This is a genomic window from Nocardioides salarius, assembly GCF_016907435.1.
Taxonomy (GTDB): Bacteria; Actinomycetota; Actinomycetes; order Propionibacteriales; family Nocardioidaceae; genus Nocardioides; species Nocardioides salarius.
Genome location: NZ_JAFBBZ010000001.1, coordinates 3327646 through 3385061, shown reverse-complemented (window position 1 = coordinate 3385061; position 57416 = coordinate 3327646). Strand labels below are relative to the sequence as shown.

At 73.5% G+C, this 57416-nt stretch carries 51 protein-coding genes (2 of these 51 only partly in view); 17 read left to right on the top strand and 34 right to left on the bottom strand.

The genetic code is table 11. The annotated features are described in order from the left end of the window. Both JOE61_RS22595 and JOE61_RS16245 read right to left on the bottom strand, forming a co-directional pair. Window positions 1-1234, bottom strand: the 5' portion of a protein-coding gene (locus JOE61_RS22595) for a glycosyltransferase family 4 protein (RefSeq protein ID WP_193667192.1). Its footprint begins 5 nt before the window's first position; 1234 of the gene's 1239 nt are visible here — the first part of the coding sequence; it begins with the start codon at window positions 1232-1234; its stop codon lies beyond the left edge, outside the window. Continuing rightward, a complete protein-coding gene (locus JOE61_RS16245; protein WP_193667191.1) occupies window positions 1231-2550 on the bottom strand; it encodes a nucleotide sugar dehydrogenase in 1320 nt (439 codons plus the stop codon). Before JOE61_RS16245 ends, JOE61_RS22595 begins: the two co-directional genes overlap by 4 nt. A gap of 351 nt (window positions 2551-2901) precedes the next feature. Between JOE61_RS16245 and JOE61_RS16240 the strand changes: the two genes are divergently transcribed. Next, a complete protein-coding gene (locus JOE61_RS16240; RefSeq protein ID WP_193667190.1) occupies window positions 2902-3678 on the top strand; it encodes an AfsR/SARP family transcriptional regulator in 777 nt (258 codons plus the stop codon). Window positions 3679-3697: 19 nt separating this feature from the next. On the opposite strand, the gene JOE61_RS22275 is transcribed toward JOE61_RS16240, so the two are convergent. After that, on the bottom strand, window positions 3698-4234 hold the full coding sequence (locus tag JOE61_RS22275; RefSeq protein WP_193667189.1) for a MaoC family dehydratase: 537 nt from the start codon (window positions 4232-4234) through the stop codon (window positions 3698-3700). Between the two features lie 172 nt (window positions 4235-4406). Here JOE61_RS22275 and JOE61_RS16230 point away from each other — a divergent pair, with 172 nt between their 5' ends. Continuing rightward, entirely contained in the window at window positions 4407-4925 is a 519-nt protein-coding gene (locus JOE61_RS16230) for a DUF6174 domain-containing protein (RefSeq protein ID WP_193667188.1), read from the top strand. A gap of 54 nt (window positions 4926-4979) precedes the next feature. Continuing rightward, window positions 4980-6035 (top strand): hypothetical protein, encoded by a 1056-nt coding sequence (locus JOE61_RS16225; RefSeq protein ID WP_193667187.1) that lies wholly within the window; start codon window positions 4980-4982, stop codon window positions 6033-6035. A 12-nt stretch (window positions 6036-6047) separates the two neighbouring features. Here JOE61_RS16225 and JOE61_RS16220 read toward each other — a convergent pair whose 3' ends face one another. The 6 genes from JOE61_RS16220 to JOE61_RS16195 are packed head-to-tail and all read right to left on the bottom strand — an operon-like array spanning window position 6048 to window position 12680. After that, the gene (locus JOE61_RS16220) at window positions 6048-7244 is read right to left on the bottom strand and encodes an acyl-CoA dehydrogenase family protein (RefSeq protein WP_193667186.1); all 1197 of its coding nucleotides are present in this window, start codon (window positions 7242-7244) and stop codon (window positions 6048-6050) included. 3 nt (window positions 7245-7247) lie between these two features. After that, window positions 7248-8633 (bottom strand): phospholipase D-like domain-containing protein, encoded by a 1386-nt coding sequence (locus tag JOE61_RS16215; RefSeq protein ID WP_193667185.1) that lies wholly within the window; start codon window positions 8631-8633, stop codon window positions 7248-7250. 15 nt (window positions 8634-8648) lie between these two features. Next, window positions 8649-9773 (bottom strand): hypothetical protein, encoded by a 1125-nt coding sequence (locus tag JOE61_RS16210; RefSeq protein WP_193667184.1) that lies wholly within the window; start codon window positions 9771-9773, stop codon window positions 8649-8651. Then, entirely contained in the window at window positions 9770-10003 is a 234-nt protein-coding gene (locus JOE61_RS16205; RefSeq protein ID WP_227491145.1) for a DUF6752 domain-containing protein, read from the bottom strand. Before JOE61_RS16205 ends, JOE61_RS16210 begins: the two co-directional genes overlap by 4 nt. Continuing rightward, window positions 10000-11574, bottom strand: a complete 1575-nt coding sequence (locus JOE61_RS16200; RefSeq protein WP_193667182.1) for a LicD family protein — start codon at window positions 11572-11574, stop codon at window positions 10000-10002. The genes JOE61_RS16205 and JOE61_RS16200 overlap by 4 nt, the downstream gene beginning before the upstream one ends. Continuing rightward, window positions 11571-12680, bottom strand: coding sequence for a hypothetical protein (locus JOE61_RS16195; RefSeq protein ID WP_193667181.1), 1110 nt, complete (start codon window positions 12678-12680; stop codon window positions 11571-11573). Before JOE61_RS16195 ends, JOE61_RS16200 begins: the two co-directional genes overlap by 4 nt. A 188-nt stretch (window positions 12681-12868) precedes the next feature. Between JOE61_RS16195 and JOE61_RS16190 the strand changes: the two genes are divergently transcribed. Both JOE61_RS16190 and JOE61_RS16185 read left to right on the top strand, forming a co-directional pair. Further along, complete coding sequence (locus JOE61_RS16190; RefSeq protein WP_193667180.1) at window positions 12869-14752, top strand: alkaline phosphatase family protein; 1884 nt, start codon at window positions 12869-12871, stop codon at window positions 14750-14752. A gap of 50 nt (window positions 14753-14802) precedes the next feature. Then, window positions 14803-16407, top strand: a complete 1605-nt coding sequence (locus JOE61_RS16185; RefSeq protein WP_193667179.1) for a sulfatase family protein — start codon at window positions 14803-14805, stop codon at window positions 16405-16407. Window positions 16408-16420: 13 nt separating this feature from the next. On the opposite strand, the gene JOE61_RS16180 is transcribed toward JOE61_RS16185, so the two are convergent. Together JOE61_RS16180 and JOE61_RS16175 are read right to left on the bottom strand one after the other, a co-directional pair. Further along, complete coding sequence (locus tag JOE61_RS16180) at window positions 16421-17518, bottom strand: endonuclease/exonuclease/phosphatase family protein (RefSeq protein ID WP_193667178.1); 1098 nt, start codon at window positions 17516-17518, stop codon at window positions 16421-16423. Window positions 17519-17591: 73 nt separating this feature from the next. Then, window positions 17592-18698, bottom strand: a complete 1107-nt coding sequence (locus tag JOE61_RS16175) for a serine/threonine-protein kinase (RefSeq protein WP_193667177.1) — start codon at window positions 18696-18698, stop codon at window positions 17592-17594. 53 nt (window positions 18699-18751) lie between these two features. Between JOE61_RS16175 and JOE61_RS16170 the strand changes: the two genes are divergently transcribed. Genes JOE61_RS16170 through JOE61_RS16155 form a run of 4 tightly spaced genes read left to right on the top strand, consistent with a single transcriptional unit; the run spans window position 18752 to window position 22156 of the window. Then, window positions 18752-20032: a magnesium transporter MgtE N-terminal domain-containing protein gene (locus tag JOE61_RS16170; RefSeq protein ID WP_193667176.1), complete on the top strand. Its 1281-nt coding sequence runs from the start codon at window positions 18752-18754 to the stop codon at window positions 20030-20032. Further along, window positions 20025-20570, top strand: a complete 546-nt coding sequence (locus JOE61_RS16165) for a DUF1003 domain-containing protein (protein ID WP_193667175.1) — start codon at window positions 20025-20027, stop codon at window positions 20568-20570. Before JOE61_RS16170 ends, JOE61_RS16165 begins: the two co-directional genes overlap by 8 nt. A gap of 60 nt (window positions 20571-20630) precedes the next feature. After that, complete coding sequence (locus JOE61_RS16160; protein WP_193667174.1) at window positions 20631-21794, top strand: Mrp/NBP35 family ATP-binding protein; 1164 nt, start codon at window positions 20631-20633, stop codon at window positions 21792-21794. 23 nt (window positions 21795-21817) lie between these two features. After that, on the top strand, window positions 21818-22156 hold the full coding sequence (locus JOE61_RS16155) for a sec-independent translocase (protein ID WP_193667173.1): 339 nt from the start codon (window positions 21818-21820) through the stop codon (window positions 22154-22156). A 27-nt stretch (window positions 22157-22183) separates the two neighbouring features. Here JOE61_RS16155 and JOE61_RS16150 read toward each other — a convergent pair whose 3' ends face one another. After that, window positions 22184-22723 carry a hypothetical protein gene (locus tag JOE61_RS16150; protein ID WP_193667172.1) on the bottom strand — a complete coding sequence of 180 codons (540 nt, stop codon included), beginning with the start codon at window positions 22721-22723 and terminating at the stop codon, window positions 22184-22186. Window positions 22724-22847: 124 nt separating this feature from the next. On the opposite strand from JOE61_RS16150, the gene JOE61_RS16145 reads away from it, so the two are divergent. Beyond that, window positions 22848-23522 (top strand): LysM peptidoglycan-binding domain-containing protein, encoded by a 675-nt coding sequence (locus JOE61_RS16145; RefSeq protein ID WP_204797262.1) that lies wholly within the window; start codon window positions 22848-22850, stop codon window positions 23520-23522. A gap of 70 nt (window positions 23523-23592) precedes the next feature. Further along, on the top strand, window positions 23593-24132 hold the full coding sequence (locus tag JOE61_RS16140) for an Rv3235 family protein (RefSeq protein WP_193667171.1): 540 nt from the start codon (window positions 23593-23595) through the stop codon (window positions 24130-24132). Between the two features lie 32 nt (window positions 24133-24164). Here the strand turns inward: JOE61_RS16140 and secA are convergent, their stop codons facing one another. The 15 genes from secA to JOE61_RS16065 all read right to left on the bottom strand — a co-directional run bounded on the left by secA (window position 24165) and on the right by JOE61_RS16065 (window position 41780). After that, on the bottom strand, window positions 24165-26978 hold the full coding sequence (gene secA, locus JOE61_RS16135) for a preprotein translocase subunit SecA (protein ID WP_193667170.1): 2814 nt from the start codon (window positions 26976-26978) through the stop codon (window positions 24165-24167). Between the two features lie 59 nt (window positions 26979-27037). Continuing rightward, complete coding sequence (locus JOE61_RS16130; RefSeq protein WP_307823056.1) at window positions 27038-28282, bottom strand: winged helix-turn-helix domain-containing protein; 1245 nt, start codon at window positions 28280-28282, stop codon at window positions 27038-27040. Between the two features lie 5 nt (window positions 28283-28287). Continuing rightward, entirely contained in the window at window positions 28288-28980 is a 693-nt protein-coding gene (locus JOE61_RS16125) for a response regulator (protein ID WP_406603351.1), read from the bottom strand. Between the two features lie 84 nt (window positions 28981-29064). Beyond that, window positions 29065-29694, bottom strand: coding sequence for a ribosome hibernation-promoting factor, HPF/YfiA family (gene hpf, locus JOE61_RS16120; RefSeq protein ID WP_193667169.1), 630 nt, complete (start codon window positions 29692-29694; stop codon window positions 29065-29067). 474 nt (window positions 29695-30168) lie between these two features. Next, window positions 30169-30894: a ComF family protein gene (locus tag JOE61_RS16115; protein WP_204797261.1), complete on the bottom strand. Its 726-nt coding sequence runs from the start codon at window positions 30892-30894 to the stop codon at window positions 30169-30171. A gap of 81 nt (window positions 30895-30975) precedes the next feature. Beyond that, window positions 30976-32721 carry an LpqB family beta-propeller domain-containing protein gene (locus JOE61_RS16110; protein WP_193667168.1) on the bottom strand — a complete coding sequence of 582 codons (1746 nt, stop codon included), beginning with the start codon at window positions 32719-32721 and terminating at the stop codon, window positions 30976-30978. Window positions 32722-32735: 14 nt separating this feature from the next. Beyond that, complete coding sequence (mtrB, locus tag JOE61_RS16105; RefSeq protein WP_227491144.1) at window positions 32736-34337, bottom strand: MtrAB system histidine kinase MtrB; 1602 nt, start codon at window positions 34335-34337, stop codon at window positions 32736-32738. Between the two features lie 11 nt (window positions 34338-34348). Beyond that, the gene (mtrA, locus tag JOE61_RS16100) at window positions 34349-35062 is read right to left on the bottom strand and encodes an MtrAB system response regulator MtrA (RefSeq protein ID WP_193667167.1); all 714 of its coding nucleotides are present in this window, start codon (window positions 35060-35062) and stop codon (window positions 34349-34351) included. 82 nt (window positions 35063-35144) lie between these two features. Continuing rightward, window positions 35145-36590, bottom strand: a complete 1446-nt coding sequence (gene ahcY, locus JOE61_RS16095) for an adenosylhomocysteinase (protein WP_193667291.1) — start codon at window positions 36588-36590, stop codon at window positions 35145-35147. A 105-nt stretch (window positions 36591-36695) separates the two neighbouring features. Then, window positions 36696-37646: a DUF808 domain-containing protein gene (locus JOE61_RS16090; RefSeq protein WP_193667166.1), complete on the bottom strand. Its 951-nt coding sequence runs from the start codon at window positions 37644-37646 to the stop codon at window positions 36696-36698. Between the two features lie 51 nt (window positions 37647-37697). Continuing rightward, window positions 37698-38789: an acyltransferase family protein gene (locus JOE61_RS16085; protein ID WP_193667165.1), complete on the bottom strand. Its 1092-nt coding sequence runs from the start codon at window positions 38787-38789 to the stop codon at window positions 37698-37700. A gap of 38 nt (window positions 38790-38827) precedes the next feature. Next, window positions 38828-39856 (bottom strand): SIS domain-containing protein, encoded by a 1029-nt coding sequence (locus JOE61_RS16080; RefSeq protein ID WP_193667164.1) that lies wholly within the window; start codon window positions 39854-39856, stop codon window positions 38828-38830. Next, window positions 39853-40038 (bottom strand): Trm112 family protein, encoded by a 186-nt coding sequence (locus JOE61_RS16075; protein ID WP_264675445.1) that lies wholly within the window; start codon window positions 40036-40038, stop codon window positions 39853-39855. The genes JOE61_RS16080 and JOE61_RS16075 overlap by 4 nt, the downstream gene beginning before the upstream one ends. After that, the gene (locus JOE61_RS16070) at window positions 40035-41411 is read right to left on the bottom strand and encodes a phosphomannomutase/phosphoglucomutase (protein WP_193667163.1); all 1377 of its coding nucleotides are present in this window, start codon (window positions 41409-41411) and stop codon (window positions 40035-40037) included. Before JOE61_RS16070 ends, JOE61_RS16075 begins: the two co-directional genes overlap by 4 nt. A 9-nt stretch (window positions 41412-41420) precedes the next feature. Continuing rightward, window positions 41421-41780: a DUF3499 domain-containing protein gene (locus tag JOE61_RS16065; RefSeq protein ID WP_193667162.1), complete on the bottom strand. Its 360-nt coding sequence runs from the start codon at window positions 41778-41780 to the stop codon at window positions 41421-41423. 49 nt (window positions 41781-41829) lie between these two features. On the opposite strand from JOE61_RS16065, the gene JOE61_RS16060 reads away from it, so the two are divergent. Together JOE61_RS16060 and JOE61_RS16055 are read left to right on the top strand one after the other, a co-directional pair. Continuing rightward, on the top strand, window positions 41830-42267 hold the full coding sequence (locus JOE61_RS16060; RefSeq protein ID WP_193667161.1) for a metallopeptidase family protein: 438 nt from the start codon (window positions 41830-41832) through the stop codon (window positions 42265-42267). Between the two features lie 107 nt (window positions 42268-42374). Beyond that, window positions 42375-43364 (top strand): IS481 family transposase, encoded by a 990-nt coding sequence (locus JOE61_RS16055; RefSeq protein WP_193667160.1) that lies wholly within the window; start codon window positions 42375-42377, stop codon window positions 43362-43364. Here the strand turns inward: JOE61_RS16055 and JOE61_RS16050 are convergent. The 3 genes from JOE61_RS16050 to JOE61_RS16040 form a co-directional block, all read right to left on the bottom strand. Continuing rightward, window positions 43361-44755: a DUF5719 family protein gene (locus JOE61_RS16050; RefSeq protein ID WP_193667159.1), complete on the bottom strand. Its 1395-nt coding sequence runs from the start codon at window positions 44753-44755 to the stop codon at window positions 43361-43363. The two genes, JOE61_RS16055 and JOE61_RS16050, sit on opposite strands and share 4 nt — an antisense overlap. Further along, window positions 44752-47616: a glycosyltransferase family 2 protein gene (locus tag JOE61_RS16045; RefSeq protein WP_193667158.1), complete on the bottom strand. Its 2865-nt coding sequence runs from the start codon at window positions 47614-47616 to the stop codon at window positions 44752-44754. Before JOE61_RS16045 ends, JOE61_RS16050 begins: the two co-directional genes overlap by 4 nt. A 101-nt stretch (window positions 47617-47717) precedes the next feature. Further along, window positions 47718-47972, bottom strand: a complete 255-nt coding sequence (locus JOE61_RS16040; RefSeq protein WP_179613947.1) for a WhiB family transcriptional regulator — start codon at window positions 47970-47972, stop codon at window positions 47718-47720. Window positions 47973-48140: 168 nt separating this feature from the next. On the opposite strand from JOE61_RS16040, the gene cofD reads away from it, so the two are divergent. The 3 genes from cofD (at window position 48141) to JOE61_RS16025 (ending at window position 50977) form a co-directional block, all read left to right on the top strand. Further along, window positions 48141-49154, top strand: a complete 1014-nt coding sequence (cofD, locus tag JOE61_RS16035) for a 2-phospho-L-lactate transferase (protein WP_193667157.1) — start codon at window positions 48141-48143, stop codon at window positions 49152-49154. Then, window positions 49151-50161, top strand: coding sequence for a coenzyme F420-0:L-glutamate ligase (locus JOE61_RS16030; RefSeq protein WP_193667156.1), 1011 nt, complete (start codon window positions 49151-49153; stop codon window positions 50159-50161). The genes cofD and JOE61_RS16030 overlap by 4 nt, the downstream gene beginning before the upstream one ends. 63 nt (window positions 50162-50224) lie before the next feature. Then, window positions 50225-50977, top strand: a complete 753-nt coding sequence (locus JOE61_RS16025) for a DUF3105 domain-containing protein (RefSeq protein WP_193667155.1) — start codon at window positions 50225-50227, stop codon at window positions 50975-50977. A 25-nt stretch (window positions 50978-51002) separates the two neighbouring features. On the opposite strand, the gene JOE61_RS16020 is transcribed toward JOE61_RS16025, so the two are convergent. After that, entirely contained in the window at window positions 51003-52085 is a 1083-nt protein-coding gene (locus JOE61_RS16020; protein ID WP_193667154.1) for a mannose-1-phosphate guanylyltransferase, read from the bottom strand. Window positions 52086-52109: 24 nt separating this feature from the next. Between JOE61_RS16020 and JOE61_RS16015 the strand changes: the two genes are divergently transcribed. Further along, a complete protein-coding gene (locus JOE61_RS16015; RefSeq protein ID WP_193667153.1) occupies window positions 52110-52850 on the top strand; it encodes a TIGR03089 family protein in 741 nt (246 codons plus the stop codon). On the opposite strand, the gene JOE61_RS16010 is transcribed toward JOE61_RS16015, so the two are convergent. From JOE61_RS16010 to JOE61_RS16000, 3 genes are all read right to left on the bottom strand, one after another. Beyond that, window positions 52832-55657, bottom strand: a complete 2826-nt coding sequence (locus tag JOE61_RS16010; protein ID WP_193667152.1) for an FG-GAP-like repeat-containing protein — start codon at window positions 55655-55657, stop codon at window positions 52832-52834. The two genes, JOE61_RS16015 and JOE61_RS16010, sit on opposite strands and share 19 nt — an antisense overlap. 689 nt (window positions 55658-56346) lie before the next feature. Continuing rightward, the gene (locus JOE61_RS16005) at window positions 56347-57126 is read right to left on the bottom strand and encodes an ABC transporter ATP-binding protein (protein WP_193667151.1); all 780 of its coding nucleotides are present in this window, start codon (window positions 57124-57126) and stop codon (window positions 56347-56349) included. Further along, window positions 57123-57416 carry the end of an ABC transporter permease gene (locus JOE61_RS16000; RefSeq protein WP_193667150.1) on the bottom strand. Its footprint extends 603 nt past the window's final position, so only the last 294 of its 897 coding nucleotides appear in the window; the start codon falls outside the window, past its right edge; it ends in the stop codon at window positions 57123-57125. The genes JOE61_RS16005 and JOE61_RS16000 overlap by 4 nt, the downstream gene beginning before the upstream one ends.

Below are 57416 nucleotides of genomic sequence, written 5' to 3'. Positions count from 1 at the left end.
CCCGCGCTTCCTGCAGGTCGTCGACGCGACCGGCCAGCTCCTCGACGACGGCGAGGTAGCCCCGCTCCTGGTGGACCCAGGCGAGCTCGTCCTCGACCCGGCGCCGTCCGGCGCGCGCCATCTCCTCGCGCCGGGCCGGGTCGTCGAGCAGGGCCAGCAGCGCGCGGGCGTACTCCTGCGCCCCGGCCCCGCGCGCCACGAAGCTGGCGGCGTCGCCGGCCGAGACGCGGGTCTCGGGCAGGTCGAAGGCCAGCACCGGGAGCCCGAGCGCCATGTACTCCATCGTCTTGTTCATCGTCGAGACGTCGTTGAGGGCGTTGCTGGGGTCGGGCGAGAGCCCCACGTCGGCGGTCGAGAGCACCGCGAGCACGTGCTCGTCGCTGACGCGGCCGGGCATCTCGACGGCGTCCTGCAGTCCGAGGCGGTCGCGCTCGGCGACCAGCTCCTCGTGGCAGTCGCCGCTGCCCATCACCGCGAAGGCGACGTCGTCGCGGCCCCACCGGTTGACGACCAGGTCGGCGGCGGCGATGACGACGTCGACCCCGTCCTGCGGGCCCATCACGCCCAGGTAGGCCACCAGGTGGCGCCGGCCGCGGCGCAGCCCCTCGTCGGGCTCGACCGGGTGCAGCCGCTCCAGGTCGGGCCCGGTCCGCACCACCCGCACGTGCGCCGGGTCCTTGCCGCCGCGCGAGACCGCGACGGCGGCGTACGACTCGTTGGTCGACACGACCCGGTCGGCGGTGCGGAAGGTGCGCCGCTCGAGGGCGAGCAGACCCCGGTGGGCCAGTCCGGGCCCGTCGGGGAAGCGGGACTCGAAGAGCTCGGGACACAGGTCGTGGTGGTCGAAGACGAAGCGGGTGCCGTCGCGCAGCCGCAGCCAGCGGGCCAGCGGCCAGAAGATGTCGGGCGGGTTGCAGGCCTGCATCACGTCGAAGCGCCCGGCCCGGCGCGCGCGCAGCACCAGCCACGCGGTGGCCAGGAACGACCAGACGTACTCCGCGACGTAGCCTGCCGCGCCGCCCCCCGGGGCGTAGGGACGGTAGGCGTGGATGGTGACGCCGTCGACGACCTGGAAGCGTCCCGTCCCGCTGCCGCGGGGGCACACGACGGTGACGTCGTGGCCGGCCCGGGTCAGGGTGCGGCACTCCAGCCACACGCGGCGGTCGAAGGGCACCGGCAGGTTCTGCACGACCACGAGCACCCTGGCGGGAGCACCGCGCCGCGCACCGCTCACCACCCGGTCCCCCGGTAGCCCGCGAGGGCCTCGACCTCGGCGCCCAGCGCGCCGTGCAGGTCGAGCACCACGGCCGGGTCTGCGGCCAGCAGCGCCTCGACGGCAGGGCGGGCGGCGGTGGAGACCAGCGCGACGTCGGCGCCGGCCAGGGCCGACTCCGGCGTGGGGGCGAGCAGGCGGCTCAGGTGCGGCAGGCGTGACGTCAGGTGCGCACGGTTCTCGCCGACCAGGTCCTCGGGCACCAGCACCGGGTCGTAGATGCGCACGTCATAGCCCTTGCCGACCAGCCGTTCGGCCAGGTCGACGCTGGGGCTCTCGCGCACGTCGTCGGTGTCGGCCTTGAAGCTCAGCCCGAGCATCCCGACCCGGCAGCGGCCGCTGGCCACGACGCGGTCGACGACCTCCCGCACCACCAGCTCGTTGCTGGTGGTGGTGGCGAACATCAGCGGGACGTCGACGTCGCTCTCGCGGGCCATGTGGTGCAACGAGCGGAGGTCCTTGGGCAGGCACGAGCCGCCGAAGGCGAAGCCCGGACGCAGGTAGGCGGGCGCGATGTTGAGCTTGTGGTCCTCGCAGAAGATCTCCATCACCCGCCGCGCGTCGACGCCGTAGGAGCGGAAGACACGGGCGACCTCGTTGGCGAAGACCACCTTGGTCGCGTGGAAGGCGTTGCAGGCGTACTTCAGCGCCTCCGCGGTGCGCACGTCGACCTGGTGCGCCGGCAGGTCCAGGAAGGCGAAGAGCTGCTCGAGCTGGACGCGGGCGCCCGGGTGCTCGGTGCCCACCACCAGGAAGGGCGGGTCGTAGAAGTCCGCGACCCCGCAGCCCTCGCGCAGGAACTCCGGGCACATGGCGGTCGCCACCTCCCAGCCGTCGGCGACGGCGTCGTCGAAGATAGGGGCCACGACCTGGTCGCCCGTGCCCGGGGGCACCGTCGAGCGCACGACCACCGAGAGCAGGCCGCCCAGGGGCGGCGAGGCCACCGCGAGTGCGTCCCGCACCCCGGCGAGCGCCCGCTCCACGTGGCTCAGGTCGGTCTCACCGTGGGCGCCCGACGGCGTCCCCACGCAGACCAGGCACACCTCCGCCTGCTCCATCGCCTCGACCACCTGCGTGGTCGCCCGCAGCCGGCCCGAGGCCACCCCGTCGGCGATCAGCTCGTTCAGCCCTGGTTCGACCACGGGGCTGTGACCGGCCGACAGCTGCGCGACCTTGGCCTCGTCGACGTCGACCCCCACCACCTCGTGACCCCGGGCCGCCAGGCCCGCGGCCGTGACCGCTCCGACGTACCCCAGCCCGATGACCGCTGCTCTCATGTCCCCTCCAGCACCTCGCACGACGACGCCGGGGGTCCCCTCGACGCCGGTCAACATCGTGCGACCGCTGCTCGGGGCGCCGAGCGGTCCGAGAGGTCAATCCCCCGATGTTGGGTACCCGGGCGCCGAGGGGGTCCCCGGGAGGCGCTGGGGCCCGTACCCGATCTGGGGGATGTCGCTTTTACCCGGGACGACGCACCCTGGGGGGACGGAAGAGTAAAGCGATGAGTTGAACATCACACGAGTTGGGTGGAGAATCAGGTTGCGGTCAGACCGGTGCTGCACTCGGGGTACGCCGACCCGTGCGGGTCAGCGGCTGGGGGGAAACACGCGATGAGAAGCACACCACCTGTGGGAGTCACCCGGATCCGCCTGCTCGACGACCTCTTCGTCGTGCGGGCCGACGGCACCCCGGTGCATCCCGCCGACTGGCGCACCGGCAAGACCATGGACCTGCTGCGGATGCTCGCGATCCACGTCGAGCGACCCGTGCGGGTCGAGTCGATCATCGAGCGGCTGTGGCCCGACGCGACCCGCGAGCGAGGCCGGGGCAGCCTGCGCACCGCCGTCAGCGAGGTACGCCGCCAGCTGGGCGACAAGGAGTGCGTGGTGCGCATCCACGACAGCCTGGTGCTCACCGGGGTCTGGACCGACGTCGCGGCCTTCGAGCAGATCGCCGGCCGGGTCCGGGCGATGCGCGAGCAGGGTCGGCCCAGCGAGGGCGCGATGGCCGCGATGGACGCCCGCGACCTCTACCGCGACGACCTGCACGCCTACGACGACGACCACGACTGGGTGCGCGGCGAGCGCGAGCGGCTGCGGCTGCTGCGCCAGGACCTGCTCACCGACGCCGCGGAGTGCGCCGTGGCCATCGGCTGCCACCGTGAGGCCGCCACGCTCGCGAAGTCGGCCCTGCACTTCGAGCCGACCTCCGAGATCGCCGTGCGCACGCTGATGACGGCGCTCTCGGAGCTCGGCGACGTGGCCCGCGCGCTGCGGGTCTACGCCGACTTCCGCGCCTGCCTCGTCGACGACCTCGGCGTCGAGCCGTCCCACCAGACCCGTGGGCTCCACCTGCGGCTGCTGCGCGGCGAGAGCCCCGAGACGGTGCGGCTGCAGCAGGCCTGAGCCGCACGCCGGGCGCGGCTCACTGCTGCGTGTCGGCCCCCGGCCAGTTCTTGTCCGGCTGCGGGACGGGGCGCCCGGGCTGCTCGCCGCCACGCTGCTCGAGGTAGTTGTCCTTGGGCACCATCACCTTGCGGCGGAAGATGCACACGACCTTGCCGTCCTGGTTGTAGCCGATGGTCTCGACGTGCACGACCCCACGGTCGTCCTTCGAGGTGCTCTCCCACTTGTCGAGCACCCGGGTCTCGCCGTAGAGCGTGTCGCCGTGGAAGGTGGGCGCCACGTGGCGCAGCGACTCGATCTCGAGGTTCGCGATCGCCTTGCCGGAGATGTCGGGCACCGACATGCCCAGCAGGATCGAGTAGACGTAGTTGCCCACCACCACGTTCTTGGCGAACTGGGTGGTCTCCTCGGCGTAGTTGCTGTCGAGGTGCAGCGGGTGGTGGTTCATGGTCAGCAGGCAGAACATGTGGTCGTCGAACTCGGTGACCGTCTTGCCGGGCCAGTGCTTGTAGGTCGCGCCGACCTCGAACTCCTCGTAGCTGCGACCGAACTGCACGGCTGGCTCCTCCTGCTCGGGTGGACCGGGCCGGGGCCGCGGTCGGACGCGCCCATGGTGTCGGACCCGGGCGCCGGCGTCAGCCCCCGCCGGGGTGGCCTTCGTCACCGTGGCTCCGGTGGCGCAGGATGGGCGCGTGCAACCAGCAGCGCGCCGGCGCCGTCCAAGGCCCATGAGTCCCGCCCGCGCCGCCCTGTCCGCGCTCGCCCTCGCCCTGCTGGCCCTGGCGGGCTGCGGCGACAGCGAGCCAGGCCTGGCCCCCGACCCCGCCTCGAGCACCGAGCCGAGCCCGGAGCCGGCCCCGGAGCCGCCCCAGGACCCCGCCCAGGACCCCGGGGGGTTCGCCCCGACCGACTACTCCTACACCTTGACGCTGACCTGCTACTGCCCCGACGCAGGAATCCCGATCCGGGTCACCGTCGCCGACGACGAGGTCGTCTCGGCGGTCTACGCCCGCGGCGGCGGGCGCAGCGGCGCGGTGGCCGGCGACCCGGTCCCGCTCTCGCGGGTCGTGAGCCTCGACGAGGTGATCGCGGCCGCCGAGACCCCCGACGCCCACCGCGTCGAGGTCGACTGGCCCGAGGGCCAGGACCACCCGACCTCGGTGGCCGTCGACCCCTCGGAGCGGGCGGTCGACGAGGAGTACGGCTACCTGGTCGCCGACGTCGAGGTGGCTGAGGCCCCTCGCTGACCCGCACGTGCGAGGATGAGCGCCGGCAGGACGTGGGCGAGCGAGGGGCAGGCGATGGCGGAGCGGGTGCTGCTGCACGTCGGACTGATGAAGTCGGGCACGACGTTCATCCAGGGACGGCTCAACGTCAACCGGGAGCGGCTCGCCGAGCAGGGCATCCTGTTCCCGGGACCCAGCTGGGCCCGCCATGCGCGCGCGGTCTCCGACCTGATCGGCTCCAAGCACGCCGAGGAGGGCGCCTGGGCGTCCCTGGCCGAGGAGCTGCGCGCCCACCCGGGCCCGGCGATCGTCTCGATGGAGTACCTCGGGCCGATCTCCGCCGAGCGCATCCGCCAGGTGCGCGACGACCTCGCCGGCTCGCCCGTGCAGGCCGTGGTCACGGTGCGCGACCTGGGCCGCAGCGTGCCGGCCATGTGGCAGGAGACCCTGAAGAACCGCCAGTCCTGGGGCTGGACCGAGTACCTGCGCGCCCTCGAGGACGGTGGCGACGCCGGCCGGCGCTTCTGGCGCCAGCAGGCCGCCGACCGGGTCGTGGGCCGCTGGGCCGAGGTGCTGGGCCCCGACAACGTGCACGTCGTCACGGTGCCCCCGCCCGGTGCCCCGGGCGAGCTGCTGTGGGAGAGGTTCTGCGAGGTGGCCGGGATCACCGGCACCGAGTGGGACGAGGCTCCGCGCGCCAACGAGTCGCTGGGCGTGGCCTCGGCACTGCTGATGGGCCGCATCAACGAGCTCGTCGCCGACCTCGAGCTGCCGGAGTACAACAAGAAGGTCAAGGCGCTGGGCAAGCACGTGCTGGTGCACCGGCGGCGCGAGGAGGAGCCGATCGGCTTCACCGTGCCGCGCTGGCTGCGCACGCGCTCGGCGACCATGGTCGCCGGCATCGAGGCCAGCGGCGCCCGGGTCGTGGGCGACCTGCGTGAGCTGGAGCCGCTCGACGTGCCCGGGGCCGACCCGGCCACCGTCGACGCCCAGGCCCAGCTCGACACGGCCGTCGCCGCGCTGGCCCACGTGCTGCGCGAGGGCGGGATCAAGCGTCCCGGCCAGGGTGGGAAGGGCCGGGGCGGCAAGAAGAACCGGCGCCGCGGCCAGGGCCGCGACGCCGGTCAGTGAGCCGGACCCGGCTCAGACGAGCTTGTAGTCCTTGAGCAGGCTGCGCCCGATGATCATCTTCTGGATCTCCGCGGTGCCCTCGCCGATGAGCAGGAACGCCGCCTCGCGGTAGAGGCGCTCGATCTCGTACTCCTTGGAGTAGCCGTAGCCGCCATGGATGCGGAACGAGGCCTCGACGACCTCGTTGCAGTACTCGGCGGCCAGGTACTTGGCCATGCCGGCCTCGACGTCGTTGCGCTGGCCCTTGTCCTTGAGCCGGGCGGCCTTGACCATCATCGCGTGCGAGGCCTCGACCTTGACGGCCATCTCGGCGAGCTTGAACTGGATGGCCTGGTGCTGGGCGATCGGCTTGCCGAAGGTCTCGCGCTGCTGGGCGTAGGCGATGGCCAGCTCGAAGGCGCGGTTGGCGACGCCGCAGGCGCGCGCGGCGACGTTGACCCGCCCGACCTCGACGCCGTCCATCATCTGGTAGAAGCCCTTGCCGGACTCGCCGCCCAGGACCTGGTCGGCGGAGATCCGGTGGCCCTCGAGCACCAGCTCGGTGGTGTCGACGCCCTTGTAGCCCATCTTGTCGATCTTGCCGGGCACCGTGACGCCCTGGGCGGTCTCGCCGAAGCCGGGCTCCTTCTCGACCAGGAACGTCGTCATGTTCTTGTAGACCGAGTCCTGGCCCTCGTCGGTCTTGACCAGCACCGCGACCAGGTTCGAGGAGCCGCCGTTGGTCAGCCACATCTTCTGGCCGTCGATGGTGTAGCCACCCTCGTCGTCCTTGACGGCCTTGGTCTTGATCGCCGACACGTCGGAGCCCAGCCCGGGCTCGGACATCGAGAACGACCCGCGGACCTCGCCGGTGGCCATCCGCGGCAGGTACTTCTGCTTCTGCTCCTCGGTGCCGTGCTGCATCAGCATGTAGGCGACGATGAAGTGGGTGTTGATGACGCCGGAGACGCTCATCCAGCCGCGGGCGATCTCCTCGACGCACAAGGCGTAGGTGAGCAGCGACTCGCCGAGGCCGCCGTGCTCCTCGGGGATCATCAGACCGAACACCCCGAGCTCCTTGAGCCCCTCGACGATCTCGGTGGGGTACTCGTCGGCGTGCTCGAGCTCGGTGGCCACCGGCAGGATGGACTTCTCGACGAAGCCGCGTACCGCCTTGAGGATCTCCTGCTGGTCCTCGCCGAGGCCCTCGGTCTCACACAGTCGCGCCATGGGTCACTGGTCCTTCCACTCGGGACTGTCCGTCCCGAGCCCGTCGTCGTAGATGCGCTGCTCGGTCGTGGCCGCGCCGTCGAGGCCCCGCCCGGAGACAGTCTTCTTCTGGTAGGGAACGGCCCGGGTGTGGTTGTTCCACATCCAGTCGAAGTGGGCGAAGTACTGCTTGGTGGCCTTGCCCTGGTCGTACATGCGGAACAGCAGCTCGTCGCCGCGCAGGCCGCTGTCCTGGTAGTTGCTGGAGCCGGTGACCACGACGCGCTTGGAGGTGTCGTTGCCGTAGTTGCCGGAGATGACCAGCAGCTTCATGTGGCTGTAGAGGTCGATCTCGCCGTCGAGGTTGGTGTCCATGCCGCTGGAGCGCACCGGCACGTAGCCGCGCGGGGTGCGCACCCCGAGCTCGGCACGCACCCGCTTGCCGGCGTAGCCGTACTGCAGGCGCACGTCGCAGCCCAGCGCGTAGAGCTTGCGCAGCCGGCGGGCCAGGTAGGTGCCGCGGTCGCCGTCCCAGGCGTGCATGTTGACCCGGATGCGGGTGCGGCCCTGGTTGCCGGTGCCGCCGGTCGCGCCCTTGCAGCGCACCGGGTCGAGGATCGTGTCGATCGGGTCGTGGTTGGGCCCGTTGCCGTGGAAGGGCAGCGCCTGGAGCTGGAAGTTCTTGCCGATGTTCTGCACCCAGTAGTTGGGGCGGGCGACCTTGTCGCGCTCCATCTGCTCGTGCAGCGCGTCGAAGGCCTGGTAGATCTTCGGGACGTTGTTGCGCGTCCACAGGTCGTTGAACTGGTTCTTGGCGCCGTTCATCTTCATGTTGACCGAGCCGGTCATCACGACGTTCTTGGCGATGCCGGTGTGGGAGAAGAGGAAGTACTTGTCGTGGTTGTTCTCGCCCGAGGAGCGGCAGCCGTTGGTGCACTGGTAGATGTAGCTGCGCTTGGAGCGGTTGGCCCCGATGACGCTGCGCAGCTTCTTCTGGGCGCCCGGCACCTCGTGGTTGTTCATCAGCACCTGCACGTCGACGCCGCGGCGGTGGGCCTTGATGAGCGCGTCGGCGACCGGGTAGCGGTCGAAGGAGAAGAGCGAGATCCGGATCATCGAGCCCTTCTTGGCGTGCCGGATCGCGCCGAGCACCTGCGCCTCGAGGCGGAACTGGGTGCCGGGCTTGGACCGTGGGGTGTTGAACTTGGCCCCGGCGACGGGCTTCCAGCCCGTCTTCTTCTTCGCCGCCACCTGCACCCGCGCCGCCGTCTCGACGGAGGCGAGCGGGGCCGCGGCGCGCACGGTCGGCGCCGCGGGACCGGCCGTGGCGGCGGACCCGGAGACCAGGCCGCTCAGGACGAGGACGGTCGCGGTGGCCAGCGCGCTCGCCAGTCTCCTGTCGCGTGTCACGTGCTTCCCCTCTCGCTACCCCGTCCGGGGCCTGCGACGGCGAACGTTAACACGCAGCCATGACAGTCTCGGTGGTCGCGACGAGGCCTGGGAGAGGGCGTCGCGCTCGCGGGTGAGCGACCTCACGTCGCCGGTCAGCCGGGCCATCGCCTCGGTGGCGCAGGCCAGCATCTCCCCCTCGGTGACCTCGTCGGGGTGCCGGCGCCCGTCGAGGTCGCCGGGCTCCAGCAGCGAGGCGTCGCCCACGACGTCGAACCCGTCCTCGCGCAGCATCCCCAGCGCCCGCTCGCCGCGAGCGACGAGGTCGGCCACCGTCTCGCGGGACGGTCGGAACTTCTCCCGCGAGCCCGGCAGCACCCCGCCCTCACCGAGGTAGCCGCGGATCCAGGTGCCGCGGTCGTGGGCCGAGCGGAAGTCGCCGAGGTGCGCGTTGACCCGGCGCAGCAGCTCGACCTCGACCAGGCCCAGGGAGGCGTTCGCCGCCGAGGCCGGCACCTCGAGCCCCTGGTCGTCGAGACCGAGCACCCCGAGGAAGCGGCGCAGCAGCTCGCCGGGGTCCGAGCGGCCGGGCGCCATCGGCAGCACGTGCACCCGGTCGTGGGGCAGCACCGCTCCCCAGCGCTCGAGCACGATGCCCAGGTCGAAGCTGGGCCAGCCCCACTCCCCCGTGCCGGCCCTGGGCCCGTCGGGCGGGTAGGCGTCGATGCGACCCCGGGCACCGTTCTTGATCCACTCCTGCCAGCGCGAGATGAACAGGTCGGGCATCGCCCGCGCCGTGACCAGCACGTGCACCTCGGCGCCCGCCAGGTCGGCGACCACGCGTCGTACCTGCTCGACCGAGGCGGCGGCGAAGAACTCGTGGGTCACCAGCACGTCGCCCGACCACTGGCGCGCCTCGGCGACCAGGTCCTGCCACGGGTGCGCGGTGTCGCCGGGCCGGCGCGCCAGGCCCGGGTCCTCGCGCACCTCGAGGGAGGCCAGCAGGTGCCGCCGGCGGGCGCCGGGCAGCAGCAGGCCGCGCTCGCGCAGGACCTGCTTGTTGGCCCACAGGGCGTCCTGGAGGTAGGTCGTGCCGGTCTTCGGCAGCCCCACGTGCAGGAAGAGGCGACGCGGCCCGGTGTGCTCCGGGGAGGGGCTCATCGCTGCGAGGGGCCCGCCGGGTCGCTCACGCCGGCGCGGTAGCGCTCGAGGATCTCCACGACCCGGGGGTCGTCGCTGGCCGCGAGCGGCACCAGGAGCTCGGTGACCAGGTCGGTGAGCTCGGCGACCCGCAGGTTCATCGAGCGGCACTCCTGGACCTCGGCCTCGAGCTCGCCGAGACGGCGCGCGAGACCCGCCTGGTCGCGGTACTGACGGAGGAGGTTCTTCACTGAGGCCACTGGACCACCAATCTGCAGAGGTACGGGGTCGCACCGGGGTCGGTCGCACCGGGGCGCTCCCCGGCGAGGTCGTGCCGGGCGACGACGGTGCCGCCCGAGGCGTGGACCTGCTCCACGAGCGCGTCGACGTCGATCGGGTGCACGCCGAGCGGGTTGCCGCCCGGCGCGGGCGCGCTGAGGACCTGCAGGTAGAGCCGGCCCCGGCCGCCGAGCGCCATCCTGGCCAGGCGCAGCAGGTTGGCGCGTCCGTCGGCGTTCGTGGCGTCCGCGACGTGGCGTGCCAGCACCACCGTGGGGCCGGGGAGCCGGGAGAGCAGCGCACCGGTGACCAGCGTGGAGCGCACCTCGGTGAGGTTGGCCCAGCGGAAGGTCGCGGGCAGCTCGCGGCGCGCCAGCTTGCGCTGCTTGCGCGCGAAGGCCCGACGGCAGTAGTCGAGGCCCACGGCCTCGACCCCGTGGCGGGCCAGGAACGCGACGTCGGCGCCGGTGCCGCAGCCGATGTCGACGGCGCGCACGGCGCGGCGCTCGCGGCGGCGCACCCAGCGCACGAAGTCGCTGGGCCGGTCCTTGGCGCTCGCGCCGCGGCGCGAGTAGTAGGGGTCCCAGACCTCCTCGCGCTGCACCCGGGTGCCGCGGAACCAGCCGTTGAGACGACGGCGGGTCGCCACGGGGGTCTCGAACTGGTACGCCGGGTCCGGCACCCGCCACGACTCGCCGTACATGGCTGCCAGCAGGTGCTCGGGCTGCGCCGGGACGGGCAGCTCGCGGCCCTCGAGGCTGGCGGTGCCCAGCGGCCAGATCCACTCCGGCTCGAAGGGGTGGCCCACCTCGCCCATCAGGTAGAGCACGCCCTCGCGCAGGAAGCCGCCGAACACGTCGAGGCCGCGGCGCGTCCCGTCGGACTCCTGGACGAAGATCTTGAAGGCCAGGCCCGAGTAGCGGGTCACCGGGTAGCCCATCTCGACCAGGGCCCGCTGCAGGCGGAAGGACTCGCGCACCACGTCGGCCGGGTGGTCGTGGGCGCTGACGTAGCCGAGGTCGGCGTCGGAGTCGTGGCCGATGAAGCCGCCCTGCCGCACCGCGCCGAGCAGGGTGCCGTAGGCGACGAACGCGTCGACGCCACAGCTGCGCAGCGCGGCCAGCACGTCCTCGATGGAGTCGAGCAGCGGGTCGAGGTGCTCGGCCGAGCGGTCCGCGAAGAGGCGCATCAGCCGCATCGACTTGTCCAGGCCCAACGGGTTGCCCTGGGGGTCGGCCACCACGATGCGCTGCTCGGGGTCGCCGGGCTCGCCCAGCACCAGGTCGAGGGCGGCGAGCTGCTCGGAGCTGGCGTGGTCGACGAGCGAGAGCCGGGTCCGCCCGACCAGGTGCGGGCGCAGTGCGGCCGGCCAGGCCCACCAGCGTGCGCCCTCGCGCTCGACGGTGTCGCGCTCGAGCCAGAAGGAGCCGATGCGCTGGTCGTCGAGCAGCAGGTCGACGGGGCGGTCCTGGGCGCCGCGCGGCAGGGACAGCCGCAGGCCCTCGTCGTCGGCGTGGGCCTCGAGGACGACCGGGGTGCTCATCGCTCCTCCTCGCCGGCGCGACGCAGGTGCGCGACCGCGTCACGCACCAGCGCGTCGACGTCGCCACGGTCGGGGCCGCCGCGGGCGGCGCCGCCGGTGAGCGAGACCGCGTGGTCGTGCACGACCTGCGCGCAGCGCAGCACCTGGTCGGGCGGCGGGGGCGGCGCCTGGTCGGGGTGGGCCGAGAGGTCGGCGGGCACCGGGAGGTCGTCGAGGTCGCCGACCAGGCCGACGCGGCCCGAGGCCACCAGGTCGCGCAGCTCCTGGTTGCGCCCGCGCGCCCAGGCCGCCGCCCGGGCGTCGAGGCGCGGGCGGTCCTGCTCGTCGCGCAGCGGAGCCAGCACGCCGCGGGCCAGGGGGCGCACCAGGCGCCGGTAGCTGCGGGGGGCCAGGTCGTCGAGGTGGGGGTTCGCGCGGCGCAGCCAGTCGCACGCGGCGTAGCCCAGGGACTCGTTGTCCTTGACCTCGCCGAGGTCGGCGATGTCCGGGCGCATGCCGGTGGCCTGCGCGAAGCGGCGCCAGAGCTCGTCGCGCGGCGCCGACGAGGGCGGCACGGTGACCACGTCGATGCCCTGCACGCCCGGCACCGACCAGCGCTCGACGATCGTCGCGACGTCCTGGGCCCGGTGGAAGGTGCGGTGGGCGCGCGAGGGCGTACGCCGCCCGGGCGAGGTCTCGATGGCGCGCAGGTAGCCCGACCAGTCGTCGGTGCCCAGGTTGCGCGTGTAGGTCTGCCACTGGGCCGGCACCACGCGCAGCTGGTCGCGCACGGTCAGCAGCACCCGGACGTCGAGCCCCTCCAGGGGGGCCAGGAAGGCCTCCACGTGGGGGGGCGCGGCGAAGCTGAGGAACTCCATCGAGACGATGCCGGTGTGGCCGTCCATCTCGTGGGCGGCGCGGGCGATCTTCTCCCAGCGGCGGCGGTTGCGGCGCTCGTCCTTGGGCAGGCGCAGCACGTCGCGCACGGCCTTGGTCTGGCGGGCGAAGCCGCCCAGGAACTCGACGCCGGTGCCGACGAGCTCGTCCTTGTTGCTGCCCAGCACCGACTGGACGTAGCTGGTGCCCGTCTTCATGGCACCGATGTGCAGCACGACGCGGCGACCCATCACACTCCCTGCTCCTCGTGCTGCTCCTCGTGGCTCTCGCGGCCACGGCCGCCCACACGCTACGCCACCCGAAGCGTCCCGAGCACGAGACGAAACACGGTTCGTCACAGTAGCATCACCAGCACCGCTGGCCCCGCACGCAACGCGCGGGGCCTTCCCACCAGCGAGCACGTCAGGACGTCGTACCCATGAGGCCCAGCAGGATCGCTCCCCCCCGGTCCGGTCGCCGACTCACGACCGCACTCCTCGCCACCACGCTGCTGCTCGCCGGGGTCGCCACGAGCGCCGGCTCCAGCAGCGCGGCGCCCTCGGCCCAGCCGGGCGCGCGCACCGTCCTGGGCGAGCAGCCGCCGGGCCCGCTCACCTTCCAGGTCAGCTCCTTCAACCTGCTCGGCGCCGGGCACACCGACGGCAAGAACCCGCGCAAGGGCTTCGACAAGAGCGGCCCGCGCCTCAAGCGCGCGATCGAGCTGCTCGACCGCGAGAGCATCGACGTGGTCGGCTTCCAGGAGATGCACAAGGCGCAGTACACGAAGTTCACGAAGTGGGAGAGCGAGCGCTTCGGCCTCTACCCCGGCGCCGTGCTCGGCGCGGCCCCCATGCACAACTCGATCGCCTGGCGCACCGCGCAGTGGCGCGCCCTGCGCACCGAGGCGATCAAGATCCCCTACTTCAAGGGCAACGAGATCAAGATGCCCTACGTGCTGCTCGAGCACGTCGAGACCGGCCAGCAGGCCTGGTTCCTCAACGTGCACAACCCGGCCGACGCGCGCGGGCCGGCGCAGAAGTGGCGCGACGAGGCGGTGCGGCGCGAGAGCGCCCTGGTCAACCGGCTGCGCGCGGAGCACCCCGGCGTCCCGGTCTTCCTGACCGGTGACATGAACGACCGCGACGAGTTCTTCTGCCCCGTGGTCGCGCGCACCGAGCTCGAGGCCGCCAACGGCGGCGGGTCCGACGCCAGCGGCTGCCAGACGCCCCCGGCGATGAAGGTCGACTGGCTGCTGGGCACCGCACCCACCGTCTTCACCGGGTACGCCGCGCTCACCGACGCGCTGGTCAAGTCCACCACCGACCACCCGGTCATCGTGGCCGACGCCGTGGTGCCGCCGCCCGCCGTGCAGGCCTCGCCCATCGACCGCGTGGTGGTCATCGGCGTCGAGGGGCTGCGCTCCTCGGCCCTCGACCTGACCTCCGGGGCCTACGGGCGCCTGGCCGCCGAGGGGGCCGTGACGCTCAACGCGCGCACCACGGTCGAGTCGACCTCCCCGCTGCCCAACGTGCTGTCCATGCTGACCGGGCGCCGCGTCGACGCCGCCGCGCTCGGCCACGGCGTCACCTACAACAACGACCGCGGCGAGGTGGTCCGCGCGACCGCGGGCCGCTACGTCTCGAGCGTCTTCGACCTGGTGCACAACCAGGGCGGGCGCACCTACCTGGCCGCCAACCGCAACCGCATCGACATGGTCGACCGCTCGTGGGACGCCGCCAACGGCGGGCGCGACCCCTACGGCTTCGACGACGGCGCCGACAAGGTCGACAAGTACTTCCGCGGCGGCAACGACTACCGCCTCGTCGAGGACCTGCGGGCCCGCCTCGAGCGGCGCCCCGCCGCGTTCACCTACGCCGAGCTGTCCAGCCTCGACAAGGTGGGCCGCAAGTCGGGCTTCGGCTCCGACCGCTACACCAAGTTCGTCGGCAAGATCGAGCGGATGATCGGGCGCACCATGAGCAGCATCGAGAGCTCGCGCAAGCTCGCCGGGCGCACCCTGCTCGTCGTGGCCGGCACCAACGGCGGGGTCGACGGCGCCGCGCGCGACAACGAGCGCGACGGCAACTACACCGTGCCGCTGATGGTGTGGGGCCCGGGCGTCGTCGAGGGAGCCGACCTCTACGACCTCAACCCGCAGTGGACCGACCCCGGCAACGAGCAGGACGGCTACGAGACGCCGGCACCGATCCACACCGGCGTGGTCGCCAACCTCGCGCTCAGCGTGCTGGGCCTGCCGGCCCTGCCCGGCAGCCTGATGAACCGGGACCAGCGGCTCAACGTGCTGACCGGTCCCCTGGGCTGAGCACCTACACTCGGCGGCGCCCGTCCGCCACCCTCAGGAGCTCCTCCCCCATGTCGCGCAGCATCGGCACCCGACGCCTGGGCGCCGCCGCGGTGGTGGCCGCCCTGGCCCTGGCCGGGTGCACCGGCCCGGACCCCACGCCCGGCGAGGGCGACCCCGCGACGGGCGCGAGCCCGCCGCCGCGCAACGAGGCCGAGCCGGGACGCGCGGCCGTGCGCGACCCCCGCCCCTCCGACCTCGTGCTCCCCACGGGCGACGAGGGGCTGGCCGAGCCGGTGCCGGTGGACTCCCCGGACCAGCCGAACCTGCTGATGATCACCCTCGACGACGCCGCCTGGGGCGACATGGTCCACATGCCCCGCCTGCAGGAGCTGCTCGTCGACGAGGGGGTCACCCTGCGCGGGGCGCTGGCGCCGAACCCGATCTGCGTGCCGGCGCGCAGCTCGCTGATGACCGGGCAGCACTCGCACAACCACGGCACGTGGAACACCACCGAGGAGGCCGGCCACGGGCTCGGGGCGCTCGACGAGTCCGAGACCCTCGCGGTGTGGCTCCAGGAGGCCGGCTACGACACGTTCTTCCTGGGCAAGTACCCCAACGGCTACGAGGACGGCACCGTCGTGCCGCCGGGCTGGACGGGGTGGCGCGGGCTGGTCGACCCCACGACGTACAACTTCGTGCGGCCCACGGTCAGCGTCGACGGCGTCGAGCAGCGCTTCGAGACCTACTCCACCACCCTGCTCTCCGAGCAGAGCGAGGAGATGCTGCGCGACCCGGCCCGCGCCGAGGACCCCTGGTACATGTGGCTCAACTACGTCGCCCCGCACCACGGCGGCCCGGACGCCCCCGACGACCCGGCGGTGCTCTACCCCGACGACCCCGACCCGGTGAAGACCACCACGCCGGCGCCCCGCGACGTCGACACCTTCGCCGACCTCGCCCTGCCCGACACCCCGAACATGTTCGAGGAGGACGTCAGCGACAAGGTGCTGGTGCGCCCCACCCAGCGCACGGTCCCGGCCGACCGGCGCGCGCAGATGACCGAGGCGCACCAGCAGCGCATCGAGTCGCTGCAGTCGGTGGACCGCGCGCTGGGACGCACCATCGAGACCCTCGAGGAGACCGGTCAGCTCGACGAGACCTACGTGGTGCTGACCTCCGACAACGGCTACACGCTCGGGGCGCACAACCTCGAGGGCAAGCTCTGGTACTTCCGCGAGATGGTGGGCGTGCCGATGTACGTCCGCGGCCCCGGCCTCGACGCCGGCACCACCAGCACGGCGCCGGTCACCAACGTCGACTGGGCCCCCACCTTCGCCGCGCTCGCCGGCGCCCGGCCCACCGCCGAGGTGGACGGGGTCGACGTGCTGCCCTGGATCGGCAGCGACGCCGAGCGCCGCGTCGTCCCGATCGAGGCCTACCCGGTCAAGCGCGGGCGCAAGCGGCTCTACCGCGGCGTCGTGGTGGGCCCGTGGACCTACGTGCAGAACCGGGCCGGGCGCGCCGAGGTCTACTACCGCGAGGTCGACGAGTGGGAGCTGGAGAGCATCGCCGGCGACCCGAGGTACGCCGACCAGGTCGCCCGGCTCAAGAAGCTGGTGCGCCGCACCAGCAGCTGCGCGGGCGAGCAGTGCCCGTCGACCTACTACCGCTGAGGCGGGGGGGTCGCTACTCCTGCGACCCGCCGATCGAGGCGGTCGCCACGATGACCGGGTGGTCGGTGGTGCGGTTGACCAGCTCGGTCTCCAGCGCCGCGAACTGCGAGAAGGCGATGTCGGGCGAGCCGAGGATCCAGTCGACGTTCATCCGCGCCGGGGGCGCGCAGGCGCTGCCGGTGGAGCCGCCGTTGGCGGCGCGCAGGCTGGTGCTGCGGGTGATGGGGCAGAAGAACTCCGCCCGGTCGTTGAAGTCGCCGGTCATCACCAGCGGGGTGCCGTCGGCGGTGAGCCGGTTGGCCAGCTGGGCCTCGATGGCCACCGCGGCGTTGCGCCACTTCTGGGCCGGACCCTTGGCGTCGGCGGGGTTGTGGAAGTTGGCGAACCAGACCTGCTGGCCGGTCTGGTTGTGCTGCAGCTTCACGTAGGGCATCGGCACCCGCCGCCCGTTGAAGTAGGGGATCGGCACGGTGTAGGCCTCGACCCGGGTCCAGACGTCGCTGCGCCACACGACCGAGTTCGCCAACGGGCCCGGCCCCGTCCCGGGGCCCGGGTAGACCTGCCAGACCGGCGCGACCGAGCGCAGGGTGTTGTACTGCGGCGCCTGCAGCTCCTGCAGCCCGGCGACGGTGACGCCCTGACCGGCCAGGATCTGCACCGCCCAGCGCATCCGGGTCACGCCGTCGGTGAAGCGTGCGTGCCGGCCGCCGGGCTTGGTGTGGTTGGCCCCGAGCACGTTGAAGGAGCTGACCCGGAAGGTCGTGGGGGCCTGCGTCTCCTCCTCCTCCTCGCGCTGCGTAGCGCGCTGGGCGGCGCGCGCCAGGCGCCCGCCGCCTCGGATCTTCTGCGGCGAGGGGGTGCGCGTCTCGCCGGGCTCGCCCAGCCACTCCTGGGGCTGCATCACCACGCCGGTGACGATGCTGCGGGGCCCGGCCCGGTTGGCCTCGGGCAGCGGAGCACCGTCGGCACCGACCGCCACGGTGGCCTCCCCGTCGCGCGAGACCACCAGCAGGACGGCCACCGCCCCGATGACCAGTACCAGCACGCCCGCGAGCAGGCCCTGGACGAGCGGGCCCCCGGGTCCGGCGGGGGCACCGGCGTGCTTGGTCATCGCTGTCCCCCTCCATGGCTGCGGCGCGTCGCGGTGGCGCGGCGTCGAGGGTACCCGACGTCACACGGCCGGATCACCGTGCCGACGAGCGCCGCCACGGCCACGTGCGCCCGCGCGGGCGGGCGGCGGCCACCAGCCCGCGGGCCAGCGCGACCGGGTCGGCCCCGGCCGGGGGCGCCACGTCGGGACCCTCCTCGCCGGGGCCGGCCAGCACCGGGGCGAGGTCGTCGGGCTCGCCGTGCAGCGAGTGCCCCGCAGCCTGCGCCTCGGCCAGCCACCGGCGCGCCGGCGCCCCGAGGACGTCGGCGAGCTCCGCCGGGGCGCGCGCGGGCCGGCCGCCCTGCGCGGCCAGCACGCCCTCGGCGTACTCGCGCTTGACCAGCTGGTGGCGCTGCGCGGCGTCGAGGCCGCTCCCCCGCTCGCCCAGGCGCTGCACCTCCCGGTTGACCTCGCGCAGCAGCGCCACCTGGGTGGCCCCCAGCGAGGGGTTGGCGCTGACCTCGACGGTCGGGTCGACCAGCTGCGGATCGATGCCGCAGGCCCGCGCGAAGCGCTGCCACAGCAGCTCGCGCGGCGCGCCGGGCGGCGGGGCCAGCACGAGGTGGCCGCGCCCGGCGGGCAGGGGCTCGGTCCAGCGGTCCAGGGCGGCCGCGAAGTCCTGGGCGTGCCAGAAGTGCGGGCGCCGCCCGCCCGCGTCGGGGCCGGCGTCGCGACCGGTGTCACAGCGCAGCTGCTCGCGCTCGAGGTCGGCGAAGCTCGCGGTCGAGCCGAGCTTGACCTCCTCCTGCCAATGGGCGACGGCCTGCCTGCCCAGGTCGCGCGCGGTGACCACCACGTGCACCTCCAGGCCCGCGAGCGGCGCCAGCGCCCACCGCACCTGGTCGGGGGTCGCGCCCGCGAGCACCTCGTGGCTCAGCACCGCCGTCCGGCCGCCCTCCTGCTCGAGGAAGGTGCGTGCCCGCTCGCAGAGCGCCTGCCAGGTGCCCCCGACCCGCTGGGGGTCGAGGCCGAACTTGGCGGCGCTGCCGCGCACCTCGACCGCGCCCTCGAACATCGCGCCGGGGCGAACGAACGGGTGCACGACGCCGCCGGCACGCAGCGCGTCGCGCTGGCCGGCGAGCAGTGCCTGGAGGTAGGTGGTGCCCGTCTTGGGCAGGCCCACGTGGAGGACGACGCGCACCCGCCCATCGTGCCATCGCAGCGGACCGGCGGCACGGGCGCTAGTTTGGGCTCGTGAGCTCGAGCCCGTCCCGCGTCTACGCCGCACGGCTGGTGGGGCTGCCCATCTTCGACCCGCGCGGCGACCAGGTCGGCAAGGTGCGCGACCTCGTGGTCGCCGTGCGCTCCGAGGTCAGCCAGCCGCGGGTGCTGGGCCTGGTGGCCGAGGTCTTCGGCCGGCGCCGGATCTTCGTGCCGATGACCCGGGTGACCAACATCGACAGCGGGCAGGTCTACACGACCGGCCTGCTCAACATGCGCCGCTTCGAGCAGCGCTCCACCGAGACCCTGGTGATCGGCCAGATGCTCGACCGCAACGTCACCCTCCGGGGCAACGGACCGGGCGAGGGCGTCACCGGGGTCGTCTACGACGTCGCGATGGAGCAGGCCCGCAACCGCGACTGGGTGCTGAGCCGGGTGGCGGTCCAGGAGCCGGCCAAGGGCCTGCGCCGCCGGGGCCAGACGCACGTGGCCGAGTGGCGCGACGTCGAGGGCCTGACCCGCCGCGAGGAGACCCAGGGGGCCACCCACCTGGTGCACGCGCTCAACGAGATGCGCCCGGCCGACGCGGCCACGATGATCCACGACCTGCCGCCCGAGCGGCGTACCGCCGTGGTGGGGGCCCTCGACGACGAGCGGCTCGCCGACGTGCTCGAGGAGCTCCCCGAGGACGACCAGGTCGAGATCCTCAGCCACCTCGCCGACGAGCGCGCCGCCGACGTGCTCGAGGAGATGTCGGCCGACGACGCGGCCGACCTGATCGCCGAGCTGCCACCCGAGACCGCGGCGACCCTGCTGGCCCTGATGGAGCCGGAGGAGGCCGAGGACGTGCGCCGCCTGATGTCGTACGTCGAGGACACCGCCGGGGCGATGATGACGCCCGAGCCGGTCATCCTGGGCCCCGACGCCACCATCGCCGACGCCCTGGCCCACGTGCGCAACCCCGACCTGACCCCCTCGCTGGCCTCGCAGGTCTACATCTGCCGCCAGCCGCTGGAGACGCCGACCGGCAAGTTCCTCGGGGTGGGCCACATCCAGCGGCTGCTGCGCGAGCCGCCGTCGACGCTGGTGGCCGGCGCCCTCGACGACAGCATGGAGTCGCTGCGCGCCGAGGCCGGCATGGACGAGGTCGCCGCCCACCTGGCCACCTACAACCTGGTCGCGGCCCCGGTGGTCGACGAGAACGGCCACCTGCTGGGTGCCGTCACGGTCGACGACCTGCTCGACCACATGCTGCCCGAGGGCTGGCGCGACCGGCGCCCCCGCAAGGTGACCCCGGGGGTGCCGCGTGGCTGAGCAGCGCCGCAGCCGCCTCGACACCCCCCGCGAGGCCCGCCGCCAGCTGGTGCGACGCCCGGCCTACGACTCCGAGACCTTCGGGGTCTTCGCCGAGCAGTTCGCGCGCTTCATGGGCACGGCGAGCTTCTTGTTCTACATGACGATGTTCGTCGCGTTCTGGCTCGCCTTCAACGTCGCCGCCCCCGGCGGCATCGCCTTCGACGACTACCCCTTCATCTTCCTGACCCTGATGCTCAGCCTCCAGGCCTCCTACGCGGCGCCGCTGATCCTGCTGGCCCAGAACCGCCAGGAGCAGCGCGACAAGGTCATCGCCGAGCAGGACCGCCAGGCCAACAGCCGCGCGCACGCCGACATGGAGTTCCTGGCCCGCGAGGTGGCCTCGCTGCGGATGTCGGTCGGCGAGGTCGCGACGCGCGACTTCGTGCGCAGCGAGCTGCGCTCCCTGCTGGCCGAGCTCGACGACCGGGACGGGCGGGACGGGCGGGACGGTCACGAGGGCCGCGACGAGCGCCCGGAGCCGCCCGGGAGCCGCTGAGACCCGGCCCACCCCGGCCGGGGACCGGGTCCGCCCGGGCACCACCTAGACTCGGGGATCATGAGCAGTCCCTCTCTCGAGCAGGTCCAGGCAGCGCTGGCGACGGTCAACGATCCCGAGATCAAGCGGCCGATCACCGACCTCGGCATGGTCGACACCGTCGAGATCTCCGACTCCGGTGTCGTCACCCTCACCGTCCTGCTGACCGTGGCCGGCTGCCCGCTCAAGGAGACCATCACCCGTGACGTGACCACGGCCGTCGGCAAGGTCCCCGGCGTCACCGACGTGGCGCTGACCCTGGGCGTGATGACCGACGAGCAGCGCTCGGGCCTGAAGGAGGTGCTGAGCGGCGGCAAGGCGCAGCGCGAGATCCCCTTCGCCCAGCCCGGCTCGCTGACCAAGGTCTTCGCGATCGCCAGCGGCAAGGGCGGCGTCGGCAAGTCGTCGGTCACCGTCAACCTGGCCCTCTCGATGGCCAAGAGCGGCCTCAAGGTCGGCATCGTCGACGCCGACATCTACGGCCACTCGGTGCCGGCGATGCTCGGCGTCGCCGACGCCCGCCCCACCCAGGTCGAGGACCTGATCATGCCCGTGCCGACCTCCTCGGGCGTCTCGGTCATCTCGATCGGCATGCTCAAGCCGCGCCGCGACCAGGTCGTCGCCTGGCGCGGCCCGATGCTCGACCGGGCGCTGGTGCAGATGCTCTCCGACGTCTACTGGGGCGACCTCGACGTGCTGCTGCTCGACCTGCCGCCGGGCACCGGCGACGTGGCGATCTCGCTGGGCCAGCACCTGCCCGGCGCCGAGGTCGTGGTCGTCACCACTCCCCAGGAGGCCGCGGCCGAGGTCGCCGAGCGCGCCGGGACGATGGCCTCGATGATGCACCAGCGCGTCGTCGGCGTCGTCGAGAACATGAGCTTCCTGCCCTGCCCGCACTGCGCCGAGGACGGTGTCGAGCACCGCCTCGAGATCTTCGGCAGCGGCGGCGGCGCGCGGGTGGCCGCCACCCTCTCCGGCCGCTTCGGCTACGACGTGCCGGTGCTGGGCGAGATCCCGCTCGACCTCTCGCTGCGCGAAGGCGGCGACGTCGGCAAGCCGATCGTCGACGCCGACCCCACGGCCCCCGCCGCGCAGGTGCTCTCCTCGGTCGCCGAGCGGCTCGCCGGACGGGGTCGCGGCCTGGCCGGCATGCAGCTCGGGCTGACGCCGACCAGCAAGTTCTGAGCCCAGCCCCCTAGGCTGTCGGCGTGTTCGGAATCGGGCTGGCAGAGCTGGCGGTCATCGCGTTGGTCGCCATCGTGGTCTTCGGGCCCGACAAGGTGCCCGACCTGGCCCGGCAGGCCGGGCAGTGGCTCAAGATGGCCAAGAAGTTCGCCAACAACGCCCGCGACGAGCTGCGCACCGAGCTCGGTCCCGAGTACGCCGACCTCGAGCTGCGCGACCTCGACCCGCGCACGATCGTGCGCAAGCACATCATCGAGGCGATGGAGGACGCCGACGACGAGGAGGAGCGCGAGCAGCGCCGCCCCGGCGTGCGCCCCCTCGACGACGGCGAGACGCCGCCGTACGACCTCGAGGCGACCTGAGCCACGCCCCACGGGCGTGAGTCGGCCCTAGCCGTCGTCGCGGCTCTGCACCGCCGCGAGCCCGTCGGTCGCGACCAGCACCACCCGGCGACCCGCGCCCACGACCTCCACGAAGTCGGCGCCCACCCGCTGCAGGACGCCGTCGTGGCGTGAGCCGTCGACCAGGTGCAGCACGCAGCGCTCGCCGCTGTCGGCGAGCCGGCGCAACGCCGAGCCCACCGCGAGCCGCGCCGTGGCCGGCCAGGCCACCTCGGGCACCGAGCGCTCCGGGAGGTCGTGCGCGGCCGTGATCGCCGCCGTGCGCAGCACCCAGTCCTGCGCGGGCCCGCGCACCAGCAGCCACCCGGTCCCCACCCGCTCGAGCGTGCCGCCCACCGGCCCGACGCCGCGCACCTCGAGGCGCACCCGGGTGCCCGTCGCGGCCATCAGCCGGCTGGCCATGCTCACCTCGGCGTACGCCGCCCGCGCGCGGTCGGCGAGCTCGAGGCTGCGCTCGGCGTCGTAGAGCGCCTCGGCCTGCTGCTCGAGGTCGTCGAGCACGTCGAAGAGCTCGTCCTCCCACGTCATGCCCGTGACTCTCTCACGTGGGCCCGCCTCGGCGGAGCCTGTGGACGGACGATTGACGACCCCGTCGAACGAGCGTTGAATGACGCAAACAGACGCAAACGCAACGATCGACAGGGTTCTCGGGATGATCGACGTCATACACGCCACCGCCGCACGCTGCCTGCTGGTCTGGGGCGCCGCCACCGCGACGGCCGCGCCGCTGCTGGCGCTCCTGGCGTCGGCGACGCTCGCTCCTGCCCGGGGCTTCGACGACCTGCTGGTGCGCGCGTGCAGCGCGGCGCTGCTCGCCTGCACCGCGTGGGGGTGGCTCTGCGTGACCGCCGTCGTCGTCGAGGCGCGCTCGGGTCGCGGGCCGGGCGCGTCCTCACCGGGAGTCCCCCGGTCGCTGCGCCGCCTGGTGCTGCGCGCCTGCGGACTGGCCCTCGTGGGGGCCACCGCGGCCGGCGTGGTCCCCGCGGCGGCGACACCCGACCACCTCCAGCAGGGCACGGTCCTCGGCGCCGGCCCGACCGACCCGCTCGTCGGCCTGCCGCTGCCCCAGCGGGCCGCCGGAGCGGCGCACCGCACGGGCACGGAGCCGGTGCGGGTCGAGGCGGTGCGGGTCGAGGCGGTGCGGGTCGAGCCGGGCGACAGCCTGTGGTCGTTGAGCGCCGCGCACCTGGCCGACGGCACCCGGCCTCCCGACGACGCCGCGGTGGCGGCGTACTGGCCCCGGGTGCACGCGGCCAACCACGACGTCGTCGGCCCCGATCCCGACCTGCTGCTGCCCGGCCAGGTCCTGCGCCTGCCACCCGCCTGACCACCCGCCTGACCAGCCATCCGGACATCCACCTGGGCACCCGCCCCCACGACCACCCGAGGAGCACGCCATGACCACCTTCCCGCTTGACCGCGACCGGGTCCCCGAGACCGTGCCGCTGGCGGCCGTCCAGGGCACCCTGGCGCTCGACCTGCAGCCGCGCACCGCCCCGCCGCGGGCACCCCGGGCACGTCCCGGCACCCCCGGGCAGGTGCTGCCCATCGACCAGCGCGCCCGGCGCGAGGGCGAGCAGTGGGTCGGGTCGTTCGCCCAGGCGGTCGTCGAGGTGGTCGGCGGTGACCGCCCGGCGTCCCAGCTCGTGCGCTGGACCACTCGCAGCGTCTACGAGGACCTCACCCGCCGTGCGCAGCTCGTGGCACGCGCAGGTGCTCACCAGCCCGGTCTGGCCCGGGTGCAGCCGGTGCGCCCCCAGGTGCTCAGCGTGCACACCTGCTTCCCGTGCCGCGACATCCTCGAGAGCAGCGTGCACGTGCGCTACGGGCACCGCTCCCGGGCCATCGCGGCGCGCTTCGAGCGCCGGGCACCCGCGGGTGCAGCCGGCGCGCGAACCGGAGAGCGGTGGCTGTGCACCGCCCTCCAGTTCGCCTGAGCCTCGTCAGCCCTGGTCGTCAGCCCTGGTCGTCAGCCCTGGGCGCGAGCCGTCGTGCCGGTGGGCCCACCGGGGGCGCCGTGGCACTGCTTGAACTTCTTGCCCGACCCGCAGGGGCAGGTGGCGTTGCGGCTGACCCCGGCGTAGGGGTCCTCCGCCGTCGCGACGTCGGCGCGCACCTCGGCCTCGCCGTCCTCGGCGGGCGCCGAGTAGGTGAGGTTCTGCGGCGAGCTGGGGGCGTCGAGGCCCTTGGCGTGGATGTGCGGCGCCTCGCCCTGCTGGCCCAGCACCGGGGCCCGGAGACCGGGCGCGACGGTGAGGACCTGCTCCTCGTCCTCGTCCTGCTGCTCGTCGACGGTGACCTCGAGGTTGAAGAGGAACCCGACGGTCTCCTCCTTGATGCCGTCCATCATCGCCGCGAACATGTCGAAGCCCTCGCGCTGGTACTCCACCAGCGGGTCGCGCTGGGAGTAGGCACGCAGGTAGATGCCCTCGCGCAGGTAGTCCATCTCGTAGAGGTGCTCGCGCCACTTGCGGTCGAGCACCGAGAGGATCACGCGGCGCTCGAGCTCGCGGGCGACCTCCTCGCCCATCTCGGCGACCCGCGCGTCGTAGGCCGACTGGGCGTCGGCGCGCAGCCGCTGGATCACGGTGTCGCGGTCGAGGTTGGCGGTGCCGCCGGCCTGCGCGACCAGCTCGTCGAGGTCGACCCCGACGGGGTAGACCTGCGCCAGGTCGGTCCAGGCCTGCTCGAGGTCCCACTCCTCCGGCAGCCCCTGGGTGGACCCGGTGACGTAGCCGCGCACCACGTCGTCGATGAAGGTGCGGATCTGCTCCTCGATGTCGGCGCCCTCGAGCACCTCGCGGCGCTCGGCGTAGATGACCTTGCGCTGGCGGTCCATGACGTCGTCGTACTTCAGGACGTTCTTGCGCGACTCGAAGTTCTGCGACTCCACCTGGCCCTGGGCGTTGGCGATCGCATTGGTGACCCGCTTGTTCTCGATCGGCACGTCGTCGGGGATCTTGAGGACCTGGAGCACCCGGTCGACCCAGTCGGACTTGAACAGGCGCATCAGCTCGTCCTGCAGCGACAGGTAGAACCGGGACTCGCCCGGGTCGCCCTGGCGGCCCGAACGACCGCGCAGCTGGTTGTCGATGCGGCGCGACTCGTGCCGCTCGGTGCCCACGACGTAGAGACCGCCGAGGCCCTTGACCTCGTCGTGGTCGGCCTTGACCTGCTCGCGCACGCGCTCGACGGTCGCGGGCCAGGCGGCCTCGTACTCCTCGGCGCTCTCGCCGGAGGGCTCGAGGCCCTTGGCGCGCAGCTCGGCGTCGGCGAGGAACTCCACCGCGCCACCGAGCATGATGTCGGTGCCTCGACCGGCCATGTTGGTGGCCACGGTGACCGCGCCGCGGTGCCCGGCCATCGCCACGATCTTCGCCTCGTCGGCGTGCACCTTGGCGTTCAGCACGTTGTGCGGGATGCCCCGCTTCTTCAGCAGCGCGCCGAGGTACTCCGACTTCTCCACCGAGACCGTGCCCACCAGCACCGGCTGGCCCTTGGCGTGGCGCTCGGCGATGTCGTCGGCGACGGCGTCGTACTTCGCCTCCTCGGTGCGGTAGACCAGGTCGGGCTGGTCGATGCGCGCCATCGGGCGGTTGGTCGGGATCGGCACGACGCCGAGCTTGTAGATCTTGTCGAACTCCGAGGCCTCGGTCATGGCCGTGCCGGTCATGCCCGACAGGGTGTCGTAGAGGCGGAAGTAGTTCTGCAGCGTGACGTTGGCCAGCGTCTGGTACTCCTCGCGGACCTGGACGCCCTCCTTGGCCTCGATGGCCTGGTGCAGGCCGTCGTTGTAGCGGCGCCCGGCCAGCATCCGGCCGGTGTGCTCGTCGACGATGAGCACCTCGCCGTTCATGACGACGTACTCCTTGTCGTTGCGGAACAGCTCCTTGGCCTTGATGGAGTTGTTCAGGAACGAGATGAGCGGGGTGTTGGCCGACTCGTAGAGGTTCTCGATGCCCAGGTGGTCCTCGACCTTGGTGATCCCGGGCTCGAGCACCGAGATGGTGCGCTTCTTCTCGTCGACCTCGTAGTCGACGTCCTTCTCGAGACGACGGGCGATCTTGGCGAACTCGCCGTACCACTTGACCTCGTCCTGGGTCGGGCCGCTGATGATCAGCGGGGTCCGGGCCTCGTCGATGAGGATCGAGTCGACCTCGTCGACCACGGCGAAGTTGTGGCCGCGCTGCACGCAGTCCTCGATGGAGGAGGCCATGTTGTCGCGCAGGTAGTCGAAGCCCAGCTCGTTGTTGGTCGCGTAGGTGATGTCGCAGGCGTACTGCTCGCGGCGGGCGTCGGGGCGCAGGTCGGGGGTGATCACCCCGACGGTGAGCCCGAGGAAGTGGTGCACCCGGCCCATCTGCTCGGCCTGGTACGTGGCCAGGTAGTCGTTGACCGTGACGACGTGCACGCCCTTGCCCGACAGGGCGTTGAGGTAGGAGGGCAGCACCGCGACCAGCGTCTTGCCCTCACCGGTCTTCATCTCGGCGATGTTGCCGAGGTGCAGCGCCGCGCCGCCCTGGACCTGCACGTCGAACGGACGCATGCCCAGCACCCGCTTGGCGGCCTCGCGCACCGTGGCGAAGGCCTCGGGCATCAGGTCGTCGAGGCTCTCGCCGTCGGTGTGGCGCTGGCGCAGCTCGCCGGTCATGGCCTGGAGCTCGGCGTCGCTCATCGCGACGAAGTCGTCCTCGATGGCGTTGACGGCCTTCGCGATCCCCTCGAGCTGACGCAGGATCTTCCCCTCGCCGATGCGGAGGAGTTTGTCGAGAATCACGGGCACGGCGTAGCTGCTCCTTGCTGTGGACGACCGACGACGGCTCACGCCTCGGCGCCTTCACTCTACCCAGCGCCGTGGAGAGCCCCTAACCGCGGCACCAGGTCGCCACGGCCCTCGAACCGCAGGCCGGCCAGGCCCGACCAGGCGGCCATCCGGTGCAGCTCGGCGAGCAGCTCGGGCGCGGTCTCCTCGGGCGCGTCGGGCTCGGCGAAGGCGCCCCGGACCACGAGCTCGCCCCCGGCGACGCGCCGGTCGGCCTTGAGGTCGACCCGGGCCACCAGCTGCTCCCCGAGCAGGAACGGCAGCACGTAGTAGCCGTGCACCCGCTGGGCGGCCGGGGTGTAGATCTCGATGCGGTAGCGGAAGCCGAAGATCCGCTCGGTGCGCTCCCGCTCCCAGACCACCGGGTCGAAGGGGCTCAGCAGCGTCCGGGCGCGCACCCGGCGCGGGAGCCGGGCGTCCCGGTGCAGGTACGCCGGGCGCGACCAGCCCTCGACGGCCACCGGCTCGAGCTCGCCGGTCTCCACCAGGGTGGCCACAGCCTCCCGGGCGCTGGCCAGCCCCGGGGCCGGCTGGGCCCGCATCCGGTAGTAGTCGGCCAGGCAGCGCTCGGTGGCCACGCCGTGCGAGCGCGCGGCCCGGCGCACCAGCTCGACGGCGGCCTCGGCCACGCCGGGCACCGGCGCGTCCAGCACCGCTCGCGGCAGCACCCGCTCGGGCAGGTCGTAGCGGATCTCGAACTGCGAGGTGCGCGAGGCCACCGCGACGTCGCCGACGGTGAAGAGGTAGTCGAGGATGCGTCGCGTCGACGACCAGTTCCAGCCCCAGTGGTCCTTGGACGACGCCGGCCCCTCCCCCAGGTACGCCGCGACCTCGCGCGAGGTCGAGGCGCCCAGCACGTCGACGGCGTGCAGCACCCCGGCCTCGAGCGCCGGGTCGGCCTCCACGACCCGCCACTTCCCCCGCCGCGCGCGGTGGTCCTCCATGCGGTGGCGCATCACCGGCCACAGGTCGACGGGCATGAAGGCCTGCACGTGCGCCCAGTACTCCACCATCCGCCGCGGCGAGCGTTCGGCGGCGCGGTGCAGCAGCGCCGTGTCGTAGGGGCCCATCCGCGAGTACAGCGGCACGTAGTGGGCGCGCTGGAGCACGTTGACCGAGTCGACCTGGAGCACCCCGGTGCGGCGCAGCGCGCGCTCGAGGGTGCGCATCGTGGGCGTCGCGTGCGGCGGGTCGGTGAAGCCCTGGGCGGCCAGCGCGACGCGCCGCGCCTGGGAACGGCTCAGCGTCTGGGTGGTCGGGGGCACGGCCGCTACGGCAGGTCCAGCAGCTTCTCGCGCACGGCGTACATGACCGCCTCCATCCGCGAGTGCAGCTGCAGCTTCTCGAGGATGTTGCGCACGTGGTTCTTGACGGTGTTCTCGGAGATGAACAGCTGCTTGGCGATCTCGCGGTTGTTCATGCCCTTGGCCACCAGGCGCAGCACCTCGAGCTCGCGCTCGGTCAGGCGCAGCCCGGGCACGTGCTCGCGCTCGGGCTTGCTCATCTGCTTGAACTCGTCGATGAGCTTGACGGCCATCGAGGGGCTGATCAGCGACTGGCCGTCGGCCACGACCCGCACCGCCTGGGCGACCTCCTCGATGGAGGAGTCCTTGAGCAGGTAGCCGGAGGCGCCGCTCTTGACCGCCTCGTAGAGGTCGGCCTCCTCGTCGGAGACCGTGAGCATGATGATCTTGGCCGAGGGCACGGCCTCCTTGATCGCCTGGCAGGCCTCGATGCCGGTGCGCTTGGGCATCCGGATGTCGAGCAGGACGACGTCGGGTGCCACGGCCGCGGCCAGGGTGGTGCCCTCGATCCCGTCGCCCGCCTCGCCGACGACCTCGATGCCGTCCTCGACGCCGAGCAGCATCGTCAGGCCGCGACGGAAGAGCTCTTGGTCGTCCACCACCATCACGCGGATGGGTTCGGCGCCCGCCGCAGCGGGACCCGTCGTCTCGTCGGCCACGCGCGCATCATGGCACGGACGTGGCCCGTTCGGGTGGTCCTCCCACCCGAACGGGCCACGCGGAGCTGGTGCGACCGGGCCAGGTCAGTCCTGGCCCAGGTCCAGCGAGAGCACGCCGTAGTCGTAGCCCCGGCGCCGGTAGACCACCGAGGGCCGCTCGCTCTCCTTGTCGACGAACAGGTAGAAGTCGTGGCCCACCAGCTCCATCTCGTAGAGGGCCTGGTCGAGGGTCATCGGACTGGCCGGATGGGTCTTCTCGCGCACGATCATCGGTCCGTCGCCGTCCATGGCCACGGGCCCGACCTCGCGCTCGGTCTCGGTCTCCCCGCTCTCGTCGTCGCCGACGAGGTCCTGGACCATCGGGGTGCCGGAGAGCGCCTCGCCCACCGAGACCGGGGTCTTGCGGCCCCGGTGCACCCGGCGCCGGTCGGCGGCGCGCTGCATCTGGCGCGCCATCTTGTCCAGCGCCAGGTCGAGAGCGGCCATCTTGTCGTCGGCAGCCGCCTCGGCCCGGATGACCGGGCCCTTGGAGAAGGCGGTGAGCTCCACGTGCACGGCGCGGTCGTGCTGGCGGGGGTTGGGTTCGCAGTCGACCTCCACGTGGACCCGCATGATCCGGTGGTCGTGCTTCTCGAGCTTCGCCAGCTTCTCCGAGCAGTGGGCCCTGAAGCCCTCCTTGATCTCGCAGTGCCGGCCGGTGACCACAACTTCCATGTGAACCTCCTCGTGCGCACCAGGTGCGCGATGGGTTACCTCTCAGGCTCCTGGCACGCCTCCCCGTCGCGCTGCGCGCGCAGGACGGCGCCAGGCCGACCACCGGACGCGCTGCGCCCGGTGGTGGGAACGAGATGGAGCCCGCCCGGCCGACCTGGTCTTCGACCCCACAATCGCCTGCTGAGGCTCTCGCAGCTTCTCTGCCACTACCCACCTTCTCCCGGCGACGGCCACATCTGGTGGCCGGACCGGGGCAGGACTTACGTCTAAGCCGCACCGTGATCGTCGTGCGCCCGGGGCTCGCGCCCCGCGCACCGACTTACGTGGACCGCTTCGCCTGCGACTGGCATCGGCTTGCCGCGAGGACGTCCGGGCTGGCCGGCGCGTCCTGACGACGCAACCACGGACCCGGACGGACTCCATGACGAGACGATAGGCGAGGCGCGGTCGCGGCGAAAGGGACCCCCGCACCTTTCACCCTGGGCCGGCCCCCGACGGGCGCCGCCGCCGCGTCGCCGCGACGACGGCCGCGCCCGCCACGCCGACCCCGACGGCCTCCAGGGCGCGCTGGGCCTCGCGCAGCGTGGAGCCCGTGGTCACCACGTCGTCGCACACGACCACCTGGGCCCGCGGGTGCGTGGCGGCCAGGCGCCGCAGCCCGGGCGAGGGGCAGGTCATCGAGCCGGTCAGGTTCGCCGCGCGAGCGGCCGTGTCGAGGCCGGCCTGGTCGAGCACCCCGGGACGCAGCCGCAGCAGCCGCGCGGCGCTCACGGGCAGGCCGCAGCGGGCGGCCGCCGCCGCGGCCCCGCGCGTCATCGTCCACGTCGGGTCGTGCCCGCGGGCCCGGACCGTGCTTGCGCGCGAGGGCACCGGGACCAGCACCAGCCCGCCGGTGCCGCCCGGCCCGCCCAGCCCGGCGAGGGCCGGCCCGAGCGCCACCAGCAGCAGGTCCCGCAGCGGGACCCGCAGCGCGTGCAGGCCGCGCTCCTTGTGGCCCAGGACCAGCGCGCGCAGCACCGCGTCGTAGTCCCCCGCCGCCCAGCAGTCCACCAGCCCCGGCGGGCAGGGGTCGGGGCGGGCCGGCACGGCAGCGGCGGGCAGGCCCGCGGCGCAGCCGGCGCACAGCAGCCGGCCCGGCTCGCCACAGCCCACGCAGGCGCTGCCCAGCAGCAGGTCGAGGGCGGCGTCGCGCAGCAGCACCCGCCGATGCCACCAGGTGCCGGCCCCGGGCTCAACCGGGTCCGGCGATCCTGTGGACGGCCGCGGCCCGGGGCCGCACGCTCAGCCGACGTAGCCGACGTAGGTGACGCCCTCGTCGAGCACCTGGGGGCCGCGCACCGCCACGGACAGGTCGACCAGGCCGCTGCCGGTGACGGCGTAGACGACCTGCTCGGGCACCGGCGAGCCCGCCAGGGAGGTCGCGCCCCCCAGGGTCGTGGTGATGCCGGCGAGCCCGGTCGGCGCGCCGTCGACGCCGATGGTGCTCACCTTCCCGCTGGCCGGGCTGAGGCGGTTGAGGACCGCGATGGTGGTGGCGGTGCGCCAGGCCAGGTCGACGATGCGCCCCGGTGCCTCCTGCGGCTCCAGCGCCCGGGCCCGGGAGGCGCCCACGACGCGGCCACGCTGGTCCTGGCGCAGCCGCGCGACGCGCACCTCGTCGGAGCGCGCCAGTCGCACCACCGCGACCAGCCGGGTGCCGTCGCGCGAGACCAGGAAGCTCTTGACCTGCTCGCCGGTGATGCCCGGCACCTCGACCACCGAGCCGCGCCGGCCACGCGACCAGCGGATCTCGGCGCCGTCGGCGGTGCGGTCCAGCAGCCAGAGCCGGTCGCTGTGGTCCCAGGCGGGCGCGGCCAGGTCGGTGGCGTCCTGCAGGGTGGTGACGACGTCCTCGTCGCCGCGCACCGGGCCGGTCAGCACCGTGGTGCCGCCGCCGGTCACCTCGGCGGCGCGCTCGCCGCGCAGGTCGACGGCGACGCTGCGGGCACCCAGGTCGCTCTGGCCGAAGGGTCCGTCGACCGGGTCGAGGGACCCGGGGGTGCCGGAGACCAGCAGCCCGTCGCGCAGGCCGTAGAGCAGCGAGCTGGCCTGGTAGCCGGTCGGGTCCAGCCGCGCCCCGGCGTCGACGGGGATCCGGTCCTCGCCGTCGGCGAGGCGGATCCGCTGGCCGCCGATGCTGAGCGTGAACGCCTCGATGTCGGGGTCCTGGCGCAGCGTCCACGCCAGCTGCGCGAGCATCTGGGCGTTCTCGGTCGGCGTCAGCGCGGTGGCCTCGCCGGTGAGCTCGATCGCGGCGGTGCCGTCGTCGGAGACCGGCACCGACAGCTCCAGCGAGACGTCGGGCGGCAGCAGCGACCGGGCGGCGCGCTCGTCGTCGGGCCCCGCGACGAGCCCGGCGATGAGGGTGCTGGCCAGCTTGTCGTCGTCGGCCACGAAGACGGGCTCGGGCACCAGCACGTCGCCGCCGGGCGCCAGGAAGTAGAGCGCCAGCTGGTCGTAGCGGGCCTCGAACCACGTCTGCGGGACCACCAGGTCGGCCGGCGGGTTGGTGATCCGCAGCTGGTCGTCCTCGGTGGTGAGCGAGAACTGCAGGATCGACTCGTACGACGACAGCGCGCCCTGGAAGGCGCCCCGCGTGTCGAGCCGGTCGGCCCCGGCGAGCCGCAGGGAGACCCGGTCGCTGCTGGTGCTCTGCGGGGGCTGGGCCTCGACGTAGGTCACCAGGCCGTCCGGGTTCCAGGTGGCGGCGACGTCGGAGGACAGGTACTCCTTGGCGGTCGTCAGCTCGCGGGGCCAGGCCTGCATCGCGTCGAGGAAGCCGCGCACCACCTCCGTCGCGCTCTGCCCCTCCTGCGGTGCCCGGGCGTCGATGGCCGGCACCCCGCCCGTGTCGGCGTCGACCTCGTCGCCGACGCCGGCGCCGACCACGGGGCCGCTCTCGGGCATGCCCACGCACCCGCCGGTCAGCAGCAGCAGCGGCAGGAGCACGGCGCCCAGCAGGCGTCTTGCGCGGGGCACACGGGTCACACGCGTCACGCTGGTCACACTGGCTCCACGGCGTCGTCGGGGATCAGGCTGATCGGGCTGCGGCGCAGCGGCTCGCCGGCCCGGCGCGGCAGCGTGAGCCGGAACTGGGCGCCCTCGCCCGGGCGGCCCCAGGCCTGCAGCCAGCCGCCGTGCAGATGGGTGTCCTCGAGGGAGATCGCCAGGCCCAGGCCGGTGCCGCCCGACGTGCGGGCCCGAGCCGGGTCGGCTCGCCAGAACCGGTTGAAGACCATCGCGGACTCCCCCGGGGCCAGGCCCACCCCGTGGTCGCGCACCGCGACCGCCGCCGAGTGCTGGTCGCCCTCGACGTGCACGATCACCTCGGTGCTACCGCCCTCGCGGGCCGGCCCGGCGTGGTCGATGGCGTTGGTGACCAGGTTGCGCACGATCCGCTCGACCCGGCGCACGTCGGCCTGGGCCAGGCACGGGTGGTCGTCGGGCGCACGCACGACCAGGTGCACCCCGCGCTGCGCGGCCAGCGGTGCGGTGCTGTCGACGACGCGGTGCGCGACGTCGGTGAGGTTGACGTCGTCGAGGTCCAGCACCGCCGCGCCGGCGTCGAAGCGGCTGATCTCGAGCAGGTCCGAGAGCAGCGTCTCGAACCGGTCGAGCTCGACCTGCAGCAGCTCGGCGGCCCGCGCCGAGACGGGGTCGAAGTCGACCCGGGCGTCGTGCAGGACGTCGCCGGCCATCCGGACGGTCGTCAGCGGCGTGCGCAGCTCGTGGCTGACGTCGGAGACGAAGCGCTGCTGGACCCGGCTGAGCTCCTCGAGCTGGCGGATCTGGCGCTGCAGGTTGCTGGCCATCTGGTTGAACGAGGTCGCCAGCCGGGCCAGGTCGTCCTCGCCCTTGACCTCGAGCCGCTCGCGCAGCCGGCCCGCTGCCAGCCGCTCGGCGACGCGTCTGGCCATCCGCACCGGGGTGACGACCTGGCGGGTGACCAGGAAGGCCACCCCCGCGACCAGCACCAGGAGCAGCGAGCCGGCGGTGAGCAGCGCCCGGCTGACCAGGTCGAGCGTGCGCTCCTCGCCGGAGAGCGGGAAGAGCAGGTAGAGGGTGTAGGTGCGCCCGTCGGCCGGCAGGGTCACCTGGGAGCCGACCACGACGCCGGGCTCGACGACCCTGGTGCCGTCGGGGCCCTCGCGCCGGATCCGCGTGTAGGTCCACGCCGGCTCCGCGACCTCGGAGAAGTGCTCGACGAGGGAGGCGGGCACCGAGGTGCGGTCCAGGCCACGGGTGTAGGTGGCCCCGCCCTCGCTGAGGTCGCCGGCACCGGTCGGGCCGGCCAGCACGACCGCGAAGTCGCGAGTGGCTCCCCGGGCGATGATCGGCTCGACCAGGGCCCGCTGCTGCTGGGTGGCGTCCACGTCGTTGAACGGCGCCGACTGCAGCCGGGCGCGGGCGTCGTCGGTCTCGTTGCCGGCCTCGGCCACCACCGCCGCGACCCGCTGGTCGAGCAGGCCGTCGCGGGTCTGCTGCAGCAGGAGCCACCCGACCACGCCCACGACGACGGCCGAGAGCAGCACGGTGCTGGCCACCACCCGCGCCTGGATGGAGCGACGCCAGAACGTCAGCGCCCCGCGCGCCCCGGTCGCCAACGTGTCCTCGCTCAGGCGTTCCCGGCCTTGTAGCCGACGCCACGCACGGTCACCACGACCTCCGGGTTCTCGGGGTCGTGCTCGATCTTCGAGCGCAGCCGCTGCACGTGCACGTTGACCAGGCGAGTGTCGGCGGCGTGCCGGTAGCCCCACACCTGCTCGAGGAGCACCTCGCGGGTGAAGACCTGCCAGGGCTTGCGGGCCAGGCACACGAGCAGGTCGAACTCCAGCGGCGTCAGGCTCACCGGCTCACCGCCGCGCGCGACCTGGTGGCCGGCGACGTCGATGGACAGGTCCCCGATCGTGAGGTTCTCCGCCTGGGACGTGGAGTCGTTGCGCCGGACCCGGGCACGGATGCGCGCCACCAGCTCCTTGGGCTTGAACGGCTTGACGACGTAGTCGTCGGCGCCCGACTCCAGGCCCACCACCACGTCGACGGTGTCGCCCTTGGCCGTCAGCATCACGATCGGCACACCGGACTCGGCCCTGATCTCCTTGCACACGTCGATGCCGTCCTTGCCGGGCAGCATCAGGTCGAGCAGCACCACGTCGGGGCGGTAGTCGCGGAAGACCTCGAGAGCCAGGTCGCCGCGGGTCACCATCCGGCTGTCGAAGCCCTCCTGGCGCAGCACGATGGTGAGCATCTCGGCGAGGGAGGCGTCGTCGTCGACGACGAGCACGCGCCCCTTGGTGGCGTACTCGTTGCGGCTCGCTGCCTCGCTCATGGTCCCCATCCTGCACCCTGGCACCACGCCGGCGCGCACGCCGGTCGTGGTGCCAGGGACGACTCGTCGTCGGTGGTCGTGCTCAGTAGCGGTACTGGTCGGACTTGTAGGGCCCGGCCACGTCGACGCCGAGGTAGGCCGCCTGGTCGCCGGACAGCTCGGTGAGCTTCACGCCGAGCGCACCGAGGTGCAGCCGGGCGACCTCCTCGTCGAGGTGCTTGGGCAGCACGTAGACCCCGACGGGGTACTCCGCGGGCTTGGTGAAGATCTCGATCTGGGCAAGCACCTGGTTGGTGAAGGAGTTCGACATCACGAACGACGGGTGGCCGGTCGCGTTGCCGAGGTTCATCAGGCGCCCCTCGGACAGCACGATGATCGAGGACGCCTCGCGCCCCTCGGCCGCCGGGAAGGTCCACACGTCGACCTGCGGCTTGACGGTCTTGCGGTGCACGCCCGGGAAGGTCTCGAGCCCGGCCATGTCGATCTCGTTGTCGAAGTGGCCGATGTTGCCGAGGATCGCGTTGTGCTTCATCCGGCGCATCTGGTCGACCGAGACGACGTCCTTGTTGCCGGTCGCGGTGATGATGATGTCGGCGACGTCGAGGACGTCGTCGAGCGTGGTCACCTGGTAGCCGTCCATCGCCGCCTGCAGGGCGCAGATCGGGTCGATCTCGGTGACGATGACGCGGGCGCCCTGGCCGCGCAGCGAGTCGGCGCTGCCCTTGCCGACGTCGCCGTAGCCGCACACGACGGCGACCTTGCCGCCGATCAGGACGTCGGTGGCACGGTTGATGCCGTCGACGAGGCTGTGGCGGCAGCCGTACTTGTTGTCGAACTTCGACTTGGTGACCGAGTCGTTGACGTTGATGGCCGGGAAGAGCAGCGTGCCCTCGCGCATCATGTCGTAGAGACGCAGCACACCGGTGGTGGTCTCCTCGGTGACGCCGCGGATCTCGTTGCCGATCTTGGTGAACCGCTCCGGCGTCGCGGCCAGCGAGGCCTGCAGGACGTCGAAGATGACCTTCTGCTCGTGGCTCTTGGCGGTGGCCGGGTCGGGCGCCTGGCCCGACTTCTCGGCCTCGGTGCCGAGGTGGACCAGCAGCGTGGCGTCGCCGCCGTCGTCGAGGATCATGTTGGCGTAGGTGTCAGCAGGCCAGTCGAGGATCTGCTGGGTGCACCACCAGTACTCCTCGAGGCTCTCGCCCTTCCAGGCGAAGACCGGGACGCCCTGCGGGTCCTCGGGCGTGCCCTCGGGGCCCACGACGACCGCGGCCGCGGCGTGGTCCTGGGTGGAGAAGATGTTGCACGAGGCCCAGCGGACCTCGGCGCCCAGCGCCACGAGGGTCTCGATGAGCACCGCGGTCTGGATGGTCATGTGCAGCGATCCGGCGATCCGGGCACCCGCGAGCGGCTTGTCGGCGCCGTAGCGCTCGCGCATCGCCATCAGGCCGGGCATCTCGTGCTCGGCCAGGGTGATCTCGGTGCGGCCGTAGTCGGCCAGGGACAGGTCGGCGACCTTGAAGTCCATCTTGTTGTCTCCTCGAAGCGTCTGGAGCAGGTCTGCGTCGCGCATCTGCGCATCGTCGGGATCTCCCACGCGGACCCCTCCAGCGTAGGTGGGGCCGCGAACGTTTCAGGAATTCGCGGCGGAGCCCCGACGCGGGCGCAGGTGCGCCAGGGCCACGACCACGGCGCCCACCAGCAGGCCCAGGGCGGCCGAGGCCGCGGTGTTGACCAGCCAGGCGGCCGTCGCGCCCACCGCGCCGAGCGCGTCGTGGACCTGCTCCTCGAGGTGGTGCACCGCGTCGTAGAGCGCGTGCCAGCCGAGCTCGTCGACCCCGACGAGGAGGATGTGGCCGCCCACCCACAGCATCGCGGCGGTGCCCACGACGCCGATGACGGTCAGCAGCCGGGGCATGGCGGCGACCATCGCGTGGCCCAGGCGCTGCGCGGTCGCCGAGGCGCGCTGGGTCAGGCCCAGCCCGACGTCGTCGACCTTCACGATGACCGCCACGACGCCGTAGACCAGGGCGGTGATGCCCACCCCCACGACGGCCAGGATGACCGCGCGGGAGAGGAACGGCTCGTCGGCGACCTCGTTGAGGCTGATCACCATGATCTCGGCCGACAGGATCAGGTCGGTGCGGATCGCGCCGGCGACCATCCGCTTCTCCGCCTCGACGGGGTCGGTGGCGGCCTCGGCCGCACTCGTCTCCTCGGGGTGGTGCCCGCTCACCTTCTCCCAGATCTTCTCGGCGCCCTCGTAGCACAGGAAGGCGCCGCCGAGCATCAGGATCGGGGTGAGCAGCCAGGGCAGGAACTGCGAGAGGAGCAGGGCCGCCGGCAGGATGATGAGCAGCTTGTTGCGCAGCGAGCCGACGGCGATCTTGCGGATCATCGGCAGCTCGCGGTGGGCGGCGACGCCCTGGACGTACTGCGGGGTCACGGCGGTGTCGTCGACGACCACGCCCGCGGCCTTCATGCTGGCCCGGCCGGCGGCCGCACCCACGTCGTCGACCGACGCGGCGGCCAGGCGGGCCAGGGCGGCCACGTCGTCGAGGAGGGCGAACAGCCCGCCGCTCATCGCAGGTCTCCGCAGCGGGCGTGGGCGTGGTGGGTCGGCACGACCAGGAGCCTACCCACGCGCCGCCGGCGCGCGCTGCTCGGCGGCCACCAGCACGGCGACCTCCTCGGCGTGGTCGTCGACGCGCTGCGAGGCGACCGCGACCTCGACCGCCTCCCCCACCCGGCGTCCCGCGAAGCCGAACGGGTCGACCACGTGGCCCAGCACCCGCGCCACCGGCGCGCTGGCCAGGAGCAGCGCCAGCCCGAGCGCCAGCACGCTGGTCACGACCAGCCCCAGGGCCGGGTGCTGCTCGGCGAAGCCGCCCCACCCGGCGTACCCGGCGCCCTTCACGGCGAAGCCGTGGAAGAGGTAGACCACGAGCGTCGCCGAGCCCATCCGGGTGAACCAGCCACCGACCCGCGGCACCAGGGCCAGGAAGGCCCACGCCCCCAGCGTGCCGAGGACCAGCAGGCTCGTGCGGGTCAGGAACGCGCGGGTGTCGCTGACGTCGAGCTCGTCGTAGCGCGCCCGGTAGTAGAGCCACTCGGTGGCCGCCCACTGGTCGGTGCGCGCGGTCAGGAACCAGATGCCGACCAGCACGCCCACCGAGACCACCTGCACCCAACGGGCGCGCAGCAGCTCGAGCCGCTCGGGGGTGGCCTTGAGACCCATCACGAAGAACGGCAGCAGGCCCAGGATGCGGGCCACGTCGAGGGTGTCCCCGACGTAGAGACCGGCCACCAGGCTGACGCCGACCGCGACCGCGAGGCCGCCCCACAGGTCGCGCAGGACCGGGGTGAGCAGCCGCCAGAAGAACAGCGCCGAGAGGAACCACATCGGCCAGTGCGGGTCGCGCCACAGGTCCTCGAGCTGCTCGCCGCCGACGTGGATGCGGAACAGGGCGATGCCGGCCTCGAAGAGCACGTAGGGCACCGCGACGGTGCGCACCAGGCTCCACAGGCGCGCACGGGTGTAGGAGAAGGAGCGCGACAGGTAGCCGGTGACCAGCACGAACGCCGGGACGTGCCAGGCGTAGAGGAAGTCGTAGAGGTGCTCGACCAGCACGCTGTCGGGCAGCAGCACCCACGAGTGACCGAGGACCACCAACGTCACGAGGGCCATCTTGGCGTTGTCGAACCACGGGTCTCGTCGGGAGGCCATGACCCCAGTCCTACCCGCCGGCGGCGGGTGGGCAAACGTCAGTCGTCGACCAGCCCGAGCCGCAGGTACTCGGCGGCGTAGGTGCCGCTGAGCAGCAGCGAGGCGTAGCGGGCGACCTCGTCGCCCTCCTCGCACGTCAGCGTCTCGACCCGCACCCCGCGCTCGGCGGCCGCCGACTCCAGCTGCTGGCGCTGCTCGTGCACCAGGGGGTCGTCGACGCCGTCGTCGAGGACCACCAGGACCGGGCGCAGGTCGCCGGCGCCGCCGGCGAAGGGGTCGTCGAAGACGTCCCGGGGGCGCGAGGCCTCGATGACCGGCAGCAGCTGGTCGACCTCGCCGGCGATGGCGGTGCGCCCGCTCGAGCGGCGGATCGACTCCGCGACCCGGCGCGCGGCCCGGGCCGCCAGGACGCTGCCGCCCCAGACGACGGGGTTGGTGTCGGCCAGGCCGATGGCCAGCGTCTTGGCCGGGTTCACCGCCAGGTCGCGCCGCGGCGCGCAGGCCAGCGCGACCTGGTCGAGCGCGTCGGCGACGGTGCCGGGGTCGGCGCTGGGGCCCAGCCGCACCTGCTCGAGGTAGGAGAGCATGACCACGGCCGTGGCCAGCGGGTCGCGCGTGGTGGTCGGCAGGATGGCGCTCCAGCGCCCCGCGGCGTGCTCGGCGACCATCGACCCGGGCGGGCCGGCGACCACCACCTGGCAGCCGCGGCGCACCGCCTCGGCCACCGCCGAGGCCGTGCCGTGGTCTCCCCCGTCGGGGGCCAGCACCGCCACCAGGTCGAGGCTGCCCGCCCAGCCGGGCAGCGCGTGGCCGGGCCAGGCCACGAAGGGCACCGGGCACCACGGCTCCAGCACCGCGCGCAGCAGCCGCGAGTCGGGGCCCGCGGCGATCACCGCCCGCGGCCGGGGCAGGTCCTGGGCACGGGTGACCGCCTCGGCCATCGCCGAGGCGGCGTCACCGGCCTCGCGGCGCACCCTCGAGCCGGACTCGGCCAGGGTCCGCAGCCGGACGTCGATGCGCTCCAGCGCCTGCTCGTCGTCGAGGCGGGACTCGTCGAACCAGGTCACGGGCGGCGGGCCTCGTCGACCAGCAGCACCGGGATCTGGTCGCGCACGGGGTAGGCCAGGCCGCACGAGCCGCACACCAGCTCCGGGCCGTCGCCCACGCCCGGGCCCTCGGCCAGGTCACCGTGGCAGTCGGGGCAGACGATGATCTCCAGCAGGGCCGGGTCGAGGTCCAGGCCGCTCATCGCGCACCCCTGATCATGCTCAGCACCTCGTCGCGCACGGTCGTCATGGTCTGCTGGTCCTTCCCCTCGGCGTTGAGCCGCAGCAGCGGCTCCGTGTTGGAGCCGCGCACGTTGAAGGCCCAGTCTGCGTGCAGCACGCTGAGCCCGTCGAGCCGGTCGGTGCTCACGCCCTCGCGACCGGCGTACGCCGCCTCGACCGCAGCGATCACCTCGCCCTGGTCGGCGACCGTGGAGTTGATCTCGCCGCTGAGCGGGTAGCGCTCGTACTGCGCCAGCAGCGCCGAGAGCGGGAGGTCGGTCTCGGCGAGCGCGGCCAGCGCGTGCAGCGCCGCGAGCATCCCCGAGTCGGCGCGCCAGAAGTCGCGGAAGTAGAAGTGCCCCGAGTGCTCCCCGCCGAAGACCGCGTCGGTCTCGGCCATCGTGGCCTTGATGTAGGAGTGGCCCACCCGGGTGCGCACCGGGCGTCCGCCCAGCTCCTCGACCAGCTGCGGCACGGCCCGGCTGGTGATCAGGTTGTGGATGACGGTCGACCCGGGGTGCTTGGCCAGCTCGCGCGCCGCGATCAGGGCCGTCAGCGTCGACGGCGAGACCGCGACGCCGCGCTCGTCGACGAGGAAGCAGCGGTCGGCGTCGCCGTCGAAGGCCAGGCCGACGTCGGCGCCCTCCGCCACGACGCGTGCCTGCAGGTCGACCAGCGTCTCGGCGTCGATGGGGTTGGCGTCGTGGTTCGGGAAGGTGCCGTCGAGCTCGAAGTACATCGGCACGACCTCGACGACGTCGTGGCCCAGGCGCCCGAAGACGGCCGGCGCGGTGTGCCCGGCCATCCCGTTGCCCGCGTCGACGACCACCTTGAGCCGCCGCCCGGAGACCGGCGCCAGGGTCAGCAGGTGGGCCGCGTAGGCCTCGAGCACGTCGTGGCTGCTGATCGAGCCGGTGCCCACCGCGTCGGGCACGACGCCGGCGACGACGCGGTCGCGGATCTCGGCGAGACCGGTGTCGGCGCCCACCGGCACCGCGTGCGCCCGGCACATCTTGATGCCGTTGTACTGCGCCGGGTTGTGGCTGGCGGTGAACATCACGCCGGCCCGGCCCAGGAAGCCCGAGGCGAAGTAGAGCTGGTCGGTCGAGGCCAGGCCGATCATCACCACGTCGGCCCCGGCCTCGGTGGCGCCCTCGGCGAAGGCGCCGGCCAGCCCGGGCGAGCTGGGACGCATGTCGTGGCCGACCACGACCGAGTCGACGCCGAGCACCTGCACGTAGGCGAGGCCCGTGGCGCGGGCGAGCGCCTCGTCGATCTGGTCGGGGGCGATCCCGCGCACGTCGTAGGCCTTGAAGACCGCGTGGACGTTGTCGGCACTCAGGGTGTCGGCCATGCTCTGACCCTAGTGGTCGGAGCTGAGCACCCGCAGATGGCCCCGACGCGTGGTCTCACGACCGGTCTCCGCCTCGGGCAGGGACCGCTGCACGGGGGCCGGTCGGCCGGCCTCGCGCACGGCGTCGGCGAGCGCGAGGAGGTCGTCGTTGCTGGGGCCCGGGGGCGCGGGCTGGGCCAGGCGGAGCACCTCCCAGCCACGGGGGGCCGAGAGCCGCTCGCTGTGGGTCTCGCACAGGTCGTAGGCGTGCGGCTCGGCATAGGTGGCCAACGGACCGAGCACGGCGGTCTGGTCGGCGTAGACGTAGGTCAGCGTCATCACCGCAGGCCGGCCGCACGCGGTGCGGGAGCAGCGGCGGGCGGGCTTCACGGCCCAGACGCTACCCCGCGCCGGGGCCGGCGCCGACTAGGCTCGCGGCATGCCCGACGACGCCGTGCCCCGACGTCGGATCCGTGACCGGCGCGGTCGGGGCCCGCGCGGGCCCGGCGTGCGGCCCGCGGTGCCCGGCACGGTCGCCGTCCGCACCCGCCGCCAGCGCTTCGACGACCTGGTCCTCGACCTGGTCACCGACCTCGAGGACCGCTGGTCCGACCGGCTCGGGCTCGTGGAGTTCGCCGTCGAGGACACGCCGCTGGTGCCGGACGACTGGACGCCCGACAGCGTGCCGCTCGCGTCGCTGGTGCGCGGCGCCGGCGGGCGGCCGAGCCGGCTGGTGGTCTTCCGCCGCCCGATCGAGCACCGGTGCGAGACCCGCTCGGAGCTGCACGCGCTGCTGCTGACCGTGCTCGTCGAGCAGGTCGCCGAGCTCCTCGGCTGCGACCCCGCCGACGTCGACCCCCGCTACGACGCGGACTAGGTGTACTGACCACGGAGGTTAGGAACGGCGCGGCGTCCGGACATGGGTGAAGGCCTCCGGTGAGGTGTGGAGCTACCACAGCAACCACCACTCACCAAGAGGCCTTCGTGACCCACGCTATGTCACCCCTGTCCGAAACCGGTCGTCTGCGTATCGCGCGCTGTGTGGTCGACCAACACTGGCCGCTGCGACGCGCTGCTGAGCGGTTCAACGTCTCGGTCACCACCGCGCGGCGCTGGGCCGATCGTTACCGTGAGCACGGGCCAGCAGGCATGGCCGATCGCTCCTCACGGCCGCGCTCGTGTCCTCACCGCACACCCACCAAGACCGAGCGACGGGTCCTGGGGCTGCGGGTCTCACGGCGATGGGGCCCAGCACGCATCGCCTACCGCCTCGGGCTGCAGCCCTCCACGGCGCACAAGATCCTGCGCCGTTACGGCTGCCCGCCGCTGGCCTGGACCGACCCCGCCACCGGGGTACGCGTGCGTGGCCCCCAGGGCAGCCGGCGCGTCGTGCGCCGCTACGAGCACGACGCCCCCGGCGACCTGGTCCACGTCGACATCAAGAAGCTCGGCCGGATCCCCGACGGCGGCGGTCACCGCATCCACGGCCGCCAACAGGGCAAGAAGAACCGCCGCTCGATCAAGCATGGCTACTGGTACATCCACAACGCTGTCGACGACCACTCACGCCTGGCCTACAGCGAGCTGCTCAGCGATGAGAAGAAGGAGACCGCTGTCGCGTTCTGGAACCGCGCCCAGGCCTACTTCGAGTCAGCCGGCATCACCATCACTCGCGTGCTGACCGACAACGGATCCTGCTACCGCTCACAGGTCTTCGCCACGACCCTCACCGACGCCGCGATCACCCACAAGCGGACCCGCCCCTACCGGCCACAGACCAACGGCAAAGTCGAACGGTTCAACCGCACCATGCTCGAAGAATGGGCCTACGCCCAGCCCTACCTGTCCGAGTCAGAACGCGCCGCAGCCTTCCCCGGCTTCCTCCACACCTACAATCACCACCGAGGCCACACCTCACTGGCCGGCAAGACCCCCGCAGACCGCGTACCCAACCTCCGTGGGGAGAACAACTAGGGCAGGCCGGGCCGCACGGCGGGCACCAGGTCGGTCAGCACCAGCGGTCGCAGCGGCAGCACCGCCGCGCCGGACCCGGTCTCGACCAGCACGGAGCCGACGAGGTCGAGGCCGTCGGTGCGCACCTCGACCAGCGCGGCGCCGTCGGGCAGCGGCACCGACAGCCCCACCTCCGGCGCGAGCTCGTAGCGGCGCCGCCGCAGCCGCTCGCCGTCGGCGTCGCGGGCCTCGACGCGCACCGTCCCGACGCCGTCGGCGTCGGCGAGCAGGAGCGTCTTGGCCCCGGCGGGCACCGGCAGCAGAGTGGTGCCCTCGACACGGCCGCCGGGCACCGACTGGAGCAGGTCGGCGCCGCTGCGGGCACGGAAGGTCGCGGTCACGGGCCGGCTGCTGACCACGCGCAGGCCCAGGGCGCCCTCGGCCGCGTCGGAGCCCAGCAGGCCCTCGACGGGGATCCGCTCGACGCTGCCCGGGTCGACGGTGACCTCCTCGAGCTCGGCCGGCGCGAAGACGGAGCCGGCGGTGATCACCTCGAGGCGCACCCGGGCGACGTCGTCGCCGCCGTTGGCCAGCACCACCGAGCGCTCGTCACCGTCCTGGGGACCGCCGTCGGGCAGCCCCAGCAGCACGTTGGACAGCCCGGGCTCCTCCTGGCCGGGCAGGTACTCCTTGGTGGGCACGCCGCGGCCGATGGGCACGAACGCGTCGACGACCACGGCCGCGACGCGTCCCCGCTCGGTGCTCACCCGGATCGCCAGCTCCTCGCGCTGGGGGACCTCGGCCCCCAGGCGCAGCCGCACGGTGCCCCGCCCGGGCACCGCGACGCCGCGCAGCCCGTCGGCCTCCACGGGCCCGGACTGGCCGTGCACCTCGACGTCGACGGTCGCCGGCCCGGCGTCGGGGTTGGTCAGCTCGAGGACCGAGGTGTGCTCGGCGCCGGCCCCCACACCGGTGAACCACTGGTCGGAGCGGGTGGCCGGGCAGGCCACCGCACGCAGACCCGGCCCGGCGGTGCGCAGCGCCACCAGCCCGGGGGCCAGCGCGCCGGTGCCGGTGACCACGGCGACGTCGTCGGTGTCCGCGACCCCGGCGGCACGCCGGTCGAGGCGCAGGTCGTCGCCCTCGGCGCCGATCCCCACCTCGCCACGGGCCCCGGTGCCGCTGGCCACGACGACGCGGCCGTCGCTGGTCGCCGTCGGGCAGACCAGGGTGGCCCGGTCGAGGTCGGCCTCGCGCGGCGGCTGGTCGGCCGGGCGCGGCGCGACCGCGCTGTCGGCCAGCAGGGCCCCGCCCACGGCCAGCGCGGGCACGACCACCGCCGCCACCAGCACGCGGTCCAGCCGGCGTGCGGCGCCGGTGCCGGCCCTCCGGCCGGGGGTCACGGGGCTCATCGGCGCCTCCTGCGCTCGCGGGTGGGGGCGCAGAGGACCAGGACCACCACGAGCGTGACGCCCTGCACCACGAGCAGCACGACGTGCAGCGGGGAGGTGCCGGTCTCGAGCGCCCGCGTCGACAGGGGCTCGTCGACCTGCCACGCCCGGGTGCCGGGGTCGGCTGCGCTGGCCTGCACCAGGCCGCCGGCGGCGTCGAGGCCGGCCGCCACGTCGCCGTCGGCGGGAGCCGGCAGCACGACGTGCTCGATGCCGAGGTCGCCGAGGCGCGCGACGGTGTCGCTGGTGGGGGCCGAGACGAGCTCGCGCACCGTGGCGGTGAGGTCGGCGTCCTCGCCGCTCAGCGCGAGCACCTCGTCCTCGCCGAGCGTGGTGCCGTCGCCACGGCGCACGGTGTGCTCGAGGCCGCCGGCGACGTCGCCGCGCAGCACCAGGATGCCGTGCTCGGGGCCCAGCTCGGAGCGCTGGACCATGTAGGCGGGGACGTCGGAGGCGGGCTCGTCGCCGAGCCGGCCGTCGGCCACGACCGCCCAGGCCAGGCCGAGGGCCGGCACCACGGCGGCGACGAGGCCCAGGCCCACCAGCAGCGGCCGGGCGGCAGTCTCGCGCGCACCGACGCCGCCGAGCACCACGGCGGTCACCAGGGCCCCGGCCAGCACCGCGAGCGGCGCGGCCACGCCCGGCGCGGCGGTGCCGACGACGAGCTCGAGGCGCACCACGGAGAGCGCGAGGGCCACCAGCACGGCCACCAGGGCCACCACCCACACCAGGAGCACGGCCGCCCGGGTGGGGCGCGGCACCAGCGCCAGCAGCGCGAGGACGACGAGCACCAGGCCGAGCCACCACGGCGCGCCCGTGTCGGTGAGGCGGCCCGCGAGCAGCTGGAGGCCACTGGGCTCGGCCGCGGGCAGGCGGCCGGGGTCGAGCAGCAGCGCCTCGGCGGCGCCGCGGCGCAGCGAGCCCACCCACCACGGAGCGAGCAGCGCGAGCGGCACCAGGAGGGCGGTGAGGGGCGGCAGCCAGGTCGACCGGTCGCGCGCGGCGCCGGGGAGCACGAGGACCACCACCGTCACGACGACGCCCGTGAGCAGCGCCGCGACCAGCCAGGCGGTGGGCGTGAAGGCGGTGAGCAGGGCGAGCAGCAGCCCCAGCCGCCACGCGGCCCGCCAGCGGCGGTCGGCCGACGGGTCGGCGAAGCCGAGCGCGGCGTGCGCCGCCCACGGCAGCAGCGCGACGCTCACGACCGGCCCCAGCCGTCCCTCGCCCCACGCACCGCTGGTCAGCGGCACCAGCGCGTAGGTCGCCGAGCCCCAGACCAGCAGCCACCTCGGGGCGCCCCGCACGGAGACTAGCCGGCCGGCCACCCGCAGCAGGCGCCAGGCGCCCCACAGGGCCAGGGGTGCCGCCAGCAGCACCGCCGAGACCGCGGCGGCAGGGCTGCCGCCCAGCAGCGTCGCGAGCAGCGCGAGGGGCAGCAGGTAGGCCGGGGCCGGCACGGCGGTGCCCTGCCCCAGCGCGTGCCAGGTCTCCAGCAGCAGCCCCCACCACGCCCCGGCGGTGTCCGGCACGGGCGCCAGGGCGCCGCCGACGGCCTGGCCGAAGCCGGCCCGGGTGGCCACCAGGAGGGCCAGCACGCCCAGGGAGAGCACCACCGCCACCGGGTCGCTCAGGAACCGGGCCACGAACGAGGTGTCCTCGGGGACGTCCTCGTCCTCGGCGTCCTCGGCGACCGCCCGGCGCGCGCCGGCCTGGGCGGCGTACGCCGCCGGGTCGCGCTCGGCGGCCGCGGCCCGGCGCCGCTCGGCGACGTCGCTCGCCTGGTCGGTGAGCGCGGAGGCCAGGTCGCTGACCGCGTCGAGACCGTGGCGGTAGGGCAGCCAGGGCGGGGCCAGCAGCCGCCGCACCTCCTGCGGCGGCGCGGTGGCCCGGCCCCGGCGCTCGCGGCGGGCACGGCGGACGTCGCCGGCCGAGCCGGCCAGCGAGAGCAGCGCGGCGAGCTCGTCGAGGGCCTCCCCGACCGAGCGGACGAGCAGGAAGCCCAGCACCCGCAGCACCGTGCCGAGCACCAGGCGCACGACCTGCAGCGGCAGGGCGCGCGGTCGCGCGTTGACCAGCAGCGTGAACAGCGCTGCTCGCCGCTCCTGGAAGTGCGTGTGCCGCCCGGTCAGGGCGGTGCGGCGCAGACCCCGGTGGGCGGCCTCGGCGTGGAAGACCACGGCCTGGGGCACGACCAGCGTGGTGTGCCCGGCGGCGGCGGCGCGCCAGCCGAGGTCGATGTCGTTGCCGAAGACGGGCAGGTGGTCGTCGAGGCCGCCCAGGTCCTCCAGGACCTGGCGGCGCACGAGCATCCCGGCGGTGTTGACCGCGAGGACCCGCCGCACCTCGTCGTGCTGGCCCTGGTCGTACTCGCCGCGCTCGAGCCCGGTCTCGCGGCGCCCGGTGCCCGAGATGGTCACCCCGACCTCGAGGAGGCGACGCAGCGAGGGCCACTCGCGCAGCTTGGGCCCCAGGATGTCGGCCTCGGGGTGCTCGTCGGCGGCGGCGAGCAGCGCCTCGAGCGCGGACGCGTCGGGCGTGGAGTCGTCGTGCAGCAGCCAGAGCCACTCGACCTCGGGCCCGAGCTCGGCCACGCCGCGGCGCACCGCCTCGGGGTAGCCGGTGCTCGCCGGGGCCGGCACGACCGGGCCGAAGGCGGCCTCGAGCAGGTCGGCGCTGTCGTCGCGGCTGCCGGTGTCGACGGCCACGACCCGGTCGGGGGCCCGGGTCTGCGAGCGCAGCGCATCGATCACGACGGGCAGCCAGCGCGCACCGTCGTGACTGACCACGAGGGCGGCCACCGCCCCCCGACCCGACCCGGACACGATCGGCAAGCGTACGTGCCCACGGGCACGGGCCCCGAAATGCAAGGGGCCCCGGTCGCTGACGACCGGGGCTGACCCTCACCAGGGTGCGCGGAGCACCCTCAGACTGCGCGCTTCTTCAGCTTGCGACGCTCCCGCTCGGAGAGGCCGCCCCAGATGCCGAAGCGCTCGTCGTTCATCAGCGCGGACTCGAGGCACTCGTCACGCACCTCGCAGGTCAGGCAGACCTTCTTGGCCTCCCTGGTGGAACCACCCTTTTCAGGGAAGAACGCCTCGGGGTCGGTCTGTGCGCACAGGGCGCGATCCTGCCAGCCCGCCTCGGTGGCGTCCGATTCGAGGAGAAACAGCTCTCTCACGGCGTACGCCCTTTCGACCCAGTGGAAATCCCGAAGAACACTGTGGGAATTACATGCCTGTCGTACACCGGAAGTCAAGCGAAAGTCTGGTATTACCCCACCGGGTCCAAACCCCGCGACCGGGGGTCTGCGGACCGGCGGCGCCGGTCGCTGCGGCACAGTAGCCCCATGCGTTCCCTCACCGTCCTCTCCGGGGGCATCGGCGGCGCCCGCTTCCTGCAGGGCCTGCTGCACGCCATCGACACCGGCGCCCTGCCCGGCGTGGCCCCCGACGCGGTCGTCACGGTCGTCACCAACACCGCCGACGACCTGTGGGTGCACGGGCTCAAGGTCTGCCCCGACCTCGACACGGTGATGTACACCCTCGGCGACGGGATCGACCCCGAGCGCGGCTGGGGCCGGCGCGACGAGACGTGGAGCGTGCGCGAGGAGCTGGCGGCGTACGGCGTCGAGCCGACCTGGTTCGGCCTCGGCGACCGCGACGTGGCGACCCACCTGGTGCGCACCCAGATGCTCGAGGCGGGCTACCCGCTCTCGGCGGTCACCGCCGCCCTGTGCCGGCGCTGGCTCGAGCCGGTGCACGGCGAGCGCCTGCGCCTCCTGCCGATGACCGACGACCGGGTCGAGACCCACGTCGCGGTCGCCGACGCCGACTCCCCCAGCGGCACCCGGGTCGTGCACTTCCAGGAGTACTGGATCCGGATGCGCGCCGAGGTGCCCGCGGAGACGGTCGTCGTTGTGGGTCTCGACGCGGCCACGCCGGCGCCCGGCGTGGTCGAGGCGATCACCGGGGCCGACCTGGTGCTGGTGCCGCCGTCGAACCCCGTGGTCTCCGTCGGCACGATCCTGGGCGTGCCCGGGGTCCGCGAGGCCCTCGTCGCCACCGGTGCGCCGGTGGTGGGCCTGTCCCCGATCGTCGGGGGCCAGCACGTGCGCGGCATGGCTCGCCAGCTGCTGACCGCCATCGGGGTCGAGGTCAGCGCGGCCGGCGTCGGGCTGCACTACGGGGCCCGCTCGCAGGGCGGGGTGCTCGACGGCTGGCTGGTCGACACCGGTGACGCGGGCGACGTCGCGGCCCTCGAGGAGGCCGGCCTGCGCGCGGGCGCCGTGCCGCTGATGATGACCTCGCCCGACGCCACCGCGGCCATGGTGGCCGCCGCGGTCGACCTCGCGACCCGATGACGTCCCTGACGGTGCACGCCCCCGACGGCGTGCCCGAGGTCGTGGAGGGCACCGACCTGGCCGCCGCGCTGCTCGGGGCGCTGGGCCACGGCACGGGTGGCCACGACCTCGTCGACGGCGACGTCGTGGTGGTCACCAGCAAGGTCGTGAGCAAGTCGGAGGGCCGGGTGCGCCGGGGCGACCGGGCCCGGGCGCTGGCCGACGAGACCGCCCGGGTGGTGGCGCGCCGCGGGCCGACCACGATCGTGCGCACCCACCACGGGCTGACCATGGCCGCGGCCGGCATCGACGCCTCCAACGTCGAGCTGGGCTCGATCGTGCTGCTGCCGGTCGATCCCGACGCCTCCGCGCGCCGCCTGCGCGCACGCCTGCACGAGCTGTGCGGGCACGTGGTGGGCGTGGTCGTCACCGACACCGCAGGTCGCGCCTGGCGCGAGGGGCAGACCGACATCGCGATCGGCGCCGCCGGGCTCGACGTGGCCGAGAGCTTCGCCGGCCGGGTCGACGCCCACGGCAACGAGCTGGCGGTGACCGCGCCCGCCGTCGCCGACGAGGTCGCGGGCGCCGCGGAGCTGGCCCAGGGCAAGCTCGGCGGCCGGCCGTTCGCGGTGCTGCGCGGGCGCGCCGACCTGGTGCTCCCCCTCGACGACCCCGGCCCCGGCGCCACCGCGCTGGTGCGGCCCGAGGGCGGCGACCTCTTCGGGTACGGCGCCCGCGAGGCCGTCGTGCGCGCGCTGCGCGGCGCGGCGCTAGACCAGGCGCCCTTCGGGGCCCCGGCACCACCGGAAGAGCTCGTCGCGGCCGTCGATCACGTCAGCGGCGGCACCGCCACGACGACCCCGTCCGCGGGCGACCCCACCGTGCTGGAGGTCCGGCTGACCCCTGCCGACCGGCCTCGCCTGGCCGCGCTCCTGGCCCCCCTGGCGTTCGCGCACGGGTGGTCGGCGCACGCCCCCGACGACGCGGGATCCGCCGTCGCTGCCGAGTTGCGACCGCGCACTCCGTAGAATCCCCGCCAGCCCCCGGGAACGACCCGAGAGACCGCCCCCGACACCGAGGACAGCCGAACCGTGGCCAAGCCCGCCAAGTCCGACCGCCAGGCCAAGATCGACGCGATCCGCAAGCAGCAGAAGGGCGCCGACAAGCGCCGCGGCTACGCGATCGTCGCCGTCTGCGGCGTCATCGCCGCCGCCATCATCGCGGTGCCGCTCTACGGGATCATCAGCGACGAGGTCGCCAGCAGCCAGTACAGCTCGCTGGCCATCGACGAGATCGGCGCCCCCGCCGACGTGTGCGGCGAGGTCACCACCGAGCCCGCGGCCGACAGCGGCACCCACGTCCCGCAGGAGCAGCAGGTCACCTACGACACCTCGCCGCCGGCGTTCGGCCCGCACTGGAACATCGCCGGCGTCGCGCCCGTCTCCGGGGCCCGCGAGTTCTACACCGCCGACGACCGTCCCGAGATCGAGGCCCTCGTGCACAACCAGGAGCACGGCTACACCGTGCTCTGGTACGACGAGACGATCGCCGACGACGACGAGGCGCTCGGCGAGGTGCGCGGCATCGCCGAGAAGTTCTCCGACGAGTCCAACCGCCGCAACGCCTTCATCGCCGCGCCCTGGACCTCCGAGGACGGCGACGCCTTCCCCGACGGCCAGCACGTCGCGATGACCCACTGGTCGGCCGGCGGCGCCGGTGAGACCGACACCGCCAACCAGGTCGGGGTGTGGCAGTACTGCTCCGAGCCCAGCGGCGCGGCGGTCGAGGAGTTCGTGACCGAGTACCCCCAGCAGGACTCCCCCGAGCCCAACGCCTTCCTCTGACCGGCCCTGACCGGGTCGGAGCGGCTCAGGTCAGGTCGGCGCGCCCGGACTCCTTGAGGGCGGCCACCACGGCCTTGACGTCCTGGGCGCGCTCGCGCGTGGTCACCAGCAGGGCGTCGGGGGTGTCGACGACCACGACGTCGTCGAGCCCGACGACCGCCACCGTCCGGCCGCCGGCCACGACGAGGCCGGAGGCGTCGACGACGCGCACGTCGGCGTCGCCGAGCACCGTCATCGGGACCCCGTCGGCGCCCAGCAGCGCCGCCAAGGAGTCGAAGTCGCCCACGTCCTCCCAGTCGAAGGCGGCCGGCACCGTGGCCACCCGGCCGGCCGCGGCGGCGGGCTCGGCCACCGCGTGGTCGACGGCGATGCGGGGCAGGCGCGGCCAGATCTCGTCCATGCGCGAGCCGTCGGCCGCGAGCGCGCGCAGGTCGGCGGCGAAGCCCGGGTCGGTGTCGGCCAGCAGGTCCAGCAGCACGGTGGGCCGGGCCACGAACATGCCGGCGTTCCAGCGGTAGCCGCCCTCGGCCAGGTAGCCCCGGGCGACCTCCACCGACGGCTTCTCGACGAACTGCGAGACCCGGGCGGCGCCGGGGTGCTCGGCCAACGGCTCGCCGGAGCGGATGTAGCCGAAGGCCGAGGAGGGGAACGTCGGCTCGACGCCGAGCGTGACCAGCCACCCCTCGCGGGCCACCTCGACGGAGGTGCGCACCGCGCCGGCGAAGCCCTCGACGTCGGCGATGACGTGGTCGGCGGCGAAGGAGCCCATCACCGCGTCGGGGTCGGCGCGCTCGATGAGCGCCGCCGCGAGCCCGATCGCGGCCATGGAGTCGCGGGCGGACGGCTCGGCGAGGATAGCCTCGGGCGCCAGCGTGTCGAGCTGGCCGGCCACGGCGTCGCGGTGTGCGGCCCCCGTCACCACCAGCACCCGGCCCGGGGCGAGCGGCCCCAGCCGGTCGTGGGTCTCCTGGATCAGCGTGCGGCCGCTGCCCCGCAGGTCGTGCAGGAACTTCGGCGCCCCGGCGCGGCTCAGCGGCCACAGGCGGGTGCCGGCGCCGCCGGCGGGCACCACGGCCCAGAAGGAGTCGATGGGCGCGAGGCTCGTCATGGGCGACACCCTAGTGTCGGGGCCGTGACGACCCTCCCCGCCCTGCTGCAGCGCGAGCTGTCCCGCGACCCGGGCCGCCCGCTGGTGACCTTCTACGACCACGCCTCGGGCGAGCGCAGCGAGCTCTCCGTGACGACGTACGCCAACTGGGTGGCCAAGGCGGCCTCGCTGCTCGTGGAGGAGCACGACCTCGAGCGCGGCGACGCGCTGTGCCTCGACCTGCCCGCCCACTGGCTGGGCCCGGTGTTCCTGGGGGCCGCGTGGAGCGCAGGCCTGGTGGTGGTGGGCGCCGAGGAGGCGGGCACCGCCGAAGCCGTGGTGTGCGGTCCCGGGTCGGTGGCCGAGCACGCCGCTCGGGCAGGGGACGTGCCGGTGCTGGCCTGTGCGCTGCTCCCGATGGGGGTGCGCTTCGCCGAGGCGCTGCCCGAGGGCGTCCACGACGTCGGCGTGGAGATCTGGGGCCAGCCCGACGCCTTCATCGCCTTCGACCCCCCGGAGGCCGGCGACCCCGCCGTGCGCGCGCCCGGGCTGGCGCTGAGCCAGTCGGAGCTGTGGAGCGCGGCCGCCGCCGGGACTCTCGTCACCGACGGCGGCCGTCTCCTCTCGGCGGCGAACCCGGCTTCCCCACCGGAGATCGCCACCTTCACCGAGCCGCTCGCACGCGGCGGCTCGCTGGTCCTGGTCGCGCACCCTGACCCGGCGCGCCTCGAGTCGACCTCGGCCGACGAGCGCGTCACGGACAGGGATCAGTCCACCAGGTCGTAGACCCCCGCCCCGTCGGCGAGGAAGCGCGGCGCCCGGAAGCCCGACGCCTTGCCCTCGAGGAGCCAGAGGTGGCCGGTCGCGCTCTCGCGCACCACCAGGTCGGCGCGGGTCGCGAGCGTCATGTCGCCGATCCCGGTCACCAGGTCGTAGCCGCGCAGGTCGAGGCCGAGGCGCTGGGGGTCGGTGAGCCCACCGGGCCCGTTGCCGGGGTAGGCCACCAGCGCGTCGCCCTGCCGGAACATGGAGTCCGGTGCGCCGTCGCGGTTCCACAGGCCGACACCGACCTGGCGGGTCGCGCTGATCGCGCTGTGCGCGACGTACGCCGGGCCCAGCTGCGCCGCGCCCCGGCCGGGGTAGATCATCATCGAGCCGCCGGTCGGCTGGCCCATCAGGTCGGGCCAGCCGTCGCCGGTGACGTCGCCGACCGACTCGAGCAGGCGGACGCCGCCCATGCCGCGGCCCAGCAGCACGGCCTTGCCGAACGAGCCGGCACCGTCGCCGGGACGCATCTTGAGCGCACCGTTCTTGCGCTTGCGCAGCACCAGGTCGCCCAGGCCGTCGCCGTCCCAGTCGCCGACGTTGAGCAGCAGGTCGGCCGAGCGCATCCGGGTGCCGGTGTCCACCGGGGCGCGGGTCTCGGCCTCGCCGGTCGAGACGATCTTCATCAGGGTGTCGCCCTTGAGGAAGACCAGGTCGGGGACCCCGTCCCCGCTCAGGTCGGCTCCCCCGGTCAGGCCCGGGCGGCCCTTGAGCCGCTTGATCGGGCCCAGCGGGTGGCCCACGCTGCCGTCGCCGCGACCGGGCAGCACGTAGCCGTGCCCGCGCTCGCGCCGCACGAAGAGGTCGGTGTGGCCGTCCCCGTTCCAGTCGCCCAGCGCGCTGACGACGTCCCACGCGGAGCCGGACCCGGCGCCGACCAGGGGCTGCGCGGCACCGAAGCCCGCGGCCGAGCCGCGGTGCCAGACCATGGCGCCGTCCGTGCGCCGCGCGACCAGGTCGGCGAACCCGTCGCCGTCGAGGTCGCTGCCGGCCAGGGCGTCGTACCCGGACCAGCCGGTGGTGGCCGCGGCGGCGCGGAAGCGCCCGTCGCCGCGCCCCGAGAGCACCTCGAGGGTGTCGCCGTCGCGCCCGACCAGGTCGGGACGCCCGTCGCCGTCGACGTCGCCGACGGCGGTGACCAGGTCGTGGCCCTCGGTGGCGGTGGCGGTGCGGGTGGTCTCGCCGAAGCCCCCGTCCTGCCCGGGCCGCACGTCGACCGCACCCGAGGCCGTCACGCCCAGGGCGTCGGGACGCCTGTCGCCGGTCACGTCGTCGGAGAGCAGCACCGACTCGTAGCCCGACCAGCCCGACGAGACCGTGGCCGGCTTGCGGACCCGGCTCATCCCACCGGTGGGGATGATGAAGACGCGACCGTCGGAGGCGCGGCGCGCCACCAGGTCGGGGTGCGGGGAGTCGACCAGGTCGGCGGGCAGCTGGCGCCCGCCGAAGTCGGCCTGGGCGGCGTCGGCCAGCCTGCGGATGTCACCCAGGCGCTGGTAGAGGAATGCGCCGGGGCAGGCGGTCGAGCCGGCGTCGCGGTGGCCGTTGACGGCCGGGAAGGAGCGGCTGCCGACCTGCTGGGAGCCCGAGGCGGCGTCGACGCCGTGCAGCGACAGCTTCCACGCGAAGAGCGCGCCGTAGGCCTGCACCACGGCCTCGCTGGGCCGCACCTGCTCGAAGTTGCCGATCGCCGACATCGCGAACGAGTTCTCGTTGTAGCCCAGGGTGTGCGCCCCGACCACCGGACGGTCGACGCCGCCGGCGCGGCCCTCCCAGATCCGACCGAAGCGGTCGACGAGGTAGTTGTAGCCGACGTCGGACCAGCCCCGGGACTTCGTGTGGTACGCGTAGATGCTGCGCAGCATCGCCGGGACCTCGTCCTTGGTGTAGCTGTTCGCGTTGACCGTGTGGTGCACGAAGCCGGCGTGCACCTCGCTGTAGCCCGGCGAGCCGCTGCGCAGCCGCTCGTCGGCGCCCCACTGGGCTCGCGAGTAGATCACCGGCTTGGGCGTCACCTGCGACGACTGCAGGGTGAGCACGTCGGTGCCGGCGCTGTCGTCGACCTCGAGGTCGCTGACGGAGACCGCGTCGCCCGCCCCGGCCAGGGCGGCGGTGTCGAGCGCGGCGCGCTCCTCGGCGGTGGTCTCGGCGGTGCCGGGGTCGATCACGGCCATCCGCATGTCGGCGGGCAGCGCACCGGCGCGCTCGGTGCTGCGCACCTGCACCTCGTCGACCTCGCCCAGCATCATCGGCTCGGTGCCCGGCCGCGCGTCAGCAGCCTCGGGGCTGCCCGGGTCGGGGGCGTGCTCGTCGTGGTACTCGAGCTCGGCCCACGCGCTCCACTCACCCTCGGTGCGGGTGCGCACCTCGAAGGCGATGTCGTCCTCCTCGAGCTCGGTGCCGGGCTCCCAGGTGACGCCGACGGCGCCGTAGCCGCTGACCACCTCGGGGCTGCTGGTCAGCACCGTGGCGCGCTCACCGCCGAGCGTGCGCGCCTGGACCCGGCCCAGGGCCGCGCCGGAGGGGGCCGTCAGTGCGTGCTCCTCCACGACCGCCTCGACCGGCGCGGTCGGCACGGTGGCCGTCTGCTGCGCCGAGCGGACGTACGCCGCGAGCGCGCCGTCGTAGCCGGGCACGGCACTGCTGCCGGGGCGCTGGACGACGTCGAGGTTGATCACGCTCGCGGCGGGCGCGAGCACGGCGACGACGGCACCGAGCACCAGCAGCTGCTGGCAGCCGCTGACGAAACGAGACCTGCTGGGGGGCATACGACGGTCCTTCACAGTGCGCGGGGAAGTTCACACGGTGCGCAACTTTCACACGAGTCACATGGGCCACGGAAGGTTTCGTGAGTAACTACAATCGTGTAATTTCCAGTCGACACGCCGACGATGTCGAGAAAAGTCAAGTTCTCGAGGGTGCGCAGGTGCCAGCGGCGCCGCTGGACGAGTGACGCCACCGTTGGTCGAGCAGCGAGGAGCGCCAGCGACGAGCGACGCCGAGGCCCCGTGAGTCACTCCCAGACCGCAACCATGCTCGCCGTACGCCATGGACCCACCCGGTTTCGAGACAGGCGCTGCGCGCCTTCCTCAACCAACGACACCGTTGGTCGAGCAGGGAGGAGCGCCAGCGACGAGCGACGCCGAGACCCCGTGAGTGACTCGCAGACCGCAACCGTGCTCGCCGTACGCCATGGACCCACCCGGTTTCGAGACAGGCGCTGCGCGCCTTCCTCAACCAACGACACCGTTGGTCGAGCAGCGAGGAGCGTCAGCGACGAGCGACGCCGAGACCCCGTGAGTGACTCGCAGACCGCAACCGTGCTCGCCGTACGCCATGGACCCACCCGGTCTCGGCGACGCTCGAGCCTTCGGCCCTCGCTGCTCAACCAACGAGACGCAGGAACGCCGACCCGGCTCGTTCACACGAGCCGGGTCGGCGTCTGCGGTGCTGCGGGTCAGATGTCGGCGCCGAGCTCGTCGTCGTCCTTGTCCTCGTCGTCGGAGTCGTACTTGACGTACTTGATGCCCTCGTCGACCCCGCCGTCGAAGCCGAGCCGGCCGTCCTCGAGGACCAGGACCCGGTCGCACATGCGGCGCACCGAGCCGGCGGCGTGGCTGACGTAGAAGACGGTGGCCCCTGAGTCGCGGACCTCCTCCATCTTCTCCAGGCACTTGCGCTTGAAGGGCTTGTCCCCCACCGCCAGCGCCTCGTCGGCCAGGAAGATGTCGCAGTCGACGTTGATGGCCACCGCGAAGCCGAGCCGGGCGTACATGCCCGAGGAGTAGTTGCCGACGGGCGAGTCGAGGTGCTTGCCGATGCTGGCGAACTCGATGATCTCGTCGAGCTTGCGGTTGGTCTCGCGCTCGCTCATCCCGAAGACCGCGGCGTTGAGGTAGACGTTCTCGCGGCCGGTGAGCTGGGGGTGGAAGCCCGCCCCGGTGGCGATCAGGCCGGCGATCCGGCCACGGGTCAGCACCTTGCCGGAGTCGGGCTTCATGATGCCGTTGACCAGCTTGAGCAGCGTGGACTTGCCGGAGCCGTTGAGGCCCATCAGGCCGATCGACTCGCCCTGCTCGACGGTGAAGGAGACGTCGTCGAGCGCCTTGAAGGTGTCGCTGATCTGCTGGCCGCGCATCTTGGCCACCGTCACCTCCTTGAAGGTGCGGTGGTAGCGCAGCGTGAAGGCCTTCGTGGCGTTCTCCACCACGATGGACGTCGAGGACGGGTAGCTCAATTCAACCGCTCCGGGATCTTGTCCTCCAGCGACCGGAAGACCAGCTGGGCGACGACGAGCGCCAGGCCCGCGATCGCCAGCATGACGAGGCCGCGGGTGAACAGGTGGTCGGGCAGCTCGGTGGCGGCCGTGGCCGCCGGGTCGTCGGTCGTGCCCACCCAGAAGGCGCGCTGCACGAGCAGCACCGCCTCGGCGAGCGGGTTGTAGAGGTAGTACTGCGCGAAGCCCTTGAAGCGCTCCTCGACCAGCGTGAACGGGTAGATCATCGGGACGCTGAACCGCACGAAGTT

Bases quoted from the DNA above. Each gene is read 5' to 3' on its own strand.
- JOE61_RS16160 (WP_193667174.1), top strand. From the start codon at position 20,631: ATGAGCAGTCCCTCTCTCGAGCAGGTCCAGGCAGCGCTGGCGACGGTC.
- cofD (WP_193667157.1), top strand. From the start codon at position 48,141: ATGCGTTCCCTCACCGTCCTCTCCGGGGGCATCGGCGGCGCCCGCTTC.
- ahcY (WP_193667291.1), bottom strand. From the start codon at position 36,590: ATGGACTTCAAGGTCGCCGACCTGTCCCTGGCCGACTACGGCCGCACC.
- JOE61_RS16090 (WP_193667166.1), bottom strand. From the start codon at position 37,646: ATGAGCGGCGGGCTGTTCGCCCTCCTCGACGACGTGGCCGCCCTGGCC.
- JOE61_RS16140 (WP_193667171.1), top strand. From the start codon at position 23,593: ATGACCACCTTCCCGCTTGACCGCGACCGGGTCCCCGAGACCGTGCCG.
- JOE61_RS16060 (WP_193667161.1), top strand. From the start codon at position 41,830: ATGCCCGACGACGCCGTGCCCCGACGTCGGATCCGTGACCGGCGCGGT.
- JOE61_RS16220 (WP_193667186.1), bottom strand. From the start codon at position 7,244: ATGGCGCGACTGTGTGAGACCGAGGGCCTCGGCGAGGACCAGCAGGAG.
- JOE61_RS16185 (WP_193667179.1), top strand. From the start codon at position 14,803: ATGTCGCGCAGCATCGGCACCCGACGCCTGGGCGCCGCCGCGGTGGTG.
- JOE61_RS16050 (WP_193667159.1), bottom strand. From the start codon at position 44,755: ATGAGCCCCGTGACCCCCGGCCGGAGGGCCGGCACCGGCGCCGCACGC.
- JOE61_RS16245 (WP_193667191.1), bottom strand. From the start codon at position 2,550: ATGAGAGCAGCGGTCATCGGGCTGGGGTACGTCGGAGCGGTCACGGCC.
- mtrA (WP_193667167.1), bottom strand. From the start codon at position 35,062: ATGAGCGAGGCAGCGAGCCGCAACGAGTACGCCACCAAGGGGCGCGTG.
- JOE61_RS16190 (WP_193667180.1), top strand. From the start codon at position 12,869: ATGAGGCCCAGCAGGATCGCTCCCCCCCGGTCCGGTCGCCGACTCACG.
- JOE61_RS16150 (WP_193667172.1), bottom strand. From the start codon at position 22,723: ATGACGTGGGAGGACGAGCTCTTCGACGTGCTCGACGACCTCGAGCAG.
- JOE61_RS16020 (WP_193667154.1), bottom strand. From the start codon at position 52,085: ATGACGAGCCTCGCGCCCATCGACTCCTTCTGGGCCGTGGTGCCCGCC.
- JOE61_RS16010 (WP_193667152.1), bottom strand. From the start codon at position 55,657: ATGCCCCCCAGCAGGTCTCGTTTCGTCAGCGGCTGCCAGCAGCTGCTG.
- hpf (WP_193667169.1), bottom strand. From the start codon at position 29,694: ATGGAAGTTGTGGTCACCGGCCGGCACTGCGAGATCAAGGAGGGCTTC.
- JOE61_RS16085 (WP_193667165.1), bottom strand. From the start codon at position 38,789: ATGGCCTCCCGACGAGACCCGTGGTTCGACAACGCCAAGATGGCCCTC.
- JOE61_RS16030 (WP_193667156.1), top strand. From the start codon at position 49,151: ATGACGTCCCTGACGGTGCACGCCCCCGACGGCGTGCCCGAGGTCGTG.
- JOE61_RS16180 (WP_193667178.1), bottom strand. From the start codon at position 17,518: ATGACCAAGCACGCCGGTGCCCCCGCCGGACCCGGGGGCCCGCTCGTC.
- JOE61_RS16230 (WP_193667188.1), top strand. From the start codon at position 4,407: ATGAGTCCCGCCCGCGCCGCCCTGTCCGCGCTCGCCCTCGCCCTGCTG.
- JOE61_RS16200 (WP_193667182.1), bottom strand. From the start codon at position 11,574: ATGAGCACCCCGGTCGTCCTCGAGGCCCACGCCGACGACGAGGGCCTG.
- JOE61_RS16075 (WP_264675445.1), bottom strand. From the start codon at position 40,038: ATGAGCGGCCTGGACCTCGACCCGGCCCTGCTGGAGATCATCGTCTGC.
- JOE61_RS16145 (WP_204797262.1), top strand. From the start codon at position 22,848: ATGATCGACGTCATACACGCCACCGCCGCACGCTGCCTGCTGGTCTGG.
- JOE61_RS16070 (WP_193667163.1), bottom strand. From the start codon at position 41,411: ATGGCCGACACCCTGAGTGCCGACAACGTCCACGCGGTCTTCAAGGCC.
- JOE61_RS16225 (WP_193667187.1), top strand. From the start codon at position 4,980: ATGGCGGAGCGGGTGCTGCTGCACGTCGGACTGATGAAGTCGGGCACG.
- JOE61_RS16210 (WP_193667184.1), bottom strand. From the start codon at position 9,773: ATGAGCCCCTCCCCGGAGCACACCGGGCCGCGTCGCCTCTTCCTGCAC.
- JOE61_RS16195 (WP_193667181.1), bottom strand. From the start codon at position 12,680: ATGGGTCGCCGCGTCGTGCTGCACATCGGTGCCATGAAGACGGGCACC.